Annotated in this window: 41 protein-coding genes, 9 tRNA genes, 1 other RNA gene and 1 pseudogene; 28 read left to right on the top strand and 24 right to left on the bottom strand. The window is 70.4% G+C overall.

All coding sequences use genetic code 11. The annotated features are described in order from the left end of the window. Positions 1-290, top strand: a pseudogene (locus ACWDGI_RS20015) (GTP cyclohydrolase); the annotation flags it as partial. Between the two features lie 287 nt (positions 291-577). Further along, the gene (locus ACWDGI_RS20010; protein WP_450760713.1) at positions 578-1,555 is read left to right on the top strand and encodes a hypothetical protein; all 978 of its coding nucleotides are present in this window, start codon (positions 578-580) and stop codon (positions 1,553-1,555) included. Here ACWDGI_RS20010 and ACWDGI_RS20005 read toward each other — a convergent pair. Continuing rightward, positions 1,533-2,204 carry a caspase family protein gene (locus ACWDGI_RS20005; protein ID WP_450760711.1) on the bottom strand — a complete coding sequence of 224 codons (672 nt, stop codon included), beginning with the start codon at positions 2,202-2,204 and terminating at the stop codon, positions 1,533-1,535. The two genes, ACWDGI_RS20010 and ACWDGI_RS20005, sit on opposite strands and share 23 nt — an antisense overlap. Before the next feature lie 421 nt (positions 2,205-2,625). Here ACWDGI_RS20005 and ACWDGI_RS20000 point away from each other — a divergent pair, with 421 nt between their 5' ends. The 3 genes from ACWDGI_RS20000 to ACWDGI_RS19990 all read left to right on the top strand — a co-directional run bounded on the left by ACWDGI_RS20000 (position 2,626) and on the right by ACWDGI_RS19990 (position 4,192). Beyond that, entirely contained in the window at positions 2,626-2,922 is a 297-nt protein-coding gene (locus ACWDGI_RS20000) for a hypothetical protein (protein WP_450760709.1), read from the top strand. 236 nt (positions 2,923-3,158) lie between these two features. After that, on the top strand, positions 3,159-3,680 hold the full coding sequence (locus tag ACWDGI_RS19995; RefSeq protein ID WP_450760707.1) for a hypothetical protein: 522 nt from the start codon (positions 3,159-3,161) through the stop codon (positions 3,678-3,680). Positions 3,681-3,742: 62 nt separating this feature from the next. Further along, positions 3,743-4,192: a DUF6907 domain-containing protein gene (locus tag ACWDGI_RS19990; protein ID WP_450760705.1), complete on the top strand. Its 450-nt coding sequence runs from the start codon at positions 3,743-3,745 to the stop codon at positions 4,190-4,192. Positions 4,193-4,321: 129 nt separating this feature from the next. Here the strand turns inward: ACWDGI_RS19990 and ACWDGI_RS19985 are convergent. The 4 genes from ACWDGI_RS19985 to ACWDGI_RS19970 all read right to left on the bottom strand — a co-directional run bounded on the left by ACWDGI_RS19985 (position 4,322) and on the right by ACWDGI_RS19970 (position 11,545). Beyond that, a tRNA-Lys gene (locus tag ACWDGI_RS19985) sits at positions 4,322-4,394 on the bottom strand. A gap of 98 nt (positions 4,395-4,492) precedes the next feature. Beyond that, positions 4,493-6,007, bottom strand: coding sequence for an amino acid permease (locus ACWDGI_RS19980; protein ID WP_450760703.1), 1,515 nt, complete (start codon positions 6,005-6,007; stop codon positions 4,493-4,495). 81 nt (positions 6,008-6,088) lie between these two features. Beyond that, positions 6,089-9,172, bottom strand: a complete 3,084-nt coding sequence (locus tag ACWDGI_RS19975; protein ID WP_450760701.1) for an FG-GAP repeat domain-containing protein — start codon at positions 9,170-9,172, stop codon at positions 6,089-6,091. Positions 9,173-9,376: 204 nt separating this feature from the next. Next, positions 9,377-11,545, bottom strand: coding sequence for a DEAD/DEAH box helicase (locus ACWDGI_RS19970; RefSeq protein ID WP_450760700.1), 2,169 nt, complete (start codon positions 11,543-11,545; stop codon positions 9,377-9,379). A gap of 312 nt (positions 11,546-11,857) precedes the next feature. On the opposite strand from ACWDGI_RS19970, the gene ACWDGI_RS19965 reads away from it, so the two are divergent. After that, entirely contained in the window at positions 11,858-12,001 is a 144-nt protein-coding gene (locus ACWDGI_RS19965) for a hypothetical protein (RefSeq protein WP_450760698.1), read from the top strand. A 14-nt stretch (positions 12,002-12,015) separates the two neighbouring features. Here ACWDGI_RS19965 and ACWDGI_RS19960 read toward each other — a convergent pair whose 3' ends face one another. Continuing rightward, positions 12,016-12,540: a hypothetical protein gene (locus ACWDGI_RS19960; protein ID WP_450760696.1), complete on the bottom strand. Its 525-nt coding sequence runs from the start codon at positions 12,538-12,540 to the stop codon at positions 12,016-12,018. A gap of 163 nt (positions 12,541-12,703) precedes the next feature. Further along, positions 12,704-13,057 (bottom strand): metallopeptidase family protein, encoded by a 354-nt coding sequence (locus ACWDGI_RS19955; RefSeq protein ID WP_450760694.1) that lies wholly within the window; start codon positions 13,055-13,057, stop codon positions 12,704-12,706. A gap of 172 nt (positions 13,058-13,229) precedes the next feature. Here ACWDGI_RS19955 and ACWDGI_RS19950 point away from each other — a divergent pair, with 172 nt between their 5' ends. The 9 genes from ACWDGI_RS19950 (at position 13,230) to ACWDGI_RS19910 (ending at position 23,731) form a co-directional block, all read left to right on the top strand. Then, entirely contained in the window at positions 13,230-14,798 is a 1,569-nt protein-coding gene (locus ACWDGI_RS19950) for a metallophosphoesterase family protein (protein WP_450760692.1), read from the top strand. An 80-nt stretch (positions 14,799-14,878) separates the two neighbouring features. Beyond that, positions 14,879-14,951, top strand: a tRNA-Glu gene (locus tag ACWDGI_RS19945). Positions 14,952-14,988: 37 nt separating this feature from the next. Continuing rightward, positions 14,989-15,063, top strand: a tRNA-Asp gene (locus tag ACWDGI_RS19940). A 24-nt stretch (positions 15,064-15,087) separates the two neighbouring features. Beyond that, positions 15,088-15,161, top strand: a tRNA-Phe gene (locus ACWDGI_RS19935). Positions 15,162-15,423: 262 nt separating this feature from the next. After that, complete coding sequence (locus ACWDGI_RS19930; RefSeq protein ID WP_450760690.1) at positions 15,424-18,282, top strand: PKD domain-containing protein; 2,859 nt, start codon at positions 15,424-15,426, stop codon at positions 18,280-18,282. A 72-nt stretch (positions 18,283-18,354) separates the two neighbouring features. Further along, positions 18,355-18,747 (top strand): hypothetical protein, encoded by a 393-nt coding sequence (locus tag ACWDGI_RS19925; protein WP_450760688.1) that lies wholly within the window; start codon positions 18,355-18,357, stop codon positions 18,745-18,747. Positions 18,748-19,124: 377 nt separating this feature from the next. Then, positions 19,125-23,069 (top strand): ATP-dependent RNA helicase HrpA, encoded by a 3,945-nt coding sequence (gene hrpA, locus ACWDGI_RS19920; protein WP_450760686.1) that lies wholly within the window; start codon positions 19,125-19,127, stop codon positions 23,067-23,069. A gap of 93 nt (positions 23,070-23,162) precedes the next feature. Beyond that, positions 23,163-23,237 (top strand) — tRNA-Asp (locus tag ACWDGI_RS19915). Between the two features lie 302 nt (positions 23,238-23,539). After that, positions 23,540-23,731: a DUF6274 family protein gene (locus ACWDGI_RS19910; protein ID WP_450760684.1), complete on the top strand. Its 192-nt coding sequence runs from the start codon at positions 23,540-23,542 to the stop codon at positions 23,729-23,731. Positions 23,732-24,257: 526 nt separating this feature from the next. Here the strand turns inward: ACWDGI_RS19910 and bldC are convergent. Both bldC and ACWDGI_RS19900 read right to left on the bottom strand, forming a co-directional pair. Then, complete coding sequence (gene bldC / locus ACWDGI_RS19905; RefSeq protein ID WP_003949541.1) at positions 24,258-24,464, bottom strand: developmental transcriptional regulator BldC; 207 nt, start codon at positions 24,462-24,464, stop codon at positions 24,258-24,260. Positions 24,465-25,071: 607 nt separating this feature from the next. Beyond that, complete coding sequence (locus tag ACWDGI_RS19900; RefSeq protein ID WP_450760682.1) at positions 25,072-25,914, bottom strand: hypothetical protein; 843 nt, start codon at positions 25,912-25,914, stop codon at positions 25,072-25,074. 235 nt (positions 25,915-26,149) lie between these two features. Here ACWDGI_RS19900 and ACWDGI_RS19895 point away from each other — a divergent pair, with 235 nt between their 5' ends. Both ACWDGI_RS19895 and ACWDGI_RS19890 read left to right on the top strand, forming a co-directional pair. Then, positions 26,150-27,241 carry a Leu/Phe/Val dehydrogenase gene (locus ACWDGI_RS19895; protein WP_450760681.1) on the top strand — a complete coding sequence of 364 codons (1,092 nt, stop codon included), beginning with the start codon at positions 26,150-26,152 and terminating at the stop codon, positions 27,239-27,241. A 300-nt stretch (positions 27,242-27,541) separates the two neighbouring features. Continuing rightward, a complete protein-coding gene (locus ACWDGI_RS19890) occupies positions 27,542-27,802 on the top strand; it encodes a DUF3073 domain-containing protein (protein ID WP_351937593.1) in 261 nt (86 codons plus the stop codon). 116 nt (positions 27,803-27,918) lie between these two features. On the opposite strand, the gene purM is transcribed toward ACWDGI_RS19890, so the two are convergent. The 8 genes from purM to purS all read right to left on the bottom strand — a co-directional run bounded on the left by purM (position 27,919) and on the right by purS (position 35,990). After that, the gene (purM, locus tag ACWDGI_RS19885) at positions 27,919-29,022 is read right to left on the bottom strand and encodes a phosphoribosylformylglycinamidine cyclo-ligase (RefSeq protein ID WP_450760679.1); all 1,104 of its coding nucleotides are present in this window, start codon (positions 29,020-29,022) and stop codon (positions 27,919-27,921) included. A gap of 34 nt (positions 29,023-29,056) precedes the next feature. Further along, positions 29,057-30,586, bottom strand: coding sequence for an amidophosphoribosyltransferase (gene purF / locus ACWDGI_RS19880; RefSeq protein ID WP_360481173.1), 1,530 nt, complete (start codon positions 30,584-30,586; stop codon positions 29,057-29,059). A gap of 221 nt (positions 30,587-30,807) precedes the next feature. Then, positions 30,808-31,281, bottom strand: a complete 474-nt coding sequence (locus ACWDGI_RS19875) for an META domain-containing protein (protein WP_450760676.1) — start codon at positions 31,279-31,281, stop codon at positions 30,808-30,810. A gap of 18 nt (positions 31,282-31,299) precedes the next feature. Beyond that, on the bottom strand, positions 31,300-32,097 hold the full coding sequence (locus tag ACWDGI_RS19870; RefSeq protein ID WP_450760674.1) for a sterol carrier family protein: 798 nt from the start codon (positions 32,095-32,097) through the stop codon (positions 31,300-31,302). A gap of 93 nt (positions 32,098-32,190) precedes the next feature. Beyond that, positions 32,191-32,703 (bottom strand): GNAT family N-acetyltransferase, encoded by a 513-nt coding sequence (locus ACWDGI_RS19865; RefSeq protein WP_450760672.1) that lies wholly within the window; start codon positions 32,701-32,703, stop codon positions 32,191-32,193. Positions 32,704-32,794: 91 nt separating this feature from the next. Further along, entirely contained in the window at positions 32,795-35,053 is a 2,259-nt protein-coding gene (gene purL / locus ACWDGI_RS19860; RefSeq protein ID WP_450760670.1) for a phosphoribosylformylglycinamidine synthase subunit PurL, read from the bottom strand. Beyond that, positions 35,050-35,730, bottom strand: coding sequence for a phosphoribosylformylglycinamidine synthase subunit PurQ (gene purQ, locus ACWDGI_RS19855; RefSeq protein ID WP_450760668.1), 681 nt, complete (start codon positions 35,728-35,730; stop codon positions 35,050-35,052). The genes purL and purQ overlap by 4 nt, the downstream gene beginning before the upstream one ends. Continuing rightward, the gene (gene purS / locus ACWDGI_RS19850; RefSeq protein ID WP_093501106.1) at positions 35,727-35,990 is read right to left on the bottom strand and encodes a phosphoribosylformylglycinamidine synthase subunit PurS; all 264 of its coding nucleotides are present in this window, start codon (positions 35,988-35,990) and stop codon (positions 35,727-35,729) included. Before purS ends, purQ begins: the two co-directional genes overlap by 4 nt. A gap of 359 nt (positions 35,991-36,349) precedes the next feature. Between purS and ACWDGI_RS19845 the strand changes: the two genes are divergently transcribed. From ACWDGI_RS19845 to ACWDGI_RS19810, 8 genes are all read left to right on the top strand, one after another. Beyond that, on the top strand, positions 36,350-36,667 hold the full coding sequence (locus tag ACWDGI_RS19845) for a histone-like nucleoid-structuring protein Lsr2 (RefSeq protein WP_351695523.1): 318 nt from the start codon (positions 36,350-36,352) through the stop codon (positions 36,665-36,667). 135 nt (positions 36,668-36,802) lie between these two features. Next, a tRNA-Gly gene (locus ACWDGI_RS19840) sits at positions 36,803-36,874 on the top strand. Positions 36,875-36,955: 81 nt separating this feature from the next. Next, positions 36,956-37,031, top strand: a tRNA-Gly gene (locus ACWDGI_RS19835). A gap of 139 nt (positions 37,032-37,170) precedes the next feature. Next, on the top strand, positions 37,171-38,106 hold the full coding sequence (locus tag ACWDGI_RS19830; RefSeq protein ID WP_450760665.1) for an ABC transporter ATP-binding protein: 936 nt from the start codon (positions 37,171-37,173) through the stop codon (positions 38,104-38,106). Between the two features lie 32 nt (positions 38,107-38,138). Beyond that, the gene (locus ACWDGI_RS19825; protein ID WP_450760747.1) at positions 38,139-38,933 is read left to right on the top strand and encodes an ABC transporter permease; all 795 of its coding nucleotides are present in this window, start codon (positions 38,139-38,141) and stop codon (positions 38,931-38,933) included. Between the two features lie 48 nt (positions 38,934-38,981). After that, on the top strand, positions 38,982-40,229 hold the full coding sequence (locus tag ACWDGI_RS19820; RefSeq protein WP_450760663.1) for a sensor histidine kinase: 1,248 nt from the start codon (positions 38,982-38,984) through the stop codon (positions 40,227-40,229). Beyond that, the gene (locus ACWDGI_RS19815; RefSeq protein ID WP_351744512.1) at positions 40,226-40,840 is read left to right on the top strand and encodes a response regulator transcription factor; all 615 of its coding nucleotides are present in this window, start codon (positions 40,226-40,228) and stop codon (positions 40,838-40,840) included. The genes ACWDGI_RS19820 and ACWDGI_RS19815 overlap by 4 nt, the downstream gene beginning before the upstream one ends. Before the next feature lie 22 nt (positions 40,841-40,862). Then, positions 40,863-40,935, top strand: a tRNA-Gly gene (locus tag ACWDGI_RS19810). A 125-nt stretch (positions 40,936-41,060) separates the two neighbouring features. On the opposite strand, the gene ACWDGI_RS19805 is transcribed toward ACWDGI_RS19810, so the two are convergent. From ACWDGI_RS19805 to ffs, 6 genes are all read right to left on the bottom strand, one after another. After that, the gene (locus tag ACWDGI_RS19805) at positions 41,061-41,975 is read right to left on the bottom strand and encodes a phosphoribosylaminoimidazolesuccinocarboxamide synthase (protein WP_450760661.1); all 915 of its coding nucleotides are present in this window, start codon (positions 41,973-41,975) and stop codon (positions 41,061-41,063) included. A gap of 70 nt (positions 41,976-42,045) precedes the next feature. Continuing rightward, on the bottom strand, positions 42,046-43,539 hold the full coding sequence (locus tag ACWDGI_RS19800; RefSeq protein WP_450760659.1) for a N,N-dimethylformamidase beta subunit family domain-containing protein: 1,494 nt from the start codon (positions 43,537-43,539) through the stop codon (positions 42,046-42,048). Positions 43,540-43,865: 326 nt separating this feature from the next. Further along, entirely contained in the window at positions 43,866-45,623 is a 1,758-nt protein-coding gene (locus ACWDGI_RS19795; RefSeq protein WP_450760657.1) for a hypothetical protein, read from the bottom strand. Positions 45,624-45,912: 289 nt separating this feature from the next. Next, positions 45,913-47,193, bottom strand: a complete 1,281-nt coding sequence (gene purD / locus ACWDGI_RS19790) for a phosphoribosylamine--glycine ligase (RefSeq protein WP_450760655.1) — start codon at positions 47,191-47,193, stop codon at positions 45,913-45,915. Positions 47,194-47,567: 374 nt separating this feature from the next. Continuing rightward, positions 47,568-49,850, bottom strand: a complete 2,283-nt coding sequence (locus ACWDGI_RS19785) for a DNA polymerase III subunit gamma and tau (protein WP_450760653.1) — start codon at positions 49,848-49,850, stop codon at positions 47,568-47,570. Positions 49,851-49,895: 45 nt separating this feature from the next. Continuing rightward, an RNA gene (ffs, locus tag ACWDGI_RS19780) (signal recognition particle sRNA small type) lies at positions 49,896-49,994 on the bottom strand. Between the two features lie 72 nt (positions 49,995-50,066). Between ffs and ACWDGI_RS19775 the strand changes: the two genes are divergently transcribed. Then, positions 50,067-50,154: transfer RNA gene (locus tag ACWDGI_RS19775), tRNA-Ser, on the top strand. Positions 50,155-50,333: 179 nt separating this feature from the next. Here ACWDGI_RS19775 and ACWDGI_RS19770 read toward each other — a convergent pair. Beyond that, positions 50,334-52,013, bottom strand: a complete 1,680-nt coding sequence (locus tag ACWDGI_RS19770; protein ID WP_450760651.1) for an LCP family protein — start codon at positions 52,011-52,013, stop codon at positions 50,334-50,336. Positions 52,014-52,597: 584 nt separating this feature from the next. On the opposite strand from ACWDGI_RS19770, the gene ACWDGI_RS19765 reads away from it, so the two are divergent. Continuing rightward, positions 52,598-54,019: an ATP-binding protein gene (locus ACWDGI_RS19765; RefSeq protein WP_450760649.1), complete on the top strand. Its 1,422-nt coding sequence runs from the start codon at positions 52,598-52,600 to the stop codon at positions 54,017-54,019. A 238-nt stretch (positions 54,020-54,257) separates the two neighbouring features. Beyond that, positions 54,258-54,578, top strand: coding sequence for a GYD domain-containing protein (locus tag ACWDGI_RS19760; RefSeq protein WP_450760647.1), 321 nt, complete (start codon positions 54,258-54,260; stop codon positions 54,576-54,578). Positions 54,579-54,693 lie beyond the last annotated feature (115 nt).

The raw sequence follows: 54,693 nt of genomic DNA, 5'->3' as shown, positions 1-54,693 counted from the left end.
AGGGCCTCGACACCTACGAGGCGAACGCGGCCCTCGGCCTCCCCGAGGACGGCCGCGACTACACCGCCGCCGCCCAGATGCTCACCGCCCTCGGCGTCACCGACCTCGACCTGCTCTCCAACAACCCCGACAAGGCGGAGCAGTTGCGCGGCCTCGGCGTCACCGTCCGGGACCGCGTCCCGACCGGTGTCTTCCGCACCGCGCACAACGTCCGCTACCTGCGCGCGAAGGTCCTGCACACCCAGCACACGCTCCCGCTCGCCGAGCTGACGGAACTCAACGCGGGCTGAGACACCGGGCAGAGCGGCCGGGCTGAAGCACCGGGTTGAGCAACCGGGCAGAGCGGCCGGGCTGAAGCACCGGGTTGAGGCACCGGGTTGAGCAACCGGGCATAGCGGCCTGGCTGAGGCACCGGGTTGAGCAACCGGGCGGAGGCGCTCCGGTGCCGGCTCGACGCCGCCCCGATCCTGCTGGTCGGCCGGCCAGCCGGCGCGGTGCCGGACGAGCGGAACGGCCGACCGTGGTCGCCCGAAACCCGTTGGCCGTCCGTCGCCCGGCGGCGCTAGCCTCGCCGGCCATGGGAGCACGAGCGCAGTACGTGGTGGTCGAGAACGGCGCCTGGCAGCGGTACTACTCGCACTGGGCCGCCAACCGGGTGATCGACGATCTGCTGCCCGGTCCGGCCGCGGCGACACGCTGCTTCCGCGCCAACCAGGAGATCGACACATGGCTCGACGACGTGTGGTGCGAGGGCGCCGCGCTCGTCGACCACGACCGCGGGATCCTGCTCTGGTTCGCCTTCGCGGACAGCTGGGCCGACCACGCGGCGGCCCGCGCCGTGCTGGCCCGGACCTGGCCCGGCTGGGACGTCCGCTTCGCGCACGACGGCATGGGCGATCTGACCCACCACCTGGGGCTCGGAAGAGACCTGACCCGCCCGCCGGGCTGGTTCGAGACCTTCGAACCCTCCTGGTACGCGGACCCCGAGAACACCGAGCCCTGGTCCGTCGTCTCCCTGCGCCTGCCCGACGGAGGCGTTCGCGCGTGGGGCAGCGGCCGGGAGCCCATCGAGCACCTCGCCGACGGCTCCGGCCTGCTCGACCTGCTCGTCGCGTCACCGGCCACCCCTGCGCCCACCGACATGCCGTACGGCGGCGTCCATTTCGACCCACGGGCCCGTACCGTCTCGCTCTGGGCGGTGCAGACCGTGGCCGGCATTCACAACTGGCCGTTGCCGGGCTGGGAGAACTGGGTCCTGGACTTCCGCGGCGACGACCACACCCAGCAGGCCGGGCTGCTCCCCGCGGACTTCCCCTTCCCGCGGCCCCCGCTCACGGCGGCACTGCGGACGCTCGGCGAGGGCCTCGGCACCCCGCCGCCCGACAACGGCGCGCTCCTCGCCCAGGCCACGGCCGCGTCCGGACCGGAGGGCACCACCCCCGTGGTGACCCCCGCCGCGCTGGTGCCGCACGAACCGGCCGATCCCACCCCGGCCGAACTGGCCGCGCTCCGTACGGCGCTCGACGCGCTGGTCACAGACACGGAAGTTGACTGACCGCCACCCCGCGAAACACCGCAGCGCCCGAGTCGACCGAAGCCAACCCGGACGCTGCCCAGCAGGTGAGATCGGCGTCGCCGCTGCGCAAGCCTTCGACGATCGCTGAGGTGAAGCGCGAGAGTGCAGGTGTCTCCGCGTCGGAGTGATCCCCTTCCCAGGCTCGCTGCATCCGGGTGCCGGCAGTGACGATGACACGGCCGTGGCCGGCCAGTACCTCCTCGAAGCCTGCTGATTCGCTCCCCTTGGCGCCTGGAATGAGCAATCCGCTGTAGCAGCAGTCCACCACGACAACGACGCTGCGGGCACGGCACTCGTCCATCATGTCGTGGACGAAACTCGCGGAGATCGCCGAGTGCGCGGGGCGCCCCGGATCGGTGTGCCGAACGGCGAAGTAGAGCCTGTCGCTGCGGTTCCTGACCCCGTGGCACGAGAAGTACAACAGACAGACGTCATCCCGGCCCGCGGTGAGGAAAAACTCCTCGATCGCTCGCTCCAGCATGGGCCGGTCGGTGTCGACCAGTTGTTGGACCTCGAACTGGCCAATCTCTGGATCCCGCAGGACCTCGGTCAGCCCAGCGCAGTCCGCCTCCGGAGACAGCAATTTTGAGAGTTCCGGGTGGTCGTATGTTCCCGTACCAATGAGCAAGGCCCTGCGGTGACCTTCGCCCCTGCTAGGGCATCACTGGGAGAACGCGCCAACTGTACGTCTGTCACATCCAGTTCCAGGAGAGAGCGACGCAGGCGGCTGCCCAAGCTGAGGAGTTCATCATCGTCGGTGTCTGGAATCCCTATCAACTCCAGCCGCACGGCCTTACTCATTTCCCACGCCCCGCGATCTCCGCTTTGTATCCAGAGCACCTTACTGGCAGTGACCGTGCAGCGGTGCGCTCTCCGAGGAATCACCCCTCCACGCATGGCTCTGCACCGGCATGCCTCTCGGTACCGGGGCAAGCCGTTCGACCCGCGCCCCCCGGAACGGGGAGGTCGAGCAGGCGCTTCGCTGTCCACTTGGCGCTCGCGAGTAGAGGAGGATAGGAGTACCCTTTGGTACCAGAGGGGATGTGAGTATGAAGATCACAGAAGAAGCCCGCAGTCGGGCAAACCGGACGACAGCGCCGTTGAAAGTCGATGCGGCCATAGACGAGCTGATCGCAGACGGCGCCCACTTTCTGGGGATGACGAAAAAAGACCTGGTCGCGGCGGCCGTCCGAACCTATCTGGAGATCCGCCGCGAGGAGGTTCGGGCCAACATGCTGGAAAAGATGCGCAAGCTTGACGGATCCGTGGAATCGAGCGTCTCGCTGCTCACCGGCCTGTCACCGGAGCGGATCAAGGAACTCGGCGGAGTGGGCGAGGACGACTGATCCGTGCGGCCCGCTCGACCCACCCTCCGCGCACTCCGCGAGGACTTGAAACTACCGCTACCGTCAGCCCGGGAACCGCTCGACGAACTGGATCATCCGATCTTGGCCAAGGCTCGGGAACACTTCGCCGACGACAGGGCCGAGCATGAGCGCATCCGCTCGATCGATGATGAGGTGCTCTTCAAAGTCAAGATCCAACGCTGGCGCGGAGCGGTCTGGACCGACGAGGATCTGCCTTGGCTCATCGCCACTGGGCAACGCGAGGACGGGTCACCAGACGACTTCTACTCAGCCCTGGAGACGACCGCGAGGGCCGCGCGAGCCCACTCAACGCCAACAACCGCCAGCCCCTGAGCACCACAACGTACGTCGGGCACCTCCTCCCCGACCAGAACGACCGTGATCGCTACCAACTCGAGGCCGGTGCCCGGCTTGTCCGCGATCTTGCTGCGGCTCTCCGGGAGCTGACTCGTGGATCACTGCACGACGGGCATGAACACGCCGCCGACTTTCCTGCCTTCCGCCTCGGCATCCTCGTACGCGCCGACGACGGCCATGAAACCTACGCTGCGGGGCGTGTCACCGGCTCCGTACCCGACGACCTCATCGCGGTCATCCTGCGCCATGTTCCCGGCTGCGATCCCGCAGCCTGGTACCCCGAGTACGCCCTCCCCAGCCGCTCCCTTCTTCCCGCCGAGCAAGCCTGGTCGACCCTCATGGATCCGAAAGCCGCGGCTGAACTCCTGAAGGAGGACTGAGCCAGGATCCCCGCCCCAACACCGGCCCAGGATCGATGACTACCGGAACAAGGAACGCACTCATGCCGGATCATGGCAACTCGCCCCGGACAGTGACCGTCCCCACGTGCGACCACGGACCTGTCACCGTCTGGGAACCCGACTGGTGTACGGGAAGCGAGGGAGAGCATCAACCTGGCGGCTACCGTGTCGACATCACACACGCGAGCCCTGACTACGAATTCACGGTCTCAACGAGCCGCGGCACGCCGGTGATTCTGCGTGTGTGCTTCGAACAGCGCCCCTTCACCGAGCGCCCGCCCGGTCACGTCCCCTTCGTGAATGTCGAGATGGATGGCGACTGGTATCCGCATGGCTCCGACGACTTGCGCCGCCTCTCGGACACCCTCACGACACACTCGGATCGGCTCCGGGAACTTGCCGACCGCCTCGACGATCTCACCAACGCCTTCGACGCCGCCAAGAGAGGCACGCCTGCGTCGGCGAAACCTGAGAAAGGACGCGGCGACTGAACAAGCCGCGCTGCCTGTCGGCAAACCCGCTCACGCAGACGGACTCCGCGCGCGGCGTGACCCCGGCCAGGAGGACTGGTCGGGGTCACAAAAACGCTGGTCAGAGCCACAGAGCGACCCTGGCCTCGGTAGGCCGTGTGGGACTCGAACCCACAACCAATGGATTAAAAGTCCACTGCTCTGCCAATTGAGCTAACGGCCCAGGCGATGTTGCCTCCCCGAGCATAGCCGGACGGAGCCGTGTCGCCGATCGGGTATCGGGGTCGCGGCCGCGTCGCGTGGCAGAAGTGGCCCCGAGCGTCAGAGATCGACCAGTTTGGCGGTGTCCTCCTGGCGTGCTCTGTCCGGGTGGAGGAACCAGTGCCGGGCCGAGACCTGCCACCAGATCGCGGCGAAGCCGAGGACCGCGAGGACGGCCACCGGGGCGTAGTTGAAGGACTTCCAGGTGACTGGGGAGACCTGCGGGAGCATGAAGAGGACGGTGATGACACCGACCCAGGCCACCGAGATCACGCCGACCACCCCGGACCAGCGGCCCAGATGCCACGGCCCGCGTTCGAACGCGGCGCCCTTCCTGACCCGCAGCAGCGTCGGGATCACGTACGCCACGTACAGCCCGATCACCGCGATCGACGTCACCGCGGCGTAGGCCGTGTAGTTGATCAGGTACGGGAGGCCCAGGGCGAGCGCGGCGAAGGCCGCCAGCCAGACCGCCGCCACCGGGGTGCGGGTGCGCGGGCTGACCGTGTGCCAGACGCGCGAGAAGGGGAGCGCGCCGTCGCGGGAGAACGCGTAGATCATCCGGCTGTTGGCGGTCACCGACGCCATTCCGCAGAAGAGTTGGGCGCCGATGACGACGAGCAGCAGGAGCTTGCCGGTCGTGGCGCCGAGCGCGTCCAGGAGGATCTGGGCCGGCGGTGCCCCCGTCGGGGACCCCAGTTCCTTGTCGTACGACTGGATCGCGAAGGTGAAGCCGAGGAGCAGGACGAAGCCGGCGATCCATGACGTCCAGATCGAGCGGACGATGCCCCGCGGGCCCGCCGTCGACGCGTCGTGCGTCTCCTCCGTCATGTGTGCCGAGGCGTCGTACCCGGTGAAGGTGTACTGGGCCATCAGAAGGCCGAGCAGGACCACGTACGGGCCGCTGCTCCAGCCCGTTCTGTTCACGAACTCGGTGAAGACGAAGGACGCCGACTGGTGGTGGTCGGGGACGAAGGTCAGCACGCCGACGATGACCGCGACACCGACGACGTGCCACCACACGCTCACGCTGTTGAGCAGGGCGACGATGCGTACGCCGAAGGTGTTCAGCAGGCCGTGCAGGAGCAGGATCGCGGCGAAGAGGAGGATCGTGCGGCCCGGGGTCACCTTGAAGTCGAACTGCAGGTTCAGGTAGGCGCCCAGGAAGGACGCGGCGCCGAAGTCGATGCCCGCGGTCACCGCCACCTGGCCGAGCACGTTGAACCAGCCCGTGAACCACGCCCAGGCGGCCGCGCTGCGGGGCGGGGCCAGGCGGTGGGCCCAGAAGTAGAGGCCTGCCGAGGTGGGATAGGCGGAGCAGATCTCGGCCATGGAGAGGCCGACGAAGAGGGTCATCAGGCCCACGGCCACCCAGCCCCAGGTGATCACCGCGGGACCGCCGGTGATCATGCCGAAGAGGTAGAGGGTGAGACAGCCGGAGAGGACCGAGATGATCGTGAAGGAGACCGCGTAGTTCGAGAAGGCCGACATACGGCGGGCCAGGACCTGGGTGTAGCCGAGCTGGGCCAGCCGCTCCTCGTCGGAGGTCGCTTTGCCTATCGCGTCATCTGTCATGCCCCCAGCGATTCCCTCACCGGGGGCGTGACATGCGTCACAGCATGGCCGAAAACGCTCTGGAACCCTCTGGAAACAGGGCTAGAAGAGGCCCTTGTAGCCCTGCCAGCCCGTCCCGATCTTCACCCGGGCCGCGAACGTGCCCTTGCCGGTCCCGGTCTGCCGGTACAGGTTGCCCGCCGTGTCCCGCATGACCAGGTCGCTCTTCCCGTCCCCGGTGATGTCCCCGACGCCCACGACCGCGTTGTACGACGAGCCCCACCCGGTGGCGATCTTCACCCGGCCGCCGAAGCCGCCCTTGCCGGTGCCGTAGTACCGGTACAGGTTGTTCGCCTTGTCCTGCGCGACCAGGTCGCCGACCCCGTCGCCGTTCAGGTCCCCGGCGCCGACGACCTTCTTGTACGTCTTCCAGTTGTCGTACAGCTTCACGCGGGCGGAGAGCTTGGCCGTGCTCGTCGTCCTGTACAGGTACACCGCGCCGGTCGCGGAGTTGCGGGCGATCAGGTCGGGGCGGCCGTCCTTGTTCAGGTCGCCGGGCGAGGTGAGGACGTCGTACTGGTTCCAGCCGCTCGTGCCGAGGCTCCAGGACCCCGTCGACGGGGTGATTGCCGCGCCGCAGTCGGGCAAGTAGACGCGCAGCTCACCGCTGGGCAGGCGCACCAGTACATCGTCGCAGCGGTCCTCGTTCAGGTCACCGAACGGCACGGCGACCGTTTTCGTCGACCAGCCGTTCCCGGAGACCTTCCCGGCGAAACCGCCCTTGCCCGTCCCCTTCTGGAAGGTCATCGTGCCCGAGGAGTTGAGCGTGAGCAGATCACCGAAACCATCGGCGCCCACGTGGTCGTGCCGCACCGGAGTCCCCCTGTTGACCCGCACCGAGCCGGTCACCTGGAGCGGCGCCCCGGCGCCGTCGGCGGGGGTGACGGACAGCGTCCACCCGTACGCCCCGTTCGCCACCGGCACATCCCCGGGCGCCTTCCGGTCCATCGCGGACCAGCCCACCGTCAGCGCGCCTCGCGTCTCACCGCCGTCCGCCGTGTCGACGACCTCGCCGGTCGCCTCGGAACGCACGGTGAGCTTCCAGCCGGACGCCGGCTTCGACAACAGCACGCTCGTCAGCGTGTCCGGCGCCGTGTCGACCGTGCGCGGGGCGACGATCGTCGCGCTCCGAGCGGGCGAGAGCAGCCGCAGGGGCTGCTGGGGCACCCCGGACGGTACGAGGCGTACCTGCTCCCTGGCGTCCACATAGGCCGCGTTGGCGCCGGACTCGTCGACCGTCCAGCGCACGTCCCGCTGCGAGACCCCGGTGTCGGGCAGGTCGCCGATCACCCGGCTGACGGGGGTCCCGTCGGCGACGGTCGTCGACACCAGCTTCCCGGCCGCCTTGTCGTGCGTGACGACATACCCGTCGCCGAGCTTGGCCTCGTCGGCCGGGACGGACACGGACTTCTTGGCCGTACGGTCGTACACCCCGGCCCGGTCGCCGCAGTTCCAGTACAGCCAGCGCCCCAGCGCCTGGAGTTCGGTGGGTGCGCAGCCGGCGTCGGTGGTGACGGTCTCGACCGTCTTCCGCTGCGTCAGGTCGTACGCGGTGACGGTGCCGGGGGTCGCACCCGGCGTCCACAACGTGTCCCCGGAGAGGGCGGCGGGGCCGGGGGTGCGGGTGAGGACCGGGGTGAGGCTGCCGCCGACGATCCCGTAGACGGACTGCTTTTGGGACGTCGTGTGGATCAGGTAGGTGCCGGAGGCGTCGGTGATCCGTCCGCCGGCCGGGACCTGGGTCTCCCAGTACTGACGGGGTTCGGCGACCGTGATCCGGTCCGACCCGCTCGCACCGCGCTGGAGCGACGCGACCCGCCCGCCCGGCATGCCGAACAGCTGCGAGCAGCCGAGGTCCGTCCCCGCGCAGGTACCCAGCCGGGTGGTGATCCCGTCGAGCGAGGTGCGCACCCCGAATGTCGGCGTCCCGGTCGCGGCGACGGTCCGGGCGTAGGCGTCCCGGACTTCGAGGACACTCGCGTCGCCGACGACCAGCGTCCCCTGGTCCAGGGACAGCCCCTGAATCTTGTACGGCGGCTTGGGCAGCGCCTTGATCTGGGTCACCGTCGGCTCGCCGCCCGGGCCCGGCTGGATGCGCTGGACGCCCCAGTCGTCCGCGGCGGCGCCGGTACGGCCGATCGCCAGGGCACCGCCGTCGGAGGCGGCGGCGATGCCGCCGTCCGACGCGGGCAGCAGGGTCCTCGCGGGACCGCCGGCGATCGGCTGGGCGATCACCGCCGTACCGGGCTGGGTCAGCAGCCAGTCGCCGACGACCGCGAGGCCGGTCGCGGGCAGCGTGCCGCCGCCGGCCAGCGTCACCGCGACCGGGGCGGCGGACAGGTCGGTGCGGGAGTACACCTGGACCGTGGGGTCGTTCGTGTTGAAGAGGACGACGTGGTCGGGGGTGACCTGGGCGTTGAGGTAGACCTTGGCGGTGGGCGGGGTCCACGCCCGCACCTGCCCCGTGTGCCGGTCGACCATGACCGAGGTGTACGACCCGCCGCCGGTCCGTCCGGCGAGGAAGAGCAGCCCGTCCGCGTCGCCGCCCTTGGGCTGTCCGAGCACGTATCCGTCGGGCACCCCGGTCACCGGCACGTCACGCGTGCTGCCGTCGTCCTGCGGCAGCAGCAGATGCATCTCGCGGGTCGCCGTGCCGTTCCCGTCGGGCACCTGCCGGTAGGCGACCGCCAGGTCGGCGTAGGCCTTGAGCAGCGAGAGCCCCTCGGGCATGCGGATCGTCCGGGTGGTGCCGTCGGCCGCGTTCCACAGGTCGACCCGGCCGTCGGCGTACCTGTACACGAGGACGTCACCGCCGGCGGTCGAGTAGCCGGTGTAGCCGGCCGGGTGGACCACCGGCACCGAAACTCCGGTGGAGTAGCGCGTCCAGACCAGTCCCGCGCCCTCCAGACTGTGGAACACGCCCTGGTCACCGGCACCGTCGTGGCCGCTGTACGTCGACTTCCCGTAGAGCGCCCCGGACGTGTACGTGCCGCGCAGCGTCGGCGGTACGACCGTCTCCTGAGCGGTGTCGGCCGTCGCCGACGGGGCCGGCAGCAGTGGGCTCAGGGCTGCCGCCAGTACGGCGGTCGCGGCGATGAGGCGCAGGCGTGCAGGGGCATGACGCACCACGAAGAGTCCCTCCCCAGGAACGGAGACGGGTTCGGCGCCGCTCACTCCGACGCCCTCGGCCCCCCGGCCTGCTCACCCGCCACATAAGTGCGCTGATCTTACAGTCACTTGACAGGTTCGCGTCCCGCCGTTCCGGACGCGTCACAGCGAAGGGCCCGTACGACAGATCGTCGTACGGGCCCTTGCTCAGCTCACTCGGTGTCAGCCGTTGCGCTTCCAGCGCGGCTTGTCATCGCGGCGGAAGGAGCTGGAGCCGGTGCCGCGGTGGTCGTCCCGGCGGCCGTAGGGGCGGTCGTGGCCGCCGCTGCGGAAGCCCGGACGGTCGTCACGGTGGTCGCGGTTGAAGGGACGGTCGCTGCCCCGGTGGCCGGACGGACGGTCGTCGCGGCGGAAGCCGCCACGGTCGCCGCCGTCACGACGGTCGTCCCGGCGGAAACCGCCCGACGGACGGTCATCGCGACGCTCGAAGGAACGGCCACCACGGTCACCGTCACGACGGTCGTCCCGGCGGTCGTCCCGGCGGAAGCCACCCGACGGACGCTCGTCACGACGGTCGAAGGAACGGGCACCGCGGTCGTCCCGACGGAAGCCGCCCGACGGACGCTCGTCGCGGCGGAAGCCGCCACGGTCACCGCCGTCACGACGGTCGTCCCGGCGGAAACCACCCGACGGACGGTCATCGCGACGCTCGAAGGAACGGCCACCACGGTCACCGTCACGACGGTCGTCCCGGCGGAAGCCGCCGGAGGGACGCTCGTCACGGCGGTCACGGCGCTCGTAGTTGCCCCGCTCGTCACGCTGCTGACGCGGACGCTCGTACGAGGAGGACTCCTGACGGGCCTGCGCCTCGGCGGCCGGCTGCTCCGCCACCTCGGCCTCGGCCTCGGCGACGGCAGCGGCCTCGGCCACCGCGGTCTCCGGGTCCTCGCCACGCTCGCGGGCGGCACGGACGACCAGACGGTCGGCCTCCTCGCGCAGCTCCGCGGCCCGGCGCTGCGCCCGCTCCAGCTCCTTGGTGAGCTGGGTGACCTCGCGCTCGGCCTGCTGCGCCGCGTTGCCCGCGGACTCGGCCTGGACCTCGGTCATCGAACGGGCGCCGGTGATCTCGGCGACCTCGGGCTCGAAGGCCGTACCGGAGTTGATGATGTGACGGCCGGCGTCGACGCCCGCGTCCTCCATCAGCCGGAAGATCTGGCGGCGCTGGTGCGGCAGGGAGAGGGAGACGACGGTTCCGGTACGACCGGCGCGGGCCGTGCGGCCGGCGCGGTGCAGGTAGTCCTTGTGGTCGCCGGCCGGGTCCACGTTCAGGACCAGGTCGATGCCGTCGACGTGGATGCCGCGGGCGGCGACGTCGGTGGCGACGAGTGCGTTGACGTACCCGTCCTTGAAGTCGGCCAGCGTCCGGGTGCGGGCGCCCTGGGTCATGCCACCGTGCAGCGCGTCGGCCTTCACACCGGCGTCGCGCAGCTGCTCGGCGATCCGGTCCGCGCCCAGCTGGGTGCGGACGAAGATGATCGTGCGGCCCTTGCGGGAGGCGATCGCGGCGGTGACCGGCGCCTTGTCCTTGGGCTTCACGATGAGGATGTGGTGGGACATCGTCGTGACGTTGCCCTGGGCGCTGTCGACCTCGTGGGTGACCGGGTCGGCCAGGTAGCGCTTGACCAGCGTGGAGATCTCGTTCTCCATCGTGGCCGAGAACAGCATGCGCTGGCCGCCGGCCGGGACCTGGTCGAGCAGCTCGGTGACCTCGGGCAGGAAGCCCAGGTCGGACATCTGGTCGGCCTCGTCGAGAACGGCGATCTGCACGTCCTCCAGGGAGCAGGCGCCGCGGTTGATGATGTCGCGGAGACGGCCCGGGGTGGCGACGAGGATGTCGACGCCGCGCTCCAGGGCGTAGATCTGGTTGCCCATGGACGTACCGCCGCAGACGACCTTCATCTTAAGGCCGAGGACGTCGCCGTAGGGCTGCAGGGCGTCCGCGACCTGCATGGCCAGCTCACGGGTCGGGGTGAGGATGACGGCGCGGGGCCGCTTCTTCTCGGTACGGCCGCCGGCCAGCGTGGCCAGGGTGGGCAGACCGAAGGAGAGGGTCTTGCCGGAGCCGGTGCGGCCACGGCCGAGGATGTCCTTGCCGGCCAGGGCGTCCGGGATGGTCGCGGCCTGGATGGGGAAGGGGGTGGTCACACCGTTCTGCGCGAGCTTGCGCACGACGCCCTCGGGGAGACCGAGGTCGGCGAAGGTGATCTGAGGGGTGTCGGTGGTGTCAGTGGTGTCGGTGGTGTCAGCGGTCTCCTCGGAGACCTGGGTCACCAGCTCGTTGTCCTCGTTGTTCTCGGACACGACGAACTGATCAGTACTGGACACGGACATGCGAATGCGAAACCTTCCGGAGTCTCTTCGGCACGCGCCCGTCAACTCCGTGATTCGCTCACGACCGCCTCAATGCGGTCCGCCACGGCAAGGGAGAGTACGCGCCACACGGCGCGCTCTGCGGTGGCGCCGGGCAAATGGGATCAAACGATCTACCACCATACGCACCCAACACCCCTCAAGGCAAACCGCCCCCCAAACCCGCAGCTCACACACCACACGCCCGTCCTCCGCCGCCCGATTTTCCGCCCGTCTCGACGGCGTCGGCCCCCGCGGCGCTCTCCGGCGGCACCGGAACCACCGTCGCTCGTGGTGCCGGACACAGTGGTGCCCGTCGCGGCACCGGCGCTCGTCGCGGCGAAGACCGAGCCGTCGCTCGTGGTGCCGGACACACCGGCGCTCGTCGCGGCGAAGGCCAAGCCGTCGCTCGTCGTGGTCAGGCCACCGGTGCCCTGAGGGCCGACGGTGACCTACGCCGGCGTCCCCGCCTCCGGTGCCGGCTCGCGTTGCATCAGCTGGGGCCCCGTGTCCTCGTGCGCCGACGAGGACGGCTCGGCGGACGGCGGGTCCGTGGCCGGCGGTGGCGGTGTCGGTGAGTCCGGCGGTGGCGTGGGGGAGGCCGCCGGCGGCGTGGGCGACGCCGGCGCCCCCGAAGGTCCGGCCGGTACCCCCGGCGCCACGCTCTTCCCCGGCTTCACCGGCACCGTCGGCCCCGCACTCGCGCCCTTCGTCGGCTTGGCGGACGCCGACCCGGACTCCCCCGGCTTCGGCTTCCCCCCATGCCCCCGCTTCCCGTCGGCCGCCGCACCGCCGTACCCCGCACCGCCCTCGCCGGACACCCCGGTACCTCCGTCGGCCTCGTCACCGTCCCGGTGCCCGGCGGAGTGCGACGGCTTGGCCTTCCCCGCGTCGTCCCCGACGTTCACACAGCCCGCGGCGGCCGCGACGGCCATCACGGTGACGGCCAGACGGACGGGTACGTACAAGGGGCGCACGGCGGCCACCTCCGGGGGCGAAGAAAGAAGTCAACCTCCCCAACTCCCGCCGCCCACAAGAGGACACGCAACCGAGGCGTCACCCGCACCGGTGCATCACCCGCGTCACGGCGTCACCCGCGCGCAGGGGCGCGCGCCGGCCCCGCCGGCCCCGGTTCACCCCTCACCCGTACCCCAGCGCATGCAGCCGCGCGTCGTCGATGCCGAAGTGATGGGCGATCTCGTGGACCACGGTCACCTCGGTCTCCGCGACGACCTCCTCGCGCGACTCGCACATCCGCAGCGTCGGCCCGCGGTAGATGGTGATCCGGTCCGGCAGCACGCCCGCGTACCACTCCCCGCGGTCGGTCAGCGGAGTCCCCTCGTACAGCCCGAGCAGCTCAGGGTCGGACGGGTCGTCGGGCTCGTCCTCGACGAACACCGCCACGTTGTCCATCAGCCGGGTCAGCTCCGGCGGGATCCGGTCGAGCGCCTCGGCGACCAGTTCCTCGAACTCCTCGCGCGTCATCTCCAGCACAGGCCCATTGTCCGGCACGGAACGCCCGTACGAGAGTCGCGAACCCCACCGGCATCGGGGCCGCGAACCCCCGAGAGGCGGGCCACGAACCCCCGGCATCCGGGGCGTGAGCCCCCGACATCCGGCCAACCACCGTCGCATACGCGCCCGCAATCCTGGGCATACGGCACCAATGGCCCGCGTCCGAGCCCGTGCCCATGCCCGCCTGCCCGATCTGGAACTCGCCCCCGATGCCCACGCGCCGCCTGTCTGGATCCGCGTCCTCGGCCTGATAACCGTCGTGCTCGTCGGCGCCTGGCTCGGCCTGCTGGTCGTCGGGAACGTACGGGCCCAGGTCGGCCCGATGGACACGACGATGACCCTGCGTCCGTCCCTGCACGGCGGCACGAAGATCAATGTCTCCCCGCTGGGCGCCCTCTACCTGGACACCCACTCCGCACCGGTCCGCCTGGACGTCAACGTCGACCAGCTCGACCCGGTCCGCTCCCAGGCGCTCGTCGACCACCCCGAGCGTCTCGCCGGTCTCCAGGACGAGGTCGCCCACGACGTCGAGCGCGGCACCCTCGACGTGGCCGTACGCTCCTGCGTGGCCGTCGTCTGCGGCGCCACCGCCCTCGGCCTCGCCGTCTACCGCCGCCCGCGCCGCGCCCTGACCGCCGGTGGGCTCGCCCTCGCCCTGCTCGCCACCTCCGGCGTGACCGCGTACGCCACCTGGAACCCCAAATCGGTCCTGGAACCGAGGTTCTCCGGCCTGCTCTCCTCGGCCCCCGCCCTGGTCGGCAACGCGCGCAGCATCGTCACCGAATTCGACGTCTACCAGAAGGAACTGGCGCGCCTGGTGACCAATGTGACGAAGCTGTACGACGCCACCTCCACGCTCCCCGCCTACGCACCGGACCCGACCACCCTGCGCGTCCTGCACGTCTCCGACATCCATCTCAACCCGGCGAGCTGGAAGATCATCGCCTCGCTGGTGGAGCAGTACAAGGTGAATGTGATCGTGGACTCCGGCGACACCATGGACCACGGCATCGCGGCGGAGAACGGCTTCCTGGACCCGATCGCCGACCTGGGCGTGCCGTACGTCTGGGTCCGGGGCAACCACGACTCGAGGATCACCCAGCGTTATCTGTCCCGGATGAAGAACGTGCACGTCCTGGACGACGGCCGCGCCGAGACGATCGCCGGGCTGCGCTTCGCCGGGATCGGCGATCCCCAGTTCACGCCCGACCGCTCCGCCGTGCCGGGCGGCGACACGGCGGAGGAACAGGCCGGGGACCGTCTGGCCACGGCCCTGCGCGAGCAGCGGGCGGCCGACACCCCCGTGGACGTGGCCATCGCCCATGAACCGACGGCCGCGCGGATGACGGACGGCGAGGTGCCCCTGGTCCTGGCGGGCCACATCCACCACGAACAGACCGAGATCCTGCCGCACGGCACCCGTCTCCGGGTGGAGGGCTCCACGGGCGGCAGCGGTCTGCGCGCGGTCGAGGGCAAGTACCCGGACCCCATCGAGGCCTCGATCCTCTACTTCGACCGCGACACCCGCCGGCTCCAGGCCTGGGACGAGATCAAACTGGGCGGTCTGGGCGAGACGACGGCCGAGGTCAGCCGTCACCTCCCGGAAGACGCGTTCGACCAGCGGCCCCGCCGCGGGCAGCCGGGCGTCACTCCCTATCCCTCGGGGAGCCCGTCACCCTCAGGAAGCACACCGGGCGCCCCGACGCCCTCGGGGCCGTAAACCGTTTTGGCGATACTCCCCGCCATCCCATATGCTTCTCACGTCCCCGACGCGCTGAGAAGCGCCCAGGCGGGCCGATAGCCCTCATCGTCTAGCGGCCTAGGACGCCGCCCTTTCAAGGCGGTAGCACGGGTTCGAATCCCGTTGGGGGCACGCAAGATCGTGTGCGACACTGTTGCACGCAAAGCTTGGTCCTGTGGAGCAGTTTGGAGTGCTCGCCACCCTGTCAAGGTGGAGGCCGCGGGTTCAAATCCCGTCAGGACCGCTGGGGTTTCACGTGAAACCTCGTGGCTGGGTAGCTCAGTTGGTACGAGCGATCGCCTGAAAAGCGATAGGTCGCCGGTTCGACCCCGGCCCCAGCCACAATGAACAGCCCCTCCGGGATTCCGGAGGGGCTGTTTTCATGCCCCAAGGGCCTCGCGGATCCGGCGCTCTGTCGGCCGACTCCGTTTTGGGCAAGACCGGGGCGGAGCATGGCGTTCCTTTGAGATCGCCCTGAGACCATGACGGCTGCATGTCAACGCCGAGCCGAACCGCCCCTGGTCCCAACCGGTCGTATCCCCAGGATCGTTCGTCCTCTCCGGCGATCTCGTGACCGCGCCCGCGTACGCTCCGTGGAGACCCCATGCACAGACCTCGCCCCGCCGTCGGGCTGTCCCTCGCCGCGATCGCCGTAGCGGGGGTGATGAGCGGCTGGGGGACCGGGGCGGCCGTGGCCGATCCGGGGTCCGACCGGACGCTGTACGTGAACCATGACGTGGCGTGCAGCGACACCGGAACGGGGACGCAGAGCCTGCCCTTCTGCAGGGTGCAGGCCGCGGCGGACGTGGTGGAGCCGGGGGACACGGTTCGGATCCTGTCGCCGAACGACCGCCCGTACTCGGAAGCGGTGACGCTGACCCGCTCGGGCACCGGCGACGCGCCGATCACCTTCAGCGGGGTGCCGAGCGCCTCCACCACATGGGCCCAGCTGGCGGCGCCCGGCTCCGCGCCGGCGCTGACCCTCCACGCGGTGCACGACGTGCGGGTCGAATCGCTGATGTTCGGGTACGACGGCAACGACGCGGTGGTGTCGACGGGATCCGACCACGTCACCCTCGACCGGCTGTCCTTCATGCGCGCCCCCGTGCCGGGTGGCGTCGGTGCGGGGACCGCGATCACCGTGGACGGCACGTCTTCGGACGTGACCGTGTCACGGAACTCGATCGGCAACGGGTACGCGTACGGCGTACGAGCGGAGCAGGGCGCTGCCCGGGTCACCGTGACAACCAACATCATCAGCGACCCGCGGCTGGGCGGGATCACCACGAGCGGGACGACCGACGCGGACGTCACGAGCAACTCGCTCCTCTCGCCGTGCGCCCCCGGGATCTCGCTGGACGGCGGGAGTTCCGGCGCCGTCGAGAACAACGTGGTCGAGTCCTTGAAGGAGCTTCAGAGCAGCACGTGTCCGTCGCCCACCGCTCCCCTCTACGCAGTGTCGGACGACTCGGCGGGACAGGTCACCGCCGACTACAACGTGGCGGCGAACGGCATGGGGAGTGCCACGAGCCAGCGTCCCGAATACGCCTGGGCAGGCACCCCCTACGCCACCACCGCGGCCCTTCGGAACGCGACCGGACAGGGCGCGCACGACATCGACGGGCTCGGCGTGAACTCCCTCGCGGCACCGCTCGAACACTCCCCCCTCGTCGACTCGGCGAACGCCGGCGCGCCCGGCGAGCTGAGCACCGACTCCGTGGGGCACCCGCGCGCCGACGACCTGCTCGTCGCCGACACCGGCACCGGCACGACGGCTCCGGACCGAGGCGCCCTCGAACGGGAGGACGTCATCACGATCCCCGGCGCCGCCTACCCGCCGAGCGGGATCGCCCCGTTCACCACCTGGGTGACGGCCGACGCCGTCAGTTCCTGGGGCGAGGCGCTCACGTACTCCGTCGACTTCGGGGACGGCAGCCCACCCGCCACCGGCGCACCGGGCACCCGCATCACGCACGCCTACACCACGCCCGGCAACTACCTCGCCCGCATCACCGTCACCGACACCGACGGGACGACCAAGACCGGTGGCAGCTGGACGAAGGCGGGTACGGCCACGCCGCCGCCCGCCTCGCTGTCCGCAACAGCCATGACCGCGGACAACGGGGAGACCAACGCGGGCTTCGCGCAGTTCACCGCTCCGGAGTCGGCGGAAGCGTGGGAGGTGCTCAGCAGGGTCGTGGACTTCGGCGACGGCAGCCAGGAGAGCATGGGCGACGGGACCCAGGTGACGGTTCACCAGTACATGGCTCCCGGCCCCCACACCGCCACCCTGACGCAGACCGACCTGTTCGGCCGTACCACCACCGCCACGACGACCTTCCACGCCGCGGACGCCTTCGTCGCCGTGACCCCGCAGTACGACACCGAGAAGACGATCGCCGCCCACGGAGTCCTCAAGCTGTCGGCGGCCACTCTGCGCGCGGACTCCGACGGCGTCGACGCCGCCCAGCTGCAGATCGTCACCAGCGCCGCCAAGGCGAGCGGCTCGCTCACCCTCTACACCGTCGGCACCGCCCGTCCCGGCACCTCCACCATCGCCTTCGAGCCCGGCCGGACGGCGCTCGACGAGGCGACGGTCAAGGTCACCCCGACCGGTTCGGTCGACATCTACAACGGCAGCACCGGTGCGGTCACGGTCAATGTCGCCACGGTCGGCCTCCAGTCGCACGCGCAGTACGCCGACACCTACCACCCGGTCTCTCCGCTCCGGCTGCTCGACACCCGCAACGGCACCGGCGGCAGCACCGGTCCGGTCGCCGGCGGACACTCGGTCACGCTGCCGGTCGGCGGCACCCACGGGGTCCCGGCAGGGGCGTCGGCGGTGGTCCTGAACACCACCGCGACCAGCACCAAGTCGTCCGGCAGCCTGGTCCTCTCCACGCACGGCGCCACCGGCTCCAGCCTGACCGGCCCGTACTGGACCACCGGGCAGACCGCCTCCGCCCAGATCGTGCTCCCCCTGAAGGACGGCAAGGTCGTGCTGCGCAACGCCGGCAAGGGCTCGGCACAGCTCGTCGCGGACCTCGCCGGCTGGTACGGCGCCCCCGCGGGCGGCTCCGAGTTCCTGCCGGTCACCCCCGCCCGCGTCCTCAACACCCACACCGGCACCGGCGCCGGAAAGATCGCCAAGATCGCCGCCCACGCCACCCTCAAGCTCAAGGTCACCGGCGCCCACGGAGTCCCGGCCACCGGGGTCACCGCCGTCGACCTGAATCTCACGGTGCCCTCCCCGTCCGGCAACGGCTACCTCGTCGCCTACGCCGACGGCACACCGCGCCCCGGCGTGTACTCCCTGAACTTCACCAAGGGACACACCGCGGCCAACCGCGCACTGGTCAAGGTCGGCACCGACGGCGAGATCGACCTCTACAACGCCGGCACCGGCCCGGTGGACGTCTGTGCCGACCTACTGGGCGATTACGACGTCTTCCCGGCGGGCTGACCTGATCTCCTTGGCGGCGGGACCGCTCGGCGCTAGGTTCTGGCGGGTCGACACGTCATCAGGGTGGGGAAGATGAGCCGGGACCAGGACATACAGCTGGAGAAGGACCGCGCGAGATACGGCCTGCTCGCCGTCGTCATCAGCAACCTCGCGATCGCCGGGGTCGCGGTCTTCGGGGTCTGGCGGCTGAGCGGCGACACGTCGGTGATCATCGGCGTGCTCTCCGCCGCGTTCACCGCCGTGAGCAGCATGACCACGGCATACCTGGGGATCAAGGCGGTGTCCAACACGGCAAAGTCGATGGCCGCCGCCGCCTCGGCCCCCGCCGCCCACACCACCCCACCAGCCCCGGCCGCCCCCACCGCCACCGCGCCCACGACGCCGACCGTGCCCACCACCCCTGGCACCACCGCACCCACGACTTCGACCGCGCCCACCACCGCGCCCACGCAGCGCACCCAGTAACCGCCCACAGGCACCCCGAACCACCCGCCACCGCACCGCCCCACCCGCCAGCAGGTCCGCCGACCCCGGCCGTGCCCGCCGCCGCTGCCTCACCGTGCCCGCCGCCGCTGCCTCACCGTGCCCACGCAGCGCACCCAGCGCCGGCCACGGGCACCCCCGAACCACCGCCTCCGCCCCGCCTCCGCCCCGCCTCCGCCCCGCCTCCGCCCTGGCTTGACCCCGTCCCGCCGCCCCCGGCGTCGGCTCCGCCGGGGCCCCTTCGGCGGCACCCCGGTCGGCCGGCAAGGCCGGTGAAACCGGTGGACCGACCCCGGCCGAACCGCCGGAGGCAAAAGCGTTCGCCACGAATTTCCCCGAGGTGAGATCCTGGACCGCGTATGTCTACGCATCCCGCCCCCGCCCTCGGCGCTCTCGCCCCCCGCCTGACCGAGCTTTCGCTGCGCGACGCGCACCGGCTCGGGCGCAGGCTGGAAGGTGCACGCAAGATCCGTAAGCCGGAGGCCCGGGCCGCCGTCCTCGCGGAGATCGAGGCCGAGGTGGCCAGGGCCGAGGAACGGATGGCCGGCCGACGCGCCGTCGTGCCCGCCGTGTCGTACCCCGAGCAGCTGCCCGTCAGTCAGAAGAAGGACGAGATCGCGGAGGCGATACGCGATCACCAGGTCGTGATCGTCGCCGGTGAGACCGGGTCCGGGAAGACCACACAGATCCCGAAGATCTGTCTGGAACTCGGGCGCGGTGTCCGGGGAATGATCGGTCACACCCAGCCCCGCCGGATCGCCGCCCGCACCGTCGCCGAGCGGGTCGCCGAGGAGCTGCGCACGCCCCTCGGGGAGGCCGTCGGCTGGAAGGTCCGCTTCACCGACCAGGTGAACCCGGACGCCACCTTCGTCAAGCTGATGACGGACGGCATCCTGCTCGCCGAGATCCAGACCGACCGCGAGCTGCGCGCCTACGACACGATCATCATCGACGAGGCCCACGAGCGGTCCCTCAACATCGACTTCCTGCTCGGCTACCTGGCCCAGCTGCTGCCCAAGCGGCCGGACCTGAAGGTGGTCATCACCTCCGCGACCATCGACCCCGAGCGGTTCTCCCGGCACTTCGGGGACGCCCCGATCGTCGAGGTCAGCGGCCGGACGTACCCCGTGGAGGTGCGTTACCGGCCCCTCCTCGAAGAGGACGCCGAGGACGCCGACCGCGACCAGATCACCGCGATCTGCGACGCGGTCGAGGAGCTCCAGGCCGAGGGCAAGGGCGACATCCTCGTCTTCCTCTCCGGAGAGCGGGAGATCCGCGACACCGCGGACGCGCTGGAGAAGAAGAACTACCGGTTCACCGAGGTGCTGCCGCTGTACGCCCGGCTCTCGCACGCCGAGCAGCACCGCGTCTTCCAGCCGCACACCGGTCGCAGGATCGTTCTGGCGACCAACGTCGCCGAGACCTCGCTGACCGTCCCGGGCATCAAGTACGTCATCGACCCCGGCTTCGCCCGGATCAGCCGCTACAGCCACCGCACCAAGGTGCAGCGACTGCCCATCGAGGCGATCTCCCAGGCCAGCGCCAACCAGCGCAAGGGCCGCTGCGGCCGTACCAGCGACGGTGTCTGCATCCGGCTCTACGACGAGGACGACTTCCTCGCCCGCCCGGAGTTCACCGACGCCGAGATCCTGCGGACCAACCTCGCCTCCGTCATCCTGCAGATGACCGCGGCCGGCCTCGGGGACATCGAGAAGTTCCCCTTCATCGACCCGCCGGACCACCGCAACATCCGCGACGGTGTGCAGCTGCTCCAGGAGCTGGGTGCCCTGAACCCGGACGAGAAGGACACCCGCAAGCGGCTCACCGACTCCGGGCGCAAGCTCGCCCAGCTGCCCGTCGACCCGCGCCTGGCGCGCATGGTCCTGGAGGCCGACAAGAACGGCTGTGTCCGCGAGGTCATGGTCATCGCCGCCGCGCTCTCCATCCAGGACCCGCGTGAACGCCCCGCAGACAAGCAGACCCAGGCCGACCAGCAGCACGCCCGGTTCCGCGACGAGACCAGCGACTTCCTCGCCTTCCTCAACCTGTGGAAGTACATCCGCGAACAGCAGCGCGAACGCGGCTCGTCGTCCTTCCGGCGGATGTGCAAGCAGGAGTACCTGAACTTCCTGCGCATCCGGGAGTGGCAGGACATCTACAGCCAGCTGCGCACGGTCGCCAAGCAGATGGGCATCCACCTCAACGAGGAGGACGCCCCCGGCGACCGCGTCCATGTCTCGCTGCTCGCCGGCCTGCTGTCGCACATCGGCATGAAGGACGTGAAGGACGGCGCGAAGAACGAGTACCTCGGCGCCCGCAGCGCCAAGTTCGCGATCTTCCCCGGCTCGGCGCTGTTCAAGAAGACGCCCCGGTTCGTGATGTCCGCCGAACTCGTCGAGACCTCCCGCCTCTGGGCCCGGGTCAACGCGAAGATCGAGCCGGAGTGGGTGGAACCCCTCGCCGAGCACCTCCTGAAGCGGACGTACAGCGAACCGCACTGGGAGAAGGACCAGGCGGCCGTGCTGGCCTTCGAGAAGGTCACGCTGTACGGCGTGCCGATCGTCGCCCAGCGGAAGGTCAACTACGGCCGGATCGACCCGGAGACCAGCCGCGAGCTTTTCATCCGCAACGCACTGGTCGAGGGCGACTGGCGCACCCACCACAAGTTCTTCGCCGACAACCGAAGACTCCTCAGCGAGGTCGAGGAGCTGGAGCACCGGGCCCGGCGCCGGGACATCGTCGTGGACGACGACACGCTCTTCGACTTCTACGAGCAGCGGGTGCCCGACCACGTCGTCTCCGGCGCCCACTTCGACTCCTGGTGGAAGAAGAAGCGGCAGGAGCAGCCGGAGTTCCTCGACTTCGAGCGCGCGATGCTCATCCGGGAGTCGGCGGAGGCGGTCACCAAGGCCGACTACCCGGACTCGTGGCAGCAGGGGCAGCTCAGGTTCCGGGTGACGTACCAGTTCGAGCCGGGCGCGGACGCCGACGGCGTGACCCTGCACATCCCGCTCCAGGTCCTCAACCAGGTCAGGGACGAGGGCTTCGACTGGCAGATCCCGGGCCTCAGGGAAGAGGTCGTCACGGAGCTGATCCGGTCCCTGCCCAAGCCGATCCGCCGCAACTACGTCCCGGCACCGAACTTCGCCAAGCGCTTCCTGGACGCGGCGGTCCCTCTCCAGGAGCCCCTGACCACGACCATGGCCCGCGAGCTGAAGCGGATGGTCGGAGTGCCCTTCGAGGCCGAGGACTTCGACTGGGCGAAGCTCCCGGACCATCTGAGGATCACCTTCCGGATCGTCGACGAACGGCGCCGGAAGCTGGCCGAGGACAAGGACCTGGAGGCGCTGAAGATCCGGCTGAAGCCGAAGGCCCGCCAGGCCATCTCGCAGGCCGCCGCGGCCACCGCGGAGCGCGAGGGCGGCGAGTCGCTGGAGCGCACGGGCCTCACGGACTGGTCGATCGGCGCCCTCACGCGCGTCTTCGAGACCCGCCGGGCCGGCCAGCCGGTGAAGGCGTACCCGGCGCTCGTCGACGACGGCGACACCGTCTCGGTCCGCCTCTTCGACACCGAGGAGGAGCAGGCCGAGGCGATGTGGAAGGGCACCCGCAGGCTGATCCTCCGCAACATCCCGGTCAATCCCGCGAAGTTCGCCTCGGAGAAGCTCACCAACGCCCAGAAGCTGGCACTGTCCGCCAACCCGCACGGCACGATCCAGGCCCTGTTCGACGACTGCGCGATGGCGGCGGCGGACAAGCTGATCGGCGACTTCGGGGGCCCGGTGTGGGACGAGGAGTCGTACCGGAAGCTGTACGACAAGGTGCGCGCCGAGATCGTCGACACGACAATCCGCACGGTCGGTCAGGTACAGCAGGTACTGGCCGCCTGGCAGGCCTGTGAGCGCCGTCTGAAGGCCGTGGCGAGCCGCGCGCTGCTGGCAAACCTGACGGACGTCCGCAAGCAGCTGGACGCCCTGGTGAAGCCGGGCTTCGTGACGTGGGCCGGTATACGACGGCTCCCCGACCTCATGCGCTACCTGGTGGCCGCCGACCGTCGCCTCCAGCAGATGCCGACCAACGTCCAGCGGGACACCACCCGGATGGAGAAGGTCCACGAGATGCAGGACGAGTACGCCTGGCTCCTGGAGCAGCTCCCCCAGGGGCGGCCGGTGCCGCAGCAGGTGCTGGACATCCGCTGGATGCTGGAGGAGCTGCGGGTCAGCTACTTCGCGCACGCGCTGGGCACGGCGTTTCCGATCTCCGACAAACGGATCGTGAAGGCGATCGACTCGGCTGCACCGTAACCGACCGGGCACGCTGCGTGAGTTCGACCAGGACCCTCACCCTCCTGTACAGTCCTTCTCGCAGCACAGCGAAGACAAAGTGCCGCAAAACCTGGTCCTGTGGAGCAGTTTGGAGTGCTCGCCACCCTGTCAAGGTGGAGGCCGCGGGTTCAAATCCCGTCAGGACCGCATCACCCGAGAGGCCCGCATCCCCCCAAAGGACGCGGGCCTCTCGCATGTCACCCCGCCTGGACGAAGGCCGCGCCCGCGACGCAGCCGCAATCAGACACAGCAAATCCCGTCAGGACCGCATCACCCGACAGGCCCACATCCCCCCAAAGGACGCGGGCCTCTTCCGTGTTCCCCGGTGGTGCCGCCGGCCCTCCGGACGTTGGCCGGGTGCCGAGGGTGCGCTCTTGACGGGGTCACATTCGGTCGGTACCCAGAAGACAGGGCTCGCTTCCCCTCGGACCCCCTTCTGGAGGTGGCGCATGGCGGCTTCGGTGCGGCATGAGACGCGAGCCCTGTTGCGGGCCCACCTGGCGGCCGCCTCGTCGTACCGGCATCTGACCCGCCACTGCCCGGTCTGCCATCAGCTGCTGCGGCTGGCCATGGACTCCGCCCCGTGCGCCGCGGAGGTCCCCGAGGACGCCACGGAGGACGAGGGTCCCGTCGGCGCCTGAGCGGTGCCGGCCCCAACGACCGTTCCCCTGTGGGACGGTGGAGCCTCCGGCTCCATTAGCGCACCCGGGGCAGTACAAACAACCCGTGCGGTATGTGACGGGAGTCACCGCATAAGTTCCTGAAACAACGGTACTTACACCCCGCCTACAACAAGTCAATTTAATATGTGCAATTGCACCACCCTGAGGCCCCTCCCGCGGTACGCCCGCGGGCTCCCCCCGGACCCCCTCCCGCCACCTCTCCGGCCGCGTTCACAGCAGATCCGACAGGCCTCCCCAGACTCCGACAAGGCTGCTCACAGAGTCGCCGGTCATGGTCGGTCAGGCCCCATGGACGCACAAAAAAGATCGCGCTGGACCCGGCGGAGTCCAGCGCGATCTACGACGCACCCTGTGTCGCTGCCTGAGAAGTTCTGTCGGCTTGGGCGTGGGCCCTGTTGGGGCAGGTCCCGCGTCGCTCGGAGCTAGGGTTTGCGAGCACCTCGGCCAGTTGGGGGACCGGTCGGTATGCCCGCTATTCAGTTGGTCAGGCCTCGCTGCGCTGCTGCGGGATACCCGCGAGCAGCGCGCGGACCTCAGCCTCGCGGTAGCGTCGGTGTCCGCCCAGTGTGCGGATCGACGTGAGCTTGCCGGCCTTCGCCCACCGCGTGACCGTCTTGGGGTCGACGCGGAACATCGTGGCGACCTCAGCCGGGGTCAGCAGCGGCTCGGCATCAGGGGTGCGAGCGGTCATGAGCGGCCTCCTCGGGAGAACCGAACCTTCTCGGTTCTTTCCTCTAAATTCTGCACCTTGACCCGCGTTGCCCGAAATGGCGGACGCGAGTCGAGTCGGTTATAGGACGAACGGCTTGTCCTCGGCACTACAACTACACCATCCGTCCAGCCGCGTCGGCCAAACCGATGGAATTGCCCTCCCAGGTAGTCATCAGCCGCGGAAGCCGATGGACCATGCCATAGCGGACAGTCACGCCACTGTGACGATCAGTCACATGGCGATCAGGAGTCGACAGACCCCCCAAAGCAAGTGCAATGCTGAGATTCCGCCCACAGTGCACCACAAGTGGACGGAAGGAGCCCTCCCCGGACTCCTTGTCCTATTTTGGCACGAGGAGTGGCAAGAGGCGCAAGAGCCGTGTAAGTGCGGTCCGTCACCCTTGGCGCAAAAGCCCGGATCGGGACCAACGTCCCGTGCGTTCACTGAAGTGCCGTCAACGTACGTTGTTTCATGGCATCTGGGCCGTGACGTACATCACTCGGCGCTCATACGTCACCGAGGTGTCATCCGACTGTCACACCATCAGGTGACCCGACACTCAGTACGGAGCAGTCGACGTCGGCGCTCAGTTCGCGGACCGGCGGTCCCGCACCGCCCGCCAGCGCTCCACCAGCCGCCCGTACGCCTCCCCGGCCGCGACCCCGTCGCCCTGCCGCAGCGCCTCGATGCCGGCCGCCACGTCGGCCGCCGAATGGTCGTCCTCCAGATCACCGGCCCGCAGGGCGTGCACCAGGCCGCCGTAGTCCAGCTCGACCAGCGAGCGGGGATGGAACTCCTCCAGCCAGCGTCCGACGTCCACCAGGCCGTCGATCAGCGGCCCTTCGTCGATGGTGTCCTTGAGCGTGCGCAGCGCCCGGGCCACCCGCCGCCGGGCCTGCACCATCGGCGTGCGGTAGCGCAGCATCGGCGGGATCTCGCCGGTGCCCTTGTCGTACCGGCGCTCCTCGTCGGAGACCAGCACGAACCAGTTCAACGGCACCTGCCAGGTCGCCGTCCGGATCCAGGGCCGGGAGTCGGGGTTGCGGACCAGCCACCGCTCGTAGTCCATCGTGGCCTGCCGGCGGACGACCGGGGGCAGCATCGCGTCCAGGACCGTGTTCGGCAGTTCGTCGGGCAGCTCCTGCAGGGCCTGCCAGCCGCGCAGCCTGGTCCGCCACGGGCACACGCACACGACACCGTCGACCTCCAGGACGAACGCGTCGGCGCTCTCCTGCACCGGCACCGGGATCGGCGGGGTGGGCAGCAAGTCGGCCAGCGCGCGCCGGAGTTCGTCCTGATAGGAGGGCCGGTCGGAGCGGCGGGCGTAGCGCGTCCAGTGGCCGCGCTCGGGCTCCGGGAAGGCGGCCAGCGGCTCGTACACACGCAGGTACGTCGCGTAGGGGACGACCACCGAGGACACCTTGGGCACGCCTGCTCCCTCCCCATCGGACCGGGCTCGAAACCAGCGGGACCCACTACGGAGCAGCCGCGAAACCACAGCAAATCGTCCCACGCTCATACGTGCACACGCGGCGCGGGAGAGTGATCCTGAACACGGCGCGGATGGTGGGCGGGCAATAGCTCTACGCTCATGCCAGGCTCCCGCCACCCGTACGGGAGCCCCCCGCTTCCACTCGCCGCGAACACAACCGGGAGTCACCACAGTGACCGACGTTTCCACCGGCGTCCTGCACACCCTGTTCCACTCGGACCAGGGCGGTCACGAGCAAGTCGTGCTCTGCCAGGACCGCAAGACCGGCCTCAAGGCCGTCATCGCCATCCACTCCACCGCGCTGGGCCCCGCCCTCGGCGGCACCCGCTTCTACCCGTACGCCAACGAGGAGGAGGCCGTCGCCGACGCCCTCAACCTCGCGCGCGGGATGTCGTACAAGAACGCCATGGCCGGTCTGGACCACGGCGGCGGCAAGGCCGTGATCATCGGGGACCCCGATCGCGACAAGACCGAGGAGCTGCTGCTCGCCTACGGGCGGTTCGTCGCCTCGCTCGGCGGCCGCTACGTCACCGCCTGCGACGTCGGTACGTACGTCGCCGACATGGACGTCGTGGCGCGCGAGTGCCGGTGGACCACCGGGCGCTCCCCGCAGAACGGCGGCGCCGGCGACTCCTCCGTGCTCACCGCGTACGGCGTCTACCAGGGCATGCGGGCCAGTGCCCAGCACCTGTGGGGCGACCCGTCGCTGCGCGGCCGCACCGTCGGCATCGCGGGCGTCGGCAAGGTCGGCCACCACCTGGTGGAGCACCTGCTGGAGGAGGGCGCCCGGGTGGTGATCACCGACGTGCGCCGGGAGGCCGTCGGCCGGATCTCCGACCGGCACGCCCAGGTCCAGGTCGCCGCGGACACCGAAGCCCTGATCCGCGTCGAGGGCCTCGACATCTACGCGCCCTGCGCCCTCGGCGGTGCCCTCAGCGACGAGTCGGTGCCGGCGCTGACCGCCAAGGTGGTGTGCGGTGCGGCCAACAACCAGCTCGCCCACCCCGGCGTCGAGAAGGACCTCGCCGACCGCGGGATCCTCTACGCGCCGGACTACGTGGTGAACGCCGGCGGGGTCATCCAGGTCGCCGACGAGCTGCACGGGTTCGACTTCGACCGGTGCAAGGCCAAGGCGGCGAAGATCTTCGACACCACGCTGGCCATCTTCGCTCGTGCGAAGGATGACGGGATTCCGCCTGCCGCGGCGGCCGACCGGATCGCCGAACAGCGGATGCACGAAGCCGCAACGGCGGATGCACGCTGACCGAACGCCGGGTTTCCGCACGGATTTCCGGTACCCGCCGGCGGGCAGTTGGAGAGAACTCTCACGTTCGTCGGCGGGTCGCTCGCCAGGAAGTGGTTAAAATCGTCGTTGACCAGCGGGGACGGGGCGCCTCGCGGGTCGTGCAGCCAGGCGCGTGGTGCGGGCGACGTACCGTATGGGCGCGGGCTCAGGTACCGTGGAAGCCCTACGGACCGGTCTCTCCGAGGAGAGTCCGTTCCGGATCATGAACGCGTGTCAGACTCTGGGGCCGTCGAGCCCCGTCACCGAGGGGGTCGAGCCATGGGGCGCGGCCGGGCCAAGGCCAAGCAGACGAAGGTCGCCCGCCAGCTGAAGTACAACAGCGGTGGGACTGACCTGTCACGTCTGGCCAGCGAGCTGGGCGCTTCGACTTCGAGCCAGCCGCCGAATGGCGAGCCGTTCGAGGACGACGACGAGGATGACGACCCGTACGCCCAGTACGCGGATCTCTACAACGACGATGACGACGAGGACGAGGACGACCAGTCCGGGCCCCAGTCTCAACATCGTCGCGGTGCGTAATGCCCGCGGCTGCTTAGCCGTTCACATACCCGGTCCGGGGTTCTGACGCCGGACCGGGTTTTGTGCTGGCCTCACAGGGCCCGGCCCCGGACCCCGCTCCGCACCTGCCGGAGCGGCTAGTTCGGCGCGTAGTCGCCGACCAGCTCCGCGCCCGTGGTGTGCTCGCCGCGCTCGGTGATCTCGCCGGCCACCCATGCGTCGACCCCGCGGTCGGCCAGTGTGGCCAGCGCCACGTCCACCGATTCCTGCGGGACCATCGCGATCATGCCGACGCCCATGTTGAGCGTCTTCTCCAGCTCGAGCCGCTCGACCTTGCCGGTCCGGCCGACCAGGTCGAAGATCGCACCCGGCGTCCAGGTGGCCCGGTCGACGGTCGCGTGCAGGTGGTCCGGGATGACCCGGGCCAGGTTCGCGGCGAGTCCACCGCCGGTCACATGGCTGAAGGCGTGCACCTCGGCGGTGCGGATCAGGGCCAGGCAGTCCAGCGAGTAGATCTTGGTCGGCTCCAGCAGCTCCTCGCCGAGCGTGCGGCCGAGCTCCTCGACGTGCGCGTCGAGCGGGAGCCCCGCCTGGTTCAGCAGAACATGCCGGACCAGGGAGTACCCGTTGGAGTGAAGCCCGGAGGACGCCATGGCGATCACCGCGTCACCCGTACGGATACGATCCGCGCCGAGCAGCCGGTCGGCCTCCACCACGCCCGTACCGGCGCCGGCCACGTCGAAGTCGTCCGCGCCGAGGAGGCCCGGGTGCTCCGCGGTCTCGCCGCCCACCAGGGCGCAGCCGGCCAGCACACAGCCCTCGGCGATGCCCTTGACGATCGCGGCGACCCGCTCGGGGTGGACCTTGCCGACGCAGATGTAGTCGGTCATGAAGAGCGGCTCCGCGCCGCACACCACGATGTCGTCCATGACCATGGCGACCAGGTCGTGGCCGATGGTGTCGTACACGCCCAGCTGCCGGGCGATGTCGACCTTGGTGCCCACGCCGTCCGTGGCGGAGGCGAGCAGCGGGCGCTCGTAGTGCTTGAGGGCGGAGGCGTCGAAGAGGCCGGCGAAGCCGCCGATGCCGCCGAGGACCTCGGGGCGCCGGGTCTTCTTCACCCACTCCTTCATCAACTCGACGGCGCGGTCGCCCGCTTCGATGTCGACGCCGGCAGCCGCGTAGGAAGCACCGGGAACTGCACCCGTCGCCGGAGGTGACTGATTGTCTGCAGCAGACATTGCCTGGGATCTTTCGGGTTGGTTGCTACGGGGCTTACGGGCGACGGATCGCGTCGGCCGCGGCCGTGGCTGCCGGACCGGCGGCCAGTTCGGTCTCCAGGAGCTGCTTGCCCAGCAGCTCGGGGTCCGGGAGCTCCATCGGGTACTCGCCGTCGAAGCAGGCACGGCAGAGGTTCGGCTTGGCGATGGTGGTCGCCTCGATCATGCCGTCGATGGAGATGTAGGCCAGGGAGTCGGCGCCGAGCGAGGTGCCGATCTCGTCGATGGTCATGCCGTTGGCGATGAGCTCGGCGCGGGTGGCGAAGTCGATGCCGAAGAAGCAGGGCCACTTCACGGGCGGCGAGGAGATCCGGATGTGGACCTCGGCCGCGCCCGCCTCGCGCAGCATGCGCACCAGGGCCCGCTGGGTGTTGCCGCGCACGATCGAGTCGTCGACGACGACCAGCCGCTTGCCCCTGATGACTTCCTTCAGCGGGTTCAGCTTCAGGCGGATGCCGAGCTGCCGGATGGTCTGCGAGGGCTGGATGAAGGTCCGGCCGACGTAGGCGTTCTTGACCAGACCGTTGCCGAACGGGATGCCCGAGGCCTCCGCGTAGCCGACGGCGGCGGGAGTGCCGGACTCCGGGGTCGCTATCACCAGGTCGGCGTCGACCGGGGCTTCCTTGGCCAGCTTCCGGCCCATCTCCACCCGGGAGAGGTAGACGTTCCGCCCGGCGATGTCGGTGTCGGGGCGGGCCAGGTACACGTATTCGAAGACACAGCCCTTGGGCTTCGCATCCGCGAATCGCGAGGTACGCAGACCGTTCTCGTCGATGGCGACGAACTCGCCCGGCTCGATCTCGCGCACGAAGCTGGCACCGCAGATGTCGAGGGCGGCGGACTCCGAGGCGATCACCCAGCCGCGCTCCAGGCGGCCGAGGACCAGCGGGCGGATGCCCTGCGGGTCGCGGGCGGCGTAGAGGGTGTGCTCGTCCATGAAGACGAGGGAGAAGGCGCCCCGGACCTTCGGCAGGACCGCGTGCGCGGCCTCCTCGATGGTCAGCGGCTTGCCGTCGGCGTCGACCTGGGCCGCGAGGAGCGCGGTGAGCAGGTCGGTGTCGTTGGTGGCGGCGACCCGGGTGGACCGGCCGTGGGTGTCCTTGGGGAGGTCGGCGACCATCTCGGCGAGCTGCGCCGTGTTGACGAGGTTGCCGTTGTGGCCGAGCGCGATCGAGCCGTGCGCGGTGGCGCGGAACGTCGGCTGGGCGTTCTCCCACACGGAGGCACCGGTGGTCGAGTAGCGGGCGTGACCGACCGCGATATGCCCCTGGAGCGAACCGAGGGAGGTCTCGTCGAAGACCTGGGAGACCAGCCCCATGTCCTTGAAGACGAGGATCTGGGAGCCGTTGCTGACCGCGATACCCGCGGATTCCTGGCCCCGATGCTGGAGGGCGTAGAGCCCGAAGTACGTGAGCTTGGCGACCTCTTCGCCCGGAGCCCAGACACCGAAGACGCCGCAAGCGTCCTGGGGGCCCTTCTCACCGGGGAGCAGATCGTGATTGAGGAGACCGTCACCACGTGGCACGGCACCGAGTGTAGGCGAGATCGACCACTGGTCCGAATTGGGGATACCCGGCCGTAATGGATCTACGACCGGGGGCGCGGTTGTGGGTTTCTCCATTTCCGCTGGTCAGCGCGGTGGGAGGAATCTCCAGCCGGGGCACGTTCGTGCGCACCTGTGCCCGCGCAACCCCCTCACACCGTATCTCTGAGTGAGGTGTCGCACATCATTCGGGGCACCGGAGGTCACTTCCTGGACAGCTCGACCCGGTCGCCGCCGTCGGTGGTGAGGGTGAGTTTCCTGCCGTCGGCCCGGGTGGTGAGCGGTCCCGCGGTGAGGGTGCGGGCGAGGGCGCGCTCGAAGGTCATGCGGGTGTTGTCGCAGGCCATGCGGGTGGTGCGGGCGTTGCTCAGCCGGATCCGGTCGTCCGTGACCTTCGCCGTGGCGCTGAACTGGTTGCACCCGTAGCTGCCGGCGGCCCTGCCGTCGTCGATCTTCACGTGGGCGGATGCCGGGGCGCGCCGGGTGGTGCCGTCCACGGTGACGCTGTCGACGGTCCACTCGATCCCGGTCACCGGTGGCTGGGAGCCCACGGAGACACCGGCTTTCTCACCGCCGCAGGCCACCGCGAGCGGGACGAGCACGGCGGCGGCCGTCATGGTCAGGGTCCTGTGCTGCGTGCGCTGCTTGTACCCGTACATGCCGGTTCGACGGAACACCCCGGATGATCGGTTCCCTCAGCTCATGAGGGGCAGCAGGGCCCCGATGTCCGCCCGCTCGCCGCTGGCGCTGACCTTGGCGTCCGCCAGCGCCTCCGGCCACCCCAGCCGTCCGGTGGCCAGCCGGATCCAGGTGAGCGGATCGGTCTCGACGACGTTCGGCGGGGTGCCCCGGGTGTGCCGGGGACCTTCGACGCACTGCACCACGGCGTACGGCGGCACGCGCACCTCGGTGGAGCCGCCGGGCGCCTTGACCGCGAGCGCGTCGGCGAGCAGCCGGGTGCAGGCGGCCAGGGCCTGCCGGTCGAACGGCACCTCCGGTCCCGCGACGGCCGCGTTGAGGTCGTCGGTGTGGACGACCAGCTCGACGGTCCGGGTGACCAGGTAGTCGTCCAGGGACATCGCGCCGGCGCTGGTGGCGAGCAGCCGGGTGCCGGGGTGGGCGGCGAGCAGGGCACGGAGACTGTCGTCGGCCTCGGCGAGGTAGGCGTCGAGATCGGGGTGGCCGTCGGCGAGCCGCCGGGTGAAGTCGGAGATCGCCGAGGAGTTGACGGCGGTCCGGAAGGGCCAGTCGAGAGGAGCCGCGTCCGCCGTGGCCGGCTCGGGCTCGGCCAGGGCCCGGTGGACGGCGGTGACCGCCATCCCGATATGGGCGACGAGGTCCCGTACGGTCCACTCGCCGAGCCGGGTGGGGAGCGCGAGCTGCTCGGGGGTGAGCGTACGGACGGCGTCCCGCACGTGGGCGAACTGGGCGAGGACCGCCGTTCTGGTTCGGGCCGGGTCGTACGTCCTGGTGCGCTTCTTGGCGGGAGGCATGGCGGTGAGCGTATTCCCTCGGTCCGGCAGTGCTGCGCGATCCCGGCGCGGTCCAGGCCCTCGGCACCGATCCGGAGACTGCCGGGCTCGCGGTCAGGGGGCGAGGTCGGCGGCCGGGGTGATCACCCAGTGGTTGCTGTGGATGACCCGGTCCGCGAAGTCGACGTCGATCTCCCCGAGGAGCCGGAAGCCGAGGGATCGGCAGATGCCGTTCGAGGGGCCGTTGGCCGTCGCCGGGAAGGCATGGATGTCTCCCCAGCGGCCCTCGTCCCGGGCCTGTCGGAGGAGGGTGCGGGTGGCGAGCTTGCCGAGGCCGCGGCCCTGGAACTCGGGGAGGACCATCCAGCCGATCTCCGAGACCGGCTCCCCGCCCTCGTCGTGCGCCCAGACGCAGACATGGCCCGCGACGACCTCGGGGACACCCGGATCGGGGACGATCATCTTGATCCAGGAGGTGCCGGCCGCCGCCGCCTCGGCGTCCCGGCGCACCTTGTCCCTCATGCCGTCGCTGGGCAACGGCCCGCCGAGGTCCCGCATCATGACGGGGTCGCAGCGCATGCGGACGTAGGCGTCCACGTCGTCCGGGGTGACATCACGCAAGTACATGTCAGAAGGATGGAGTGTCCGAGGGCGTCCTGCACGCAAAACGGCCCTGCCCGTCCGCTAGGCACAGGCAGGGCCGTACGACCGGCGCCGGCTACGCGAGCAGCGCCTCGATCGTGCCCTCGTGGGCCTCGCGGAGTTCCGCCAGCGAGAGCTCGAACTCGCCCTGGATCTCCACCGACTCGCCGTCCACGACACCGATGCGGGCCACCGGCAGGCCGCGCGCGCCGCACATGTCGTTGAAGCGGACCTCCTCCGAGCGCGGCACCGCGACGATCGCGCGCCCGGCCGACTCGGAGAGGAGGAACGTGAAGGCGTCGAGCCCGTCCGGTACGACCAGACGCGCGCCCTTGCCGCCGAGCAGCGCCGACTCCACGACCGCCTGGATCAGACCGCCGTCGGACAGGTCGTGCGCCGAGTCGATCATGCCGTCGCGGGACGCGGAGATCAGGATCTCGGCCAGGAGGCGCTCGCGCTCCAGGTCGACCTTCGGCGGCAGGCCGCCCAGGTGGTCGTGGACGACCTGGGACCAGGCCGAACCGCCGAACTCCTCGCGGGTGTCACCGAGGAGGTAGAGCAGCTGCCCGTCCTCCTGGAAGGCGACCGGCGTGCGCCGGGCGACGTCGTCGATCACGCCGAGGACGGCGACCACCGGGGTGGGGTGGATGGCCGCCTCGCCGGTCTGGTTGTAGAGCGAGACGTTGCCGCCGGTCACCGGGGTGCCCAGCTGCAGACAGCCGTCCGCCAGACCGCGTACCGCCTCGGCGAACTGCCACATCACCGCCGGGTCCTCCGGCGAACCGAAGTTCAGGCAGTCGGAGACGGCGAGGGGCTTCGCGCCGGTCGTCGCCACGTTCCGGTAGGCCTCGGCCAGCGCCAGCTGGGCGCCCGCGTACGGGTCCAGCTTGGCGAAGCGGCCGTTGCCGTCCGTCGCGATCGCGACCCCGAGGCCGGTCTCCTCGTCCACGCGGATCATGCCGGAGTCCTCCGGCTGGGCGAGGACGGTGTTGCCCTGCACGAAGTGGTCGTACTGCGAGGTGATCCACTTCTTGGAGGCCTGGTTGGGGGAGCCGACCAGCTTCAGGACCTGGTCCTTCAGCTCCTCGGCGGTGGCCGGCCGGGCCAGCTTGTTCGCGTCGTCCGCCTGCAGGGCGTCCTGCCAGGACGGGCGGGCGTACGGGCGCTCGTAGACCGGGCCGTCGTGCGCGACCGTGCGCGGGTCGACGTCCACGATCTTCTCGCCGTGCCAGAAGATCTCGAGGCGGTCGCCGTCGGTCACCTCACCGATGACGGTGGCGATGACGTCCCACTTCTCGCAGATCTCCAGGAAGCGCTCGACCTTCGCCGGCTCCACGACCGCGCACATGCGTTCCTGCGACTCGCTCATGAGGATTTCCTCGGGCGAGAGGGTCGAGTCGCGCAGCGGTACGTCGTCGAGGGTGACGGTCATGCCGCCGGAGCCGTTCGACGCCAGTTCGCTGGTGGCGCAGGACAGGCCCGCCGCGCCCAGGTCCTGGATGCCGACGACCAGCTTCTCGGCGAAGGCTTCCAGCGTGCACTCGATCAGGAGCTTCTCCTGGAACGGGTCGCCGACCTGCACCGCCGGGCGCTTCGACGGCTTGGCGTCGTCGAAGGTCTCGCTCGCCAGGATCGACGCGCCGCCGATGCCGTCGCCGCCGGTCCTGGCGCCGTACAGGATGACCTGGTTGCCCGCGCCGGAGGCCTTGGCGAGGTGGATGTCCTCGTGCCGCATCACACCGATGGCACCGGCGTTGACCAGCGGGTTGCCCTGGTAGCAGGCGTCGAAGACGACCTCGCCGCCGATGTTGGGCAGGCCCAGGCAGTTGCCGTAGCCGCCGATGCCGGCGACGACGCCGGGCAGCACCCGCTTGGTGTCGGGGTGGTCGGCGGCGCCGAAGCGCAGCGGGTCGACCACGGCGACCGGGCGGGCGCCCATCGCGATGATGTCGCGGACGATGCCGCCGACGCCGGTCGCGGCGCCCTGGTAGGGCTCGACGTACGACGGGTGGTTGTGCGACTCGACCTTGAAGGTGACCGCGTAGCCCTGGCCGACGTCGACGACGCCCGCGTTCTCGCCGATGCCCACCAGCAGCGCGTCGCTCTGCGGGGCCTTCTCGCCGAACTGGCGGAGGTGGACCTTGGAGGACTTGTACGAGCAGTGCTCGGACCACATCACCGAGTACATGGCGAGTTCGGCGCCGGTCGGACGGCGGCCGAGGATCTCCACCACCCGCTCGTACTCGTCCTTCTTCAGGCCGAGTTCGGCCCAGGGCAGCTCGACGTCGGGGGTCGCGGCCGCGTGCTCGACCGTGTCCAGAGGCGTCCGGCTCATGCGTTGACCAGCTTCTTGAGGATCGAGGTGAAGAAGGGCAGACCGTCGGTGCGGCCGCTGCCGATGAGCGGCTCGACGGCGTGCTCCGGGTGCGGCATCAGGCCTACGACGTTCCCGGCCTCGTTGGTGATGCCGGCGATGTCGCGGAGGCTGCCGTTGGGGTTGAGGTCTAGGTAGCGGAAGACCACCCGGCCCTCGGCCTCAAGCTTGTCCAGCGTGTACTCGTCGGCGACGTACCGGCCGTCCATGTTCTTCAGCGGAATGTGGATCTCCTGGCCCTCGCGGTAGTCGCCGGTCCAGGCGGTCCCCGCGTTCTCCACCCGCAGCTTCTGGTCGCGGCAGATGAAGTGGAGGTGGTTGTTGCCGAGCATCGCGCCCGGGAGCAGATGGGCCTCGGTGAGGACCTGGAAGCCGTTGCAGATACCGAGGACCGGGAGGCCGGCCTTCGCCTGCTCGATGAGGGTCTCCATCACCGGCGAGAAACGGGAGATGGCGCCGGCCCGCAGATAGTCGCCGTAGGAGAAACCGCCCGGGAGGACCACCGCGTCGACCTGGTGGAGGTCCTTGTCCTTGTGCCAGAGGGCCACCGGTTCGGCACCCGCGAGCCGGATCGCACGCTGGGTGTCCCGGTCGTCGAGACTTCCCGGGAAAGTGACGACGCCAATACGAGCGGTCACTTGGCCGCCTCCGCGACTTCATCCACCCGAACGGTGAAGTCCTCGATCACCGTGTTGGCGAGGAAGGATTCCGCAAGATCGTGGATGCGGGCGAGCGCGGCCTCGTCGACCGGCCCGTCAACTTCCAGTTCGAATCGCTTTCCCTGACGGACATCGGAGATGCCTTCGAAACCCAGGCGCGGCAGCGCACGCTGGACCGCCTGGCCCTGGGGGTCGAGGATCTCCGGCTTGAGCATGACGTCGACTACGACGCGTGCCACTGGCACTCCCGGTGTTGTGGTGCTGGCTGCTGAGCAGTTACCCGCCGGTGCTCCGACAGGCGTCTTCAGACTACCCGCACAAAATTTCTACGCGGGTAGAGTTGTAGGAAACTACGTGAGCCGCATCACGATCGGGTGACAGCGGGGGATCCACACGAAAAGTTCTGGGAAAGTTCCCCGGGTTCGCCCACGACATCTATTGCGTCCGGGACACGCGGACGGATTTAGTCGGGCTTCACTTTGTATTGCCAGGCACTGTACAAATGAATTGGCAATAGCCGATACTCGGCACGTCATCTCCGCCATCGCGTCATCGTCGATGAGCTGTATAGACGTGCCACACGAAGGGACCGATATTCGTGGCGCAGAAGGTCGTGGTCACTCTCTTTGACGACATCGACGGCTCGGAAGCGGCGGAAACGATCGCCTTCGGACTCGACGGCAAGTCGTACGAGATCGATCTGAATCAAGCCAACGCCAAGGAACTGCGTAAGGCCCTGGAGCCGTACGTGACGGCCGGCCGCAAGCGGTCGAAGTCGGGCAAGGCGTACAAGCAGACGGAGGTCGCCCCCGACCCGGCGGCCGTCCGCGCCTGGGCACAGGCGAACAAGATGGATGTCCCGGCGCGCGGTCGCATCCCGAAGAAGGTCTACGAGGCGTTCAGCGCCGCGCAGTGAGGCGCGGCTCGGGCTGTCCTCAGGGACCGTCACCGGCCCCCGAGGACAGCCGACTTGCGCTACCCCCCTGCTGATCAGCTAATGTCTGGAGCACGCCGAGGGGCACGCCGAAAGGTCGAAACCCACGGAGTACATGCGGGTGTAGTTCAGTAGCAGAACATCCCCCTTCCAGGGGGAAGGCGCAGTGTGCAATTCCTGTCACCCGCTCTGCACCGCCGGTCCTGGTCATGCTTGTGGATCAGGTAGGCTGGTGCTCGCACCGATCGGTGGGAGCCGGTCGGGAGCAGTGCGGACGTAGCTCAGTTGGTAGAGCGCAACCTTGCCAAGGTTGAGGTCGCGAGTTCGAGCCTCGTCGTCCGCTCCAGCTCGTAGGAGAAACCCCAGTCATACGACTGGGGTTTTTTCGTGCGCCTTCGGTCCCCATCGCGGGCTCTGACATTTGTCATGTGGAGTGATGACACCGCGCACTGCTGCCGGGCCCGGGCGCCGGGGACGCTCGTTCCATGGAAGCCATCGAAGACAACGAACACGTGATTGAGGTCACAGACCTCCGGCGTGCCTACGGGGGCGGGTTCGAGGCGGTCCGTGGAATCACCTTCTCGGTGGGCCGTGGGGAGATCTTCGCGCTCCTCGGCACCAACGGCGCCGGCAAGACCTCCACGGTCGAACTGCTGGAGGGCCTCGCACCGCCGACCGGGGGCCGGGTCCGGGTGCTGGGCCACGATCCGCACCGGGAGCGGGCCGCCGTACGGCCGCGCACCGGCGTGATGCTCCAGGAGGGCGGCTTCCCGTCCGAGCTGACCGCCGGCGAGACCGTCCGGATGTGGGCCGGCTGTACGACCGGAGCCCGGCCCACGGCCGAGGCGCTCGGCCTGGTCGGGCTCGCCGGCAAGGCGGACGTCCGGGTCAAGCAGCTCTCCGGCGGTGAGCGGCGCCGCCTCGACCTGGCGCTCGCGCTGCTCGGCCGGCCCGAGGTGCTGTTCCTGGACGAGCCGACGACCGGCCTCGACGCCGAAGGGCGCCGGGACACCTGGCAGTTGGTGCGATCCCTGCGTGACGCCGGAACGGCCGTCCTGCTCACCACGCACTACCTGGAAGAGGCCGAGGACCTCGCCGACCGGCTCGCCATCCTGCACGAGGGGCGGATCGCGGCCACCGGAACACCGGGCGAGGTGACCGCGGACCGGCCCGCACGGATCTCCTTCGAGCTGCCGCTCGGCTACTTCGTGGGCGACCTGCCGCCGCTCGCCGCCCTGGGCGTGTGCGGTCACGAGACCGACGGCCGGGCCGTACGGCTGCGGACCCGCGAAGTGCAGCGGACGGCCACCGGAGTGCTGACCTGGGCCCAGCGGTCCGGGGTCGAGCTGGACCGGCTGGAGGTGCGGTCGGCCTCGCTGGAGGAGGCGTTCCTGGGAATCGCGAAGGAGGCGGTCGTATGAGCACGGTGGACCTCGGCGGGCGCCGGGACGCGATGCCCGCCGCGTCCCGGCACCGGGCGGCACTCTCGGCCTCCCGGCGCCGGCTGGGAGCGCTCGGCCGCGCCGAGCTGCTGCTCCTCGGCCGCAATCGCGGTGCGGTGCTCACCGCGCTGCTGGTGCCGCTCGCACTGCCGTTCAGTGTGCGGCCCGCCATCGACCAGATCGACCTCAAGGCCCAGGGGCTGAACGTCGGCACGCTGATGCTGACCGCGGCGACCGGGTTCTCCTTCCTCTTCGCCGTGTACACGTCCCTGGTGAGCGCGTACGTGGCCCGCCGCGAGGAGCTCGTCCTCAAGCGGCTGCGCAGCGGCGAGCCGGCCGACGCCGAGATCCTGGCCGGCACCGCCCTGCCCGCCCTCTGTCTGGGGCTGGCCCAGGCGCTGGTGCTCGCCGTCGGCTGCGCGGTGCTCCTCGACGCCGGCGCGCCGAAGGCGCCGTATCTCACCCTGCTCGGGCTGCTTCTGGGCCTGCTGCTCAGCGCCGCGCTCGCCGCGCTCACCTCGGTGGTCACCCGGACCACCGAGAGCGCCCAGGTCACCGCGCTGCCGCTGGTCTTCGTCTCGATGCTGGGCTCGGGCATCGCCGTACCCACCGACGTCCTGCCCGACCGCCTCGCCTCGGTCTGTGAATTCCTCCCGCTCTCCCCGGCCGTCCGGCTGGTCCGCGCGGGCTGGACCGGCGAGCTCGGCGCCTACCAGGCGACGGGCACGGTCCTCACCGCGCTGGCCTGGACCGTGGTCGCGGTGTTTGCTGTACGGCGGTGGTTCCGCTGGGAACCCCGGCGCTGAGTGCGAACGAGCCGGAACGGCACAGAACGGGACGGGACGGGACCGGGGATGAGCGGGGCAGGCGGCTGGTGGCGGGCGAAGACCACGCCCGCCAAGGTCGAGACGTACACACGCTGGTCGTTCCACTTCTTCGCGGTGGTCGAGGTGACCGCGATCGGACTCCCGGTCTTCGGGGAGGTGAGGGCGGCGCTCTCGGGCTGGATGACCGCGATGGTCGTCGTCCACGCGGTGCTCTGCGCGCTGACCGCCTCCCGGGCGCTGGACTGGACGCGGGGCCGCCGGGAACAGCCGGTGCGGCTGCTGTGGGTGCTCGGCGCGGTCACCTACGTCTTCGCCGTCACCGCCCTGGTGCTGCGCGGGCACGGCGGACCGGGCGACGACACGCACAGCGCGGCGACCACCGTGTTCGTGGGGATCCTGGCGTTCGGGGCCGGCACCACGGCGCTCGGCGTCCGCGACCGGCACCGGGCGCTGGCGTTGATCGCGGGCTTCGCGGGCGGGGCGGCCGTGGTCTCCGTCCCGCTCGGCGTGCCCGGGATCGCCGCGCTGGTCACGGCGGTCGTGGTCTTCATGGCCGGCGGCGGCCTCGCCGCCACCTCGGGCTTCTCCGTCTGGCTGCTGAACGCCGTCTACGAACTCGACGAGGCCCGGGAGACCCGTGCCCGGCTCGCCGTCGCCGAGGAACGGCTGCGGTTCGGCCGCGATCTGCACGACGTGCTCGGCCGCAACCTCGCCGTCATCGCCCTCAAGAGCGAACTGGCCGTGCGGCTGGTCCGCCGCGAACGGCCCGAGGCCGTGGAGCAGATGATCGAGGTGCAGCGGATCGCCCAGGAGTCGCAGCGGGAGGTACGGGCCGTCGTACGGGGCTACCGGGACGCCGACCTCGCGGCCGAACTGGCGGGCGCTCAGGGCGTGTTGGCAGCGGCCGGCATCCACTGCACGGTGACCGGCGACACCGCGGGCCTGCCCGCCGAGGTTCAGTCGGCCCTCGGCTGGGTGGTACGGGAGACGACCACCAATGTCCTGCGGCACGGAGACGCGGGACAGTGCACGGTGGGCCTGCGGGTACTGGAGGGACGCGTGGTGCTGACGGTGGAGAACGACGGGGTCGCCGGGCGGGCCGGCGGCAAGAGCGGGGGTGGCGGGTCCGGGATCGCCGGGCTGCGGGAGCGGCTCGCGGCGGTGGAGGGCACGTTGGAGGCGGGGCCGGTGGGGGCGGACGGGTTCCGGGTGGTGGCCTCGGTGCCGCTGACCGGTCGTACGGCCGATGCGAAGGTGAGCGGAGTCACCTCATGACCTCTCCGGTACGGCTGTTGCTCGCCGACGACGAGCATCTGATCCGGGGCGCGCTCGCCGCCCTGCTCGGCCTCGAGGACGACCTCGTCGTGGTCGCGGAGGCGGCCACCGGACCCGAGGCGCTCGCCATGGCGCGGGCCCATCGGCCCGACGTGGCGGTACTGGATCTGCAGATGCCGGGGGCGGACGGTGTGAAGGTCGCCACATCACTGCGGGCCGAACTGCCCGGCTGCCAGGTGCTGATCGTGACCGGTCACGGCCGCCCCGGGCACCTGAAACGCGCCCTGGCCGCCGGTGTGCGGGGGTTCGTCCCGAAGACGGTCAGTGCGCAGCGGCTCGCGGAGATCATCCGTACCGTGCATGCGGGAAACCGCTACGTCGACCCCGAGTTGGCCGCCGACGCGATCTCCGCCGGCGACTCGCCGCTGACCGCCCGGGAGGCCGAGGTGCTGGAACTGGCGGCCGACGGAGCGCCGGTCGCGGAGATCGCCGAGCGAGCCGCGCTGTCGCCGGGAACCGTACGGAACTACCTCTCCTCGGCCGTCACCAAGCTCGGTGCGGAGAACCGTCATACGGCAGTGCGTCTCGCTCGGGAGCGAGGTTGGGTATAGTTGCTCTCGCGCCACGGCGCATGCGGACGTAGCTCAGTTGGTAGAGCGCAACCTTGCCAAGGTTGAGGTCGCGAGTTCGAGCCTCGTCGTCCGCTCCGAAAAAGGCCCCCGGTTTCCACCGGGGGCCTTTCGCGTGGGCCCTGCCGTGCAGGGCCCCCTTGCCTTGACGCCGTCCTTTGTACGGTCCTTCACGCAGTCCTTTGTGCGGCCCCTCGAGCGGTCAGCTCCAGCTCTGGCCGGTCAGCCGCTCGTACGCCTCGATGTACTTCGCCCGGGTCGCCTCGACCACCCGCTGCGGCAGCGGCGGCGGGGGCTGCTCGCTCTTCCGGTCCCAGCCGGACTCGGCCGAGGTCAGCCAGTCGCGCACGAACTGCTTGTCGAACGACGGCTGGGCCCGGCCCGGCTCCCACTCGTCGGCCGGCCAGAAGCGGGAGGAGTCCGGGGTGAGGACCTCGTCGGCGAGGACCAGGGCGACGTCGCCGTCGGCGCCCTGCTCCAGGCCGAACTCGAACTTGGTGTCGGCCAGGATGATCCCCCGGTCCCGGGCGATGTCCCGGGCCCGCCCGTACACCGCGAGGGTGGCCTGGCGCAGCTGGGCGGCCGTCTCGGCGCCGACCTGCCGGGCGACCTCCTCGTACGACACGTTCTCGTCGTGCTCGCCGACCTCGGCCTTGGTGGCCGGGGTGAAGATCGGGGCGGGCAGCTCGGAGCCGTCGACCAGGCCCTCGGGCAGGGCGAGGCCGCAGACCGTACGGGAGTCCTGGTACTCGGCCAGGCCCGAGCCGGTGAGATAGCCGCGCGCCACGCACTCGACCGGGAGCATCTTCAGCGACTTGCAGACCAGGGTGCGGCCCGCCCAGTCGGCGGGGGCGCCCTCGGGCAGCTCGGTGCTGATGACGTGGTTGGGGGCGAGGTCGGCGAGCTTGTCGAACCACCACAGGGAGAGCTGGGTGAGCACCCGGCCCTTGTCGGGGATCTCGGTCGGCAGCACCCAGTCGTACGCGGACAAGCGGTCGCTGGCGACCATCACGAGGTCCCCGGCCGCGTTCTGGTACAGCTCGCGCACCTTGCCGGTGTGCAGATGCACCAGTCCCGGCACCTCGACGGGCTCGGGCTTTTCGACGAATCCGGACACGGTTCCTCCCCGTGGTTCTGTACAGGTGCCCCCGATTCTCCCGTATGCCGGGTTGTCGTCGGACACTGGGTCAGTCCCGTTTGCAGATGCGGTCCAGGAGGTTGGCGGTGGCGCGCTGGACACGGGGGTCGACATGGCCGGGCCGGTCCAGGGCCGGTGACCAGGCGAAGGTCCCGGAGGCGAAGACCAGGGCGCCGGAGGGGGCGCGGTAGAGGGAGGTCTCCTGGTGGCGCAGGGCACCGTCGGTGTCGGTGTAGGGGGAGTGCGACAGCAGGATGCGCTCCTCGTGCTCGGGCAGCGCGGTGCGCGGGAAGTAGCGGTCGGCCTCACCGGCCACCAGACCCGGCAGTTCGTCGCCCTCCTGCGCGCCGCTGGCCTCCCAGAGCCAGTGGCCCGCGTTGCGCACGATCAGGGGACGCGGCTCGGGCACCCGGCCCGCGTACTGGATGCCGACCGTCTGCTGCTCGGGACGGTCGATCTCGCGCCAGAGCACGGGTTTGCCCGGGCCCTTGCGTTTTCGGCAGGTGAGCAGACGGTTCGCGACCCCGGACGGGGACGGCCCCAACTCCACCTGCCAGTACATGGTGTTGGCGGAGAGGAAGACCAGCGAGGTGCCGCTGTCCCGGGCCAGGTCGACCGTACGGCGCATCCGCGGGGACCAGTACTCGTCGTGTCCCGGGAAGACCAGGCCCCGGTAGCGGGCCGGGTCGACGCGGCCGGCGTGCAGGTCGCGGGCGTCCGCGTAGGCGAGGTCGTAGCCGTAGCGCTCGGCCCAGCGGATGAAGTCGTAGGCGTGGCCGACGTGCAGGGGCAGGCCCGCGCCCGCGTACGGCCGGTCGAAGGAGACGGTGGTCGCCGCGTCGGCCTCGCCGAGCAGCCGGCCCCGCTCGTCCCAGGCGTGGTAGAGGCTGGCGCCGCTGCGGCCGTCCTCGGGGTAGAGGTTGTAGGCCTGCCAGGTGATGTCCGGCAGCAGCAGGAGCAGGTCGGCCGGGTGGTTGTCGCGGATCGTGAAGGGCACGTGGGAGCGGTAGCCGTCGGCCGTGGTGAGCACGGCGACGTACGCGCCGTTGCTCCAGTACGAGGGGACCTGCAACCGCCAGGACAGCCACCAGTGGTGGCAGGAGACCGTACGGTCGGCGGCCAGCGGCGGCGGCTGCACGATGCCGGACAGCCGCGGGCTGGTGGTGATCTTGGCGGCGCCGTCGCCGCCGTAGTGGCCGATGCGGTAGATGTCGACGCTGAATTCCTGCGGCGGGTCGACGGTGATGTGGAAGTCGACGGCCTCGCCCGGGGAGACCGCGCCGGTCGAGGTGAATCCTTTGATCTGCCGGTGCACGTCGTCCGCCGAGCGGGGGCCGACCGCACTGCGGGGTGCGGGGATCCGCGGGTTCTCGCCGGTGGGCTGTGGCCGGCTCGGGTCGACGTACCAGGGGACGACGTGACCGGTGTCGTCGAAATAGGTCTCGCTGCCGCGCAGCCAGGGGACGGGACCCAGGCCGAAGGGGTCCGTGACGGCGTGCGCGAGTGCTCCCGACTCCCAGCGGCGGATGTGGTCCGATGCCATGGTGGCTCCCCTCCCTCGTGCCCCCGTGAAGTGTGCTGATACGAGTCGTTGTGCGGTGGTGCGGTGAAGCGGGGGCTCGTGGCCGAGCTTGTTCTGTTCTGGTCGAGCCTGGACTGTGCCTGGTTCGTTCCTGCTTCGTTCCCGGTTTCGGTCTCGGTCGTGGTGCTGCGTGCGCTGCGACTGTGGCGTCTGTCTTATGTCGGATGCGCTTGCCATTTCACCGAACGGTCCCAGCACATCACATAACGCACGCGTCCGGTCACCGTTCGTTGCGAATTTGCCTGAAGTGGAACGGTTCGCTCCGCTAAAGCGTCGAAACGCCGAGGTCAGACCAGCCGTACGGGCTTCTCGGGACGTATCCCGGACTCGACCAGCCAGGCCCGCAGCGGGGCCGGGTCTCCCTCCTCGATGAGGCTGAGAACTCTGGGCGTCAGATCGGCGGCCCGCTCGCCGTCGACCAGCAGGGACGGGCCGTCGAGCCAGTCCAGGCCGGGAGTGGCTCCGGCGGTGTCCACGGCCGCGCAGCACACCATCGCCCGGACGTGGTCGGCGAGCAGTTCGCGGGCGGTGCGCGGGGGCTGGAGGGGGAAGAGGGGCAGCGCGCAGTCGTCCCAGAGGGCGCTGTCGGGGCCCTGCCCGGCGGCTGCGGGCGTGCCGGGCGGCGGGGGGACGACGGCGGCTTCCTCGCGGGCGAGAGCCGCGGTGAGGCCGGCGGCCAGGGCGGCGCTGCGCTCGGTACCGGTGGCTTCCTCGGTGTCCTCGTCGTAGGCCGGGAGCTCCTTGGGCCTGCGGTGGGCGGCCGGGTCGGTCAGGTGGTCCAGGACCCGGGCCAGGGTGGGACCGCCGGGATCGGGGGCCGCGGGGTCGAGAGCGGCGCGGACACCGAGCGAGTCCAGGACGCGGTGCAGCCGGGCCGCCTCGGTGCGCCAGGTGCGGTCGACGACCTCGTCCGGATACTCCTGCCAGGCCACCGGCGACCAGTCCGGACCCGGCTCGGCGGGACCGCCGTGGAACAGGCGGGCGGCGAGCAGCGAGGCGGCCTCGTCCACCAGGCCCGGCTCCTCCAGCAGGTCGCAGGCGGGCCGCTCGCCGAGCCGGGAGGCGAAGCCCTCGGCCAGCCGGTCGCGCCGGGACAGCTCGGTGAGCGCCGCGACCACGCCCGCGTCCAGCCGGGACGGCCAGCGGCCCATCCGCCAGGCGGGCAGCGCGACCCGGGTGAGAAGGCGGTCCCAGCCGGCGTAGGCGAGGCCGACCTGCTCCTGGGCGACGATCCGCAGTCCGTAGTCCACGGCCTGGGCGCGCTCGGCGGCCGCGGCGGCGACCCCGCGCTCCATCAGCGCCGCGTGCTCCCGGCAGCCCCGCAGCAGCAGCCGGGCCACCCAGCCGAGGCCCGCGCAGACCATGCGGGTCGCCGGACATCGGCCGGTCGTGGAGGAGACGGCGACCGCCGCGTCCAGCCCGCGCACGAAGCGGCGGGCGGCGGCTATGTCCGGGTGCGCCGAAGGTCCGGTACCGGCGACGACCGGGGCGAGGACCGCACGCAGCTCGCCGACGCGCATCCACCACAGGAACGGGGAGCCGATGACGAGCACGGGGGCGGCCGGGACACGGCGGTGCGGGCCCGGATTGCCGAGCTCGTCGCCGCCCTTGGACGCGGGCGGCCCGTGCGCCGGGTGGGTACGGTCCTCCAGCCAGCTGTCGCAGTCCGGGGTGAGCGCTATGGCGGAGGGCACCGGAACGTCGAGGCGGTCGGCGAGGTCGCGCACCATCCGGTACAGGTCCGGGGCGGATGTCTCGGCGATCGGGACCGTCGGGCTCACGGCCGGCCGGGCGCGGGCCACGACCAGGGCGATACCGGCGGCGGCCAGCAGGACGACGACGGCGAGCACGCCGACGATCCAGCGGGCCGTGTCCCAGCCCCGGCCCACGAAGTGGCCGGTGGAACCGCCGGACAGCAGGATCACCGTGGCCGCCGCGGGCAGCAGCGCCACGGCCAGGGCCCGGCCGCGGATGCGCAGCACGGCAAGGGCCCGGCTACGCGCTGCCTGCGCTCCCGCCTCCACACCGATACCGGTACTGGTCACGTCCGGACCTCACCCCCTCCCTGCTGTCCTGGCGCCGTCCTGGCTGTTGCTCACTCCCCCACTGTGGCACCCGCCACTGACATCGCAATGCCGGTGGGCCAAGTGCCGGAACGCTTGCGCCGCACCCTAGTTGGGGCCTCGGCCCCCGTCAGCCGGATGGGGCATCGGTCACTCGATGGAATGGCTTTGGTCAGAGGTGATCGACAGACAGCAACGATCAGGCCCCGGATTTTCGGGGTCCGGGGCCTGAACAGGAGTGGCGCACGCTTCGAGCACGCCCGGAGGGCGCTCAGGCCTCGGCCGTCTCGGCCGTCTCGACCGCCTCGGCCGCCGCCTTCGCCGCGATGTCCGTACGGTGCTGGGATCCGTCCAGCCCGATCCGCGCCACGGCCGCATACGCCCGCTCGCGCGCCTGCGTCAGATCCTGACCGGTCGCGGTCACCGAGAGAACGCGGCCACCGGCGCTGACGACCGCCTCGCCGTCCCGCTTCGTCCCCGCGTGCAGGACATAGGCGTGCGGGGCGTCCTCGGCGGCCACCGTGTCGAGACCGGTGATGGGGTCACCGGTGCGCGGGGTGTCCGGGTAGTTGTGGGAGGCGACCACCACGGTCACCGCGGCGTCGTCGCGCCAGCGCAGCGGCGGGAGGTCGTCGAGGGTGCCGTTCGCGGCGGCGAGCAGGACACCGGCCAGCGGGGTCTTCAGGCGGGCGAGGACCACCTGGGTCTCGGGGTCGCCGAAGCGGGCGTTGAACTCGATGACCCGGACACCGCGCGAGGTGATCGCGAGGCCGGCGTAGAGGAGACCGGAGAACGGGGTACCGCGCCGCCGCATCTCGTCGACGGTCGGCTGGAGAACGGTCTCCATCACCTCGTCGACCAGCTTGGGGTCGGCCCAGGGCAGCGGGGAGTAGGCCCCCATGCCGCCGGTGTTCGGCCCCTGGTCCCCGTCCAGGGCGCGCTTGAAGTCCTGGGCGGGCTGCAGCGGGAGGACCGTCACCCCGTCGGTGATCGCGAAGAGGGACACCTCGGGGCCGTCGAGGAACTCCTCGATGACGACACGGTCGCACTCGGCGGCGTGCGCCGTGGCGGCGGCCAGGTCGTCGGTGACGACGACGCCCTTGCCGGCGGCGAGCCCGTCGTCCTTCACGACGTACGGCGCTCCGAAGGCGTCGAGGGCCTCGGCGACCTCGTCGGCGTCTGTGCAAACGTACGAACGGGCGGTGGGCACTCCGGCCGCCGCCATCACGGCCTTGGCGAACGCCTTGGACCCCTCGATCTGCGCGGCCTCCCCGGAGGGGCCGAAGACCGGGATACCCGCCTCGCGCACGGCGTCGGCGACCCCGGCGACGAGCGGGGCCTCCGGGCCCACGACGACGAGGTCGGCGCCGAGCTCCCGGGCCAGGGCGCTGACGGCAGCACCGTCCAGCGCGTCGACCCGGTGCAGCTCGGCGACCTCGCCGATACCGGCGTTGCCGGGGGCGCAGTGCAGCGCGGTGACGTCGGAATCGAGGGACAGAGAGCGGCACAGGGCGTGTTCGCGGGCGCCGCTGCCGATGACGAGGACCTTCACGGGGGTCAGCGTAGCCGGATGCACCGACTGGAGGATTCTCCAAGGGGGCCCGGCTGAGGGGTGGCCGCCCGCCGAAGCGCTCGCCCTCGGGGGCTGCCGCCCTCGCCGCGGGGGCTGCCGCCCTTGCCCGCGGGGGCTGCCGCCCTCGCCGCGGGGGCTGCCGCCCTTGCCCGCGGGGGCTGCCGCCCCCAAACCCCGCTTCGGTATGGACGGCCTCGTCCTCGAACGCCGGACGGGCTGATTGATGCGGCTGGACGCCGTCGCGCTCCAGCGGCGGATGCGCCGAGAAACCCAGGGCGCGGGGAACCGCGCGACCGGCCCACGACGGCCCGCAGCCGGTCACATGGCCGCAGCGCCCCCGCGCTCGCCCCGCGTCACTCGTTCCGGATCTCCTCCACCACCGTCGCCCCCAGTTCCCGCACGATCAGCTCGTGGCCGGAGAGCGCCGACTCGTCGAGGTCGGGGTCGTCCTCCTCGGGGATGTCGTCCTCGGGGGACACCGGGGGCGGTTCGGGGGCGGCGGGCGGCGGGGTGGGAGCCGCTGGCCTCGGGGCGGACGCGGGGGAACCCTGGGATGTGGACGTCGGCGGCCCGGACTGGGGCGCCGCCGGGCGGCCCGGGGCCGCCGGGGCGGAGCCGCCGTACCCGGACGACGCCGCGGGTGCGCCGCCGTAACCGCCGCCGGGCTGACCGCCGCCGTACCCGGGGCCGGCCGGGGCCGAGCCGCCGCCCGTCGGGTCGACGACGGCCTCGATCCGCCACTGCACGCCGAACTGCTCGGTCAGCGCCTGCCGCAGTACGTCCTCGCTGCCACTGCTCGCGAAGTTGTCGCGGGCACCGGCGTTGACGAAGCCGAGCTGGAGGGTGGTGCCGTCGAACCCGGCGACCTGGGCGTTCTGGCTGAGCAGGATCCAGGTGAAGCGGCGGCGGTTCTTGACCGCTTCCAAGATGTTCGGCCAGAGGACACGGGGGTCCGGGCCGCCGGTGGGGATGGGGGCGGAGACGGAAGCGGCGGCGGAGGCTTGGGCAGCCGGCGCCGGGGCGGCCGCGGGGGCGCCCGTGGCCGTACCCGTGGCCGTGGCCGTGGGCCAGCCGCCGGGACGCCGGGCCGCGCCGCCTCCCGCGGTGGCGGCCGTCGGCCAGGCACCGGGCGTGGCCGCAGGAGGAGCCGGTGGGGCGGCCGGCGTCGGGGCGGGCGGCTGAGTGGCGGCCGGGGCCGGCGCCGGGGCCGGTGCCTGTACCGGCGCGGATGCCTGTACCGGCGCGGATGCCTGTGCTGGCGCGGATGCCTGTGCTGGCGCGGGTGCGGGTGCCGGTGTCGGCTCGGGCGCCGCTCCCCCTCGTACCGCCGCACGGGCCGCCGCAGGCCCGCCCCCCTGCGGGACCGGAGCGACCGGAGCGGGAGCCGCACCCGCCGGAGCCCCTCCCGGCGCCGCCAGGTGTGCCTCGGGTCCGGGCACGTACCCCATGGCGGGCGCGCCGCCTCCGCCCGAGAAGTTGACGCCCCGCTCCAGCCGGTCCAGGCGGGCCATCATGGACCGCTCGTCGCCGTAGGCGGCCGGCAGCAGCACGCGCGCGCAGATCAGCTCCAGCTGGAGGCGGGGGGAGGTGGCGCCGCGCATCTCGGTGAGGCCCTCGTTGACGAGGTCGGCGGCGCGGCTGAGCTCGGCGGCGCCGAACGTGCCGGCCTGGGCCTGCATACGCTCCAGGACGTCGGCGGGGGCGTCGAACAGTCCCTTCTCCGCGGCGTCCGGGACGGCGGCGAGGATCACCAGGTCCCGCAGCCGCTCCAGCAGGTCGGCGACGAAGCGGCGGGGGTCGTTGCCGCCCTCGATGATGCGGTCGACGACCTCGAAGGCGGCGGCGCCGTCCCCGGTCGCGAAGGCCTCGACGACGGAGTCGAGCAGGGACCCGTCGGTGTAGCCGAGCAGGGAGGTGGCCATGGCATAGGTCACACCCTCCGCTCCCGCTCCGGCGAGCAGCTGGTCCATGACGGACATGGAGTCACGCACCGAACCGGCGCCGGCGCGGACGACGAGGGGCAGCACGCCCTCCTCGACGGGGATGTCCTCCTTGCCGCACACCTCGCCGAGGTAGTCCCGCAGCGTGCCCGGCGGCACCAGCCGGAAGGGATAGTGATGGGTTCGCGACCGGATGGTCCCGATGACCTTCTCGGGCTCGGTGGTGGCGAAGATGAACTTCAGATGCTCCGGGGGCTCCTCGACGACCTTGAGCAGGGCGTTGAAGCCGGCCGACGTGACCATGTGGGCCTCGTCGATGATGTAGATCTTGTAGCGGCTGCCCGCGGGCCCGAAGAACGCCTTCTCGCGCAGCTCACGGGCGTCGTCCACACCACCGTGAGAGGCCGCGTCGATCTCGATGACGTCGATGGAACCGGGCCCGTTGCGGGCGAGGTCCTGGCATGACCGGCACTCGCCGCAGGGGGTCGGCGTCGGCCCCTTCTCGCAGTTCAGGCAGCGTGCGAGGATCCGTGCGCTGGTCGTCTTCCCGCACCCACGCGGCCCGCTGAACAGGTACGCGTGATTGACCCGGTTGTTTCGCAGCGCCTGCTGCAACGGGCCGGTGACATGCTCCTGCCCGATGACCTCGGCGAACGACTCCGGGCGATAGCGGCGGTACAGCGCGAGAGACGACACGCATACGAGGTTATAGGCGCCCACTGACAACCAGCCCCGTCGGCAAACGCAAGCGCCCCCCACGCACCCGCCAGAGCCAACCTACCCTTGCTGCCTTCCGGCCCTGGGGGAGTTCAGTCAGATAGCGCCGCGTGAGGGGCTCTGCACAGAGTACCCGACGTCAGGGGGTGGGAACGAGTTCGCGAGCACTCCTCTCGGTCATGTAATGTTCCGAGCGGAGGATTCGCCTAGAGGCCTAGGGCGCACGCTTGGAAAGCGTGTTGGGGGCAACCCCTCACGAGTTCGAATCTCGTATCCTCCGCCAGTGCCTCACCGGGCACGATGTCGAAGGGCCCCCTGGAAACAGGGGGCCCTTCGACGTTGTCCCAGCCCTCGTTGTCCTGGTCTTTGTCCACAGGGGCCGCTTCCGGCGCTACCCAGATCGCCGTTCGGCCGGGCCCCAGCCCGTGATCGCGTCGACGACCGGGTCCGGGGCCCAGAGGGTTACGGCGCCGAGTCCTTCACGTTCCTGGCAAGGGCGTACGCCTCGGTCGGGGAGGTGCTGGAGTGCGCGTGGTCCGAAGTGGTCGGCATACCGTCGGCGTCCAGCCCGATGACGTCGCCGTAGGTGCTGACCTGCGCGCACTCCTTGCTGTCGCCGGTCCGCTGGTTGGAACCCTTCAGAGCCACCTGGGTGTCGACGTGCGCCGGGGTCGGCTTGCCGCCGGGGAAGGTGTCACCGGTTGTCCAGTCGGCGCCGATGAGCAGCACGATCTGGGAACCGGTGCCCTGCTCGACCGCCTTGGACGGCAGGCCGAGCGCCTCGGCGACCGCCTGGGCCTGCGCCTTCTGCCCGGCCGGGTAGGTCAGCGAGGTGGTGGCGGTGGAGGGAGTCCCGTTCCCCGAGTCGGTCTTCTTGCTGAAACCCTGGTCGGTCAGCACCTGGGCGATCGCCGCCCCCCGGTGGTACACCCCGGTGCCGTTCTCGACATGGACGGCGACCGAGGCGGCGGAGACCGGGCCGGCGGTCGCCGAGGGGGAGCCCTTCTTCCCGGCGGACGCGGTGAGCGACTGGTCGTCCGCGATGGTCTTGAACATCTCCTTGGCGCCCGGGGCGATCACCGTCTTGGATCCGCCGCCCGGCAGGTCGATGTCCTGGGTCTGCATGGTGGCCCAGGTGATCCGGCCGGCGGGCACCTTGTTGAGGTCGAGAGCCAGGTCGATGAGCTTGTTGGGGGAGTCCAGGCTGTTGTCCACGGTCAGCGCCTTGGTCGCGGCGTTGGCTATGCCCCACATCTTCTCCGGGCTGCTCAGCGTGCCCTTGCTCTTCATCTGGCCGAGAAGGGCGTTGAGGAAGATGTGCTGGGCGTCGGTCCGGCCGCGGCTGTCGCTGGCGTCACCGAAGCCGTGCCGGGTCCGCACGAACTCCAGCGCGGCATCACCCTTCAGAATGTGCGAACCCTGCTTCAGCTTCAGGTGGCTGTAGGGGTCGTAGACGTCCTTGCTGACGCAGACAGGCGTCCCGCCGACCGCGTTGGACATCGCTACCACCCCGGCGAAGTCGATCATCATGAAGTGGTCGATGGGTATCCCGGTGAGCTGGTGCACCGCGACGACGCTGCAGCCGGGGCCGCCGTTCAACGCCGAGTTGATCGCCGCGTTGATCTGCGCCGGCATGCTCGGGTGGCCCGAGTCGTGGCAGCCGCTCCAGTTGGTCCGCAGGTCGCGGGGGATGCTCATCACCGTGGCATTGGACCGGTCGGCGGAGATGTGGACGATCATCTCGACGTCGGCTCGGGCGCCGCCGGCCTCTTCGCAAGCGCCCCCGAGCTTGCAGTCCGCCGCGCTGTTACGGGCGTCGGATCCGATGACCAGGATGTTGATCGGACTGCGTCCGAACGCGTCGACCTTCTCGTGCCCGGCGCCGTCCTTACCGTTGGCGGACAGATCGTCGGACTTGATGTTGCCGTTCAGCTTCCAGTACGCGTACGCGGCCGTACCGACGCCGAGCACCAGCACGAACCCCAGCAACAATCCGACGATCTTGAGCGCGCGCCTTCTGCCGGACTTCTTGCCGGCTCTGCGCATCGCAGCCCTGCCGCCGCCGGCCGACTCCGCCGGGTCCGCCTTCTCTGCCCCGATCCGGCCGGTGGCACGCCTCCGCGATCTGAGGGGCTGCGTCATGGGAACTTCCTCGTACCTTCGGGGGGCGACGGCTGACAGAACTATCCGTGCGTTCGACTCGCAAAAGGCGAGTTGGGTTGTAATCCCGTCGGCTTCCGATCGGCCCTCTTCCGCGCAACCGCACAATCCGCGCTTGTTTCGACAGTCCCTGAGGGGTGAGGGGTGCAGTCGGGGTTGCCCGTGCCGGGTGCCGTCCAGGCCAGGGACCTACATGCGTGTGCGTCGCAGGTCAGAACGCCGACGGACCCCGCCGGACAGGCGAACGAACAGTTGGAAAGCGAACAGGCGAAATGAAGAGCCGAGCCACGAATGTGGCGCGGGTCGGGTCTTCGGTATGGACCGGTCGCATTTTGGTTGCATCCACGGCCGGTATTCGGGACATCACGGCGAACGGCCCAGCGCCCGTTTCCGCATCCCACGGCGGGTGGGTGAGCTGGCGGACCGTCTTCGGCGCCCGGGATCGGTAGCACTGTCCCTGGCGTTCGTGACCCACGCCGGCGTCATGAGCCTCACACCGGAGTAGGGCAAGAGAGTATCGGCAGCGATAGTATCTCTATCGATACTATTGCTGTCGGGAGGACTGTGTGCGTCGTTTCATCGGGCGGGATCGCGAGCTGAGCGTGCTCGGCAGCGCCTTGCAGGCGGTTCGCTCTGCCGTCGGGTCGGCGAAACCGGGGCAGTGCGTCCTCATGCGGGGAAGACGGCGGGTCGGCAAGTCCAGCCTCGTCGAGGAGTTCCTCCGGCGTACCGAGACGCCGTACCTCTTCTTCACCGCGGCGGGCGGCACGGCGGAGGACGAACTGTCGGAGCTGCTCGACGCCGTCGCCAGGTCCACCCTGCCGGAGCGGGGACTGTTCGCGGAGGAGACCCCGGGGCAGTGGAACGCGGCGTTCAGGCTGCTCGCGGAGATCCTTCCCGACGACAGCCCGAGCGTGGTCGTCATCGACGAGGTTCCCTACCTCATGGACCGCGTCGATGCCTTCGAGGGCATGCTCCAGCGGGCATGGGACCGGCTGCTCAGTCGTAAGCCGGTGCTTCTCCTCCTGGTCGGATCCGATCTGTCGATGATGGAGACGCTGAACAGCTACGACCGCCCCTTTCACCAACGGGGCCGGGAAATGATCGTGGGGCCCCTGAACCCGGCCGACCTCGGCGAAATGCTCGGCCTGTCGGCGGCAGCCGCGTTCGACGCCGCTCTGATCACTGGAGGGCTCCCCCTGATCTGCGCCGAGTGGCGGCCCGGAGCAGACGTGTGGGAGTTCCTCCGCGACTCACTGGACAACCCGATCTCGGCCCTGCTGGTCTCCGCCGAGCGCTCACTGGCCGCGGAGTTTCCACCGCACGCGATGAGCAGGGAGGTGCTGCGGGCCATCGGATCCGGGGAGCGAACCTTCACCAACATCGCTCGCGCGGCCGGCGGCATCGCCCACACCACTCTCACCCGAGCCACCGACGTCCTGACCGAGAAGAGGGTCGTGGCCGCCGAACTGCCGGTCTCGCTGAGGCCGTCGAAAGAACGCCGCTACCGAGTGGCCGACCCCTACCTCCGGTTCTGGCTCGCTTTTCTGGACCCGCACATGGCGGAGATCGAACGAATGCGGGGAGATCTCACGCTGGGCCGGATCAAGGAACAGTGGACGAGCTGGCGGGGCCGCGCGATCGAACCCCTCGTCCGGGAATCCCTCGCCCGCCTCCTGCCGGACGGCTTCCTGCCCGCCGCCCCGGCGATCGGCGGGTACTGGACCCGCAGCAACGACGTCGAAATCGACTTGGTGGGCGCCGACCGGCAGCCGGTGGCCAAGGAACTGCTCTTCCTCGGCTCGGTCAAATGGCTGGAGAACTCCGCGTTCGACAGCCACGACCTGGCCGCACTGCAGAAGCACCGGGCGGCGATCACCGACGAGCCGGTACCGCTCGTGGCGGTCTCCCGTAACGGGACCAGCTGTTCCGGGCTCCAGGCGACGTACGAGCCCGAAGAACTGCTCAGCGCTTGGCGCAGGGTGTGAGCAGGGGGCCGGTTCTCGCAGTGGCTGCAGCACTGGCTGCATTCACCTCCGCCCGGTGCGGTCCGGACTGAGCCAGATCGACCGCTCCGTCGCAGCTCAGAACGCCTCCGAGCTGCGCTGAACCCCCAGACGAACATGGGGTTCCAACGAGTGAATCCAATCGGTCCGCAAGTGGTGGTCGATGCGACAGCGGGAAGGCCATTGCACACCGGACAATCGATCGGCAGGAGGCACGCCTGTGCCGAAGTTCCTCATTCAGGCCACCTATACGCCCGAGGGCGCCAAGGGGCTGCTCAAGGAAGGCGGAAGCGGTCGCCGCGCCGCCGTCGACCAAGTCGTCACCGGCCTCGGCGGGCAGGTCGAGGCCATGTACTTCGCCTTCGGGGAGGATGACATCGTGCTCATCATCGACTTCCCCGACTCGGTCTCCATGGCCGCGGTCAGCCTCACCGTGAAGGCCAGCGGAGCCCTCCACACCCGGGCCACCCCTCTCATCACCCTCGACGAGATCGATGAGGCCGCGCGCCGACAGGTCACCTTTAGCGCCCCCACCACGTGAGCCCTCGAAGACGGGGACCCATCTGCTCCCGCGATCCTCACGCCGCACCACAATGCGGGTGTTACGGCGCCGGCTCCTCGGTTTCCGTCTCATTCAGCCCAGTTCACGGCCGTTC

The sequence above is a fragment of the Streptomyces sp. NPDC001220 genome (assembly GCF_053597895.1).
Note: the sequence above shows the minus strand (reverse complement) of the source record. Positions and strands in the feature narration are given on the sequence as shown.

What these genes read in the sequence shown, in the direction of transcription:
- ACWDGI_RS19815 (WP_351744512.1), top strand. Translation starts at nt 40,226, where the DNA reads ATGACCTCTCCGGTACGGCTGTTGCTCGCCGACGACGAGCATCTGATC.
- ACWDGI_RS20000 (WP_450760709.1), top strand. Translation starts at nt 2,626, where the DNA reads ATGAAGATCACAGAAGAAGCCCGCAGTCGGGCAAACCGGACGACAGCG.
- purM (WP_450760679.1), bottom strand. Translation starts at nt 29,022, where the DNA reads ATGTCTGCTGCAGACAATCAGTCACCTCCGGCGACGGGTGCAGTTCCC.
- ACWDGI_RS19930 (WP_450760690.1), top strand. Translation starts at nt 15,424, where the DNA reads ATGCACAGACCTCGCCCCGCCGTCGGGCTGTCCCTCGCCGCGATCGCC.
- ACWDGI_RS19950 (WP_450760692.1), top strand. Translation starts at nt 13,230, where the DNA reads ATGGCCCGCGTCCGAGCCCGTGCCCATGCCCGCCTGCCCGATCTGGAA.
- ACWDGI_RS19825 (WP_450760747.1), top strand. Translation starts at nt 38,139, where the DNA reads ATGCCCGCCGCGTCCCGGCACCGGGCGGCACTCTCGGCCTCCCGGCGC.
- ACWDGI_RS19800 (WP_450760659.1), bottom strand. Translation starts at nt 43,539, where the DNA reads ATGGCATCGGACCACATCCGCCGCTGGGAGTCGGGAGCACTCGCGCAC.
- ACWDGI_RS19890 (WP_351937593.1), top strand. Translation starts at nt 27,542, where the DNA reads ATGGGGCGCGGCCGGGCCAAGGCCAAGCAGACGAAGGTCGCCCGCCAG.
- purL (WP_450760670.1), bottom strand. Translation starts at nt 35,053, where the DNA reads ATGAGCCGGACGCCTCTGGACACGGTCGAGCACGCGGCCGCGACCCCC.
- ACWDGI_RS19990 (WP_450760705.1), top strand. Translation starts at nt 3,743, where the DNA reads ATGCCGGATCATGGCAACTCGCCCCGGACAGTGACCGTCCCCACGTGC.
- bldC (WP_003949541.1), bottom strand. Translation starts at nt 24,464, where the DNA reads ATGACCGCTCGCACCCCTGATGCCGAGCCGCTGCTGACCCCGGCTGAG.
- ACWDGI_RS19980 (WP_450760703.1), bottom strand. Translation starts at nt 6,007, where the DNA reads ATGACAGATGACGCGATAGGCAAAGCGACCTCCGACGAGGAGCGGCTG.
- ACWDGI_RS19870 (WP_450760674.1), bottom strand. Translation starts at nt 32,097, where the DNA reads ATGCCTCCCGCCAAGAAGCGCACCAGGACGTACGACCCGGCCCGAACC.
- ACWDGI_RS19770 (WP_450760651.1), bottom strand. Translation starts at nt 52,013, where the DNA reads ATGACGCAGCCCCTCAGATCGCGGAGGCGTGCCACCGGCCGGATCGGG.
- hrpA (WP_450760686.1), top strand. Translation starts at nt 19,125, where the DNA reads ATGTCTACGCATCCCGCCCCCGCCCTCGGCGCTCTCGCCCCCCGCCTG.
- ACWDGI_RS19830 (WP_450760665.1), top strand. Translation starts at nt 37,171, where the DNA reads ATGGAAGCCATCGAAGACAACGAACACGTGATTGAGGTCACAGACCTC.
- ACWDGI_RS20010 (WP_450760713.1), top strand. Translation starts at nt 578, where the DNA reads ATGGGAGCACGAGCGCAGTACGTGGTGGTCGAGAACGGCGCCTGGCAG.
- ACWDGI_RS19910 (WP_450760684.1), top strand. Translation starts at nt 23,540, where the DNA reads ATGGCGGCTTCGGTGCGGCATGAGACGCGAGCCCTGTTGCGGGCCCAC.
- ACWDGI_RS19820 (WP_450760663.1), top strand. Translation starts at nt 38,982, where the DNA reads ATGAGCGGGGCAGGCGGCTGGTGGCGGGCGAAGACCACGCCCGCCAAG.
- ACWDGI_RS19925 (WP_450760688.1), top strand. Translation starts at nt 18,355, where the DNA reads ATGAGCCGGGACCAGGACATACAGCTGGAGAAGGACCGCGCGAGATAC.
- ACWDGI_RS19865 (WP_450760672.1), bottom strand. Translation starts at nt 32,703, where the DNA reads ATGTACTTGCGTGATGTCACCCCGGACGACGTGGACGCCTACGTCCGC.
- ACWDGI_RS19970 (WP_450760700.1), bottom strand. Translation starts at nt 11,545, where the DNA reads ATGTCCGTGTCCAGTACTGATCAGTTCGTCGTGTCCGAGAACAACGAG.